General features: G+C 39.0%; 52 protein-coding genes, 1 tRNA gene and 1 riboswitch (2 of these 54 running past the window's edge). Of the genes, 38 read left to right on the top strand and 15 right to left on the bottom strand.

The window, feature by feature from the left end; translation table 11 throughout:
* From Q5O24_09160 to Q5O24_09105, 12 genes are all read left to right on the top strand, one after another.
* On the top strand, positions 1-1,038 hold the 3' end of the coding sequence (locus Q5O24_09160; GenBank protein WKY46552.1) for a polyribonucleotide nucleotidyltransferase. The gene continues 1,044 nt to the left of window position 1, outside the view; the window shows 1,038 of its 2,082 coding nt (coding positions 1,045-2,082); its start codon lies beyond the left edge, outside the window; its stop codon occupies positions 1,036-1,038.
* Between the two features lie 8 nt (positions 1,039-1,046).
* Positions 1,047-1,499 (top strand): dUTP diphosphatase, encoded by a 453-nt coding sequence (dut, locus tag Q5O24_09155; protein ID WKY46551.1) that lies wholly within the window; start codon positions 1,047-1,049, stop codon positions 1,497-1,499.
* Positions 1,500-1,609: 110 nt separating this feature from the next.
* Positions 1,610-4,030: a DNA translocase FtsK 4TM domain-containing protein gene (locus tag Q5O24_09150; protein WKY46550.1), complete on the top strand. Its 2,421-nt coding sequence runs from the start codon at positions 1,610-1,612 to the stop codon at positions 4,028-4,030.
* 2 nt (positions 4,031-4,032) lie between these two features.
* Positions 4,033-5,361, top strand: coding sequence for a 30S ribosomal protein S12 methylthiotransferase RimO (gene rimO, locus Q5O24_09145; protein WKY46549.1), 1,329 nt, complete (start codon positions 4,033-4,035; stop codon positions 5,359-5,361).
* A 1-nt stretch (position 5,362) separates the two neighbouring features.
* The gene (gene pgsA, locus Q5O24_09140) at positions 5,363-5,902 is read left to right on the top strand and encodes a CDP-diacylglycerol--glycerol-3-phosphate 3-phosphatidyltransferase (protein ID WKY46548.1); all 540 of its coding nucleotides are present in this window, start codon (positions 5,363-5,365) and stop codon (positions 5,900-5,902) included.
* Positions 5,903-5,940: 38 nt separating this feature from the next.
* Positions 5,941-7,170 carry a competence/damage-inducible protein A gene (locus Q5O24_09135; GenBank protein ID WKY46547.1) on the top strand — a complete coding sequence of 410 codons (1,230 nt, stop codon included), beginning with the start codon at positions 5,941-5,943 and terminating at the stop codon, positions 7,168-7,170.
* Between the two features lie 65 nt (positions 7,171-7,235).
* Positions 7,236-8,309 carry a recombinase RecA gene (gene recA / locus Q5O24_09130; protein WKY49237.1) on the top strand — a complete coding sequence of 358 codons (1,074 nt, stop codon included), beginning with the start codon at positions 7,236-7,238 and terminating at the stop codon, positions 8,307-8,309.
* Between the two features lie 249 nt (positions 8,310-8,558).
* Complete coding sequence (gene rny, locus Q5O24_09125) at positions 8,559-10,121, top strand: ribonuclease Y (protein ID WKY46546.1); 1,563 nt, start codon at positions 8,559-8,561, stop codon at positions 10,119-10,121.
* Between the two features lie 72 nt (positions 10,122-10,193).
* Positions 10,194-10,979, top strand: a complete 786-nt coding sequence (locus tag Q5O24_09120) for a TIGR00282 family metallophosphoesterase (GenBank protein WKY46545.1) — start codon at positions 10,194-10,196, stop codon at positions 10,977-10,979.
* 15 nt (positions 10,980-10,994) lie between these two features.
* Positions 10,995-12,158 carry an aminotransferase class I/II-fold pyridoxal phosphate-dependent enzyme gene (locus Q5O24_09115; GenBank protein ID WKY46544.1) on the top strand — a complete coding sequence of 388 codons (1,164 nt, stop codon included), beginning with the start codon at positions 10,995-10,997 and terminating at the stop codon, positions 12,156-12,158.
* Between the two features lie 120 nt (positions 12,159-12,278).
* Complete coding sequence (gene purB, locus Q5O24_09110; GenBank protein WKY46543.1) at positions 12,279-13,712, top strand: adenylosuccinate lyase; 1,434 nt, start codon at positions 12,279-12,281, stop codon at positions 13,710-13,712.
* Between the two features lie 85 nt (positions 13,713-13,797).
* A tRNA-Trp gene (locus Q5O24_09105) sits at positions 13,798-13,873 on the top strand.
* A 93-nt stretch (positions 13,874-13,966) separates the two neighbouring features.
* Here Q5O24_09105 and Q5O24_09100 read toward each other — a convergent pair.
* From Q5O24_09100 to Q5O24_09040, 13 genes are all read right to left on the bottom strand, one after another.
* Positions 13,967-14,176: a hypothetical protein gene (locus Q5O24_09100; protein ID WKY46542.1), complete on the bottom strand. Its 210-nt coding sequence runs from the start codon at positions 14,174-14,176 to the stop codon at positions 13,967-13,969.
* A 1-nt stretch (position 14,177) separates the two neighbouring features.
* A complete protein-coding gene (locus tag Q5O24_09095) occupies positions 14,178-14,387 on the bottom strand; it encodes a hypothetical protein (GenBank protein WKY46541.1) in 210 nt (69 codons plus the stop codon).
* 33 nt (positions 14,388-14,420) lie between these two features.
* Positions 14,421-14,693, bottom strand: coding sequence for a hypothetical protein (locus Q5O24_09090; protein WKY46540.1), 273 nt, complete (start codon positions 14,691-14,693; stop codon positions 14,421-14,423).
* Between the two features lie 5 nt (positions 14,694-14,698).
* Positions 14,699-15,529: a hypothetical protein gene (locus Q5O24_09085; GenBank protein ID WKY46539.1), complete on the bottom strand. Its 831-nt coding sequence runs from the start codon at positions 15,527-15,529 to the stop codon at positions 14,699-14,701.
* Between the two features lie 24 nt (positions 15,530-15,553).
* Complete coding sequence (locus tag Q5O24_09080; protein ID WKY46538.1) at positions 15,554-15,973, bottom strand: DUF4355 domain-containing protein; 420 nt, start codon at positions 15,971-15,973, stop codon at positions 15,554-15,556.
* Between the two features lie 376 nt (positions 15,974-16,349).
* A complete protein-coding gene (locus Q5O24_09075; protein ID WKY46537.1) occupies positions 16,350-16,529 on the bottom strand; it encodes a hypothetical protein in 180 nt (59 codons plus the stop codon).
* Positions 16,530-16,690: 161 nt separating this feature from the next.
* A complete protein-coding gene (locus Q5O24_09070; protein WKY46536.1) occupies positions 16,691-17,050 on the bottom strand; it encodes a hypothetical protein in 360 nt (119 codons plus the stop codon).
* Complete coding sequence (locus Q5O24_09065) at positions 17,050-17,676, bottom strand: hypothetical protein (protein ID WKY46535.1); 627 nt, start codon at positions 17,674-17,676, stop codon at positions 17,050-17,052. Before Q5O24_09065 ends, Q5O24_09070 begins: the two co-directional genes overlap by 1 nt.
* The gene (locus Q5O24_09060; protein WKY46534.1) at positions 17,670-17,903 is read right to left on the bottom strand and encodes a hypothetical protein; all 234 of its coding nucleotides are present in this window, start codon (positions 17,901-17,903) and stop codon (positions 17,670-17,672) included. The genes Q5O24_09065 and Q5O24_09060 overlap by 7 nt, the downstream gene beginning before the upstream one ends.
* A gap of 219 nt (positions 17,904-18,122) precedes the next feature.
* Positions 18,123-20,078 (bottom strand): AAA family ATPase, encoded by a 1,956-nt coding sequence (locus Q5O24_09055; protein ID WKY46533.1) that lies wholly within the window; start codon positions 20,076-20,078, stop codon positions 18,123-18,125.
* Positions 20,062-20,253: a helix-turn-helix domain-containing protein gene (locus Q5O24_09050; GenBank protein WKY46532.1), complete on the bottom strand. Its 192-nt coding sequence runs from the start codon at positions 20,251-20,253 to the stop codon at positions 20,062-20,064. The genes Q5O24_09055 and Q5O24_09050 overlap by 17 nt, the downstream gene beginning before the upstream one ends.
* A gap of 46 nt (positions 20,254-20,299) precedes the next feature.
* Positions 20,300-20,455: a hypothetical protein gene (locus Q5O24_09045; GenBank protein WKY46531.1), complete on the bottom strand. Its 156-nt coding sequence runs from the start codon at positions 20,453-20,455 to the stop codon at positions 20,300-20,302.
* A gap of 2 nt (positions 20,456-20,457) precedes the next feature.
* Positions 20,458-20,658 carry a helix-turn-helix transcriptional regulator gene (locus Q5O24_09040; protein WKY46530.1) on the bottom strand — a complete coding sequence of 67 codons (201 nt, stop codon included), beginning with the start codon at positions 20,656-20,658 and terminating at the stop codon, positions 20,458-20,460.
* Positions 20,659-20,805: 147 nt separating this feature from the next.
* On the opposite strand from Q5O24_09040, the gene Q5O24_09035 reads away from it, so the two are divergent.
* The 3 genes from Q5O24_09035 to Q5O24_09025 all read left to right on the top strand — a co-directional run bounded on the left by Q5O24_09035 (position 20,806) and on the right by Q5O24_09025 (position 24,290).
* The gene (locus Q5O24_09035) at positions 20,806-21,546 is read left to right on the top strand and encodes a helix-turn-helix transcriptional regulator (protein WKY46529.1); all 741 of its coding nucleotides are present in this window, start codon (positions 20,806-20,808) and stop codon (positions 21,544-21,546) included.
* 186 nt (positions 21,547-21,732) lie between these two features.
* Positions 21,733-22,881, top strand: a complete 1,149-nt coding sequence (locus Q5O24_09030; GenBank protein ID WKY46528.1) for a site-specific integrase — start codon at positions 21,733-21,735, stop codon at positions 22,879-22,881.
* A gap of 539 nt (positions 22,882-23,420) precedes the next feature.
* A riboswitch (cyclic di-GMP riboswitch) is annotated at positions 23,421-23,503 on the top strand.
* A gap of 88 nt (positions 23,504-23,591) precedes the next feature.
* Complete coding sequence (locus Q5O24_09025; protein WKY46527.1) at positions 23,592-24,290, top strand: hypothetical protein; 699 nt, start codon at positions 23,592-23,594, stop codon at positions 24,288-24,290.
* Between the two features lie 122 nt (positions 24,291-24,412).
* Here Q5O24_09025 and Q5O24_09020 read toward each other — a convergent pair whose 3' ends face one another.
* Positions 24,413-25,981, bottom strand: a complete 1,569-nt coding sequence (locus tag Q5O24_09020; protein ID WKY46526.1) for a Na+/H+ antiporter NhaC family protein — start codon at positions 25,979-25,981, stop codon at positions 24,413-24,415.
* 256 nt (positions 25,982-26,237) lie between these two features.
* On the opposite strand from Q5O24_09020, the gene Q5O24_09015 reads away from it, so the two are divergent.
* The 23 genes from Q5O24_09015 (at position 26,238) to Q5O24_08905 (ending at position 57,539) form a co-directional block, all read left to right on the top strand.
* Complete coding sequence (locus tag Q5O24_09015; GenBank protein WKY46525.1) at positions 26,238-27,413, top strand: IS110 family transposase; 1,176 nt, start codon at positions 26,238-26,240, stop codon at positions 27,411-27,413.
* A 798-nt stretch (positions 27,414-28,211) separates the two neighbouring features.
* Positions 28,212-29,573 (top strand): citrate/2-methylcitrate synthase, encoded by a 1,362-nt coding sequence (locus Q5O24_09010; GenBank protein WKY46524.1) that lies wholly within the window; start codon positions 28,212-28,214, stop codon positions 29,571-29,573.
* Positions 29,574-29,718: 145 nt separating this feature from the next.
* A complete protein-coding gene (locus Q5O24_09005; protein WKY46523.1) occupies positions 29,719-30,684 on the top strand; it encodes a phosphate acyltransferase in 966 nt (321 codons plus the stop codon).
* The gene (iorA, locus tag Q5O24_09000; protein WKY46522.1) at positions 30,659-32,440 is read left to right on the top strand and encodes an indolepyruvate ferredoxin oxidoreductase subunit alpha; all 1,782 of its coding nucleotides are present in this window, start codon (positions 30,659-30,661) and stop codon (positions 32,438-32,440) included. The genes Q5O24_09005 and iorA overlap by 26 nt, the downstream gene beginning before the upstream one ends.
* Positions 32,440-33,015: an indolepyruvate oxidoreductase subunit beta gene (locus Q5O24_08995; GenBank protein WKY46521.1), complete on the top strand. Its 576-nt coding sequence runs from the start codon at positions 32,440-32,442 to the stop codon at positions 33,013-33,015. Before iorA ends, Q5O24_08995 begins: the two co-directional genes overlap by 1 nt.
* Positions 33,015-33,287 (top strand): cysteine-rich small domain-containing protein, encoded by a 273-nt coding sequence (locus Q5O24_08990; protein ID WKY46520.1) that lies wholly within the window; start codon positions 33,015-33,017, stop codon positions 33,285-33,287. Before Q5O24_08995 ends, Q5O24_08990 begins: the two co-directional genes overlap by 1 nt.
* A 15-nt stretch (positions 33,288-33,302) precedes the next feature.
* Positions 33,303-33,941 carry a glycerol-3-phosphate 1-O-acyltransferase PlsY gene (plsY, locus tag Q5O24_08985; GenBank protein ID WKY46519.1) on the top strand — a complete coding sequence of 213 codons (639 nt, stop codon included), beginning with the start codon at positions 33,303-33,305 and terminating at the stop codon, positions 33,939-33,941.
* A 155-nt stretch (positions 33,942-34,096) separates the two neighbouring features.
* A complete protein-coding gene (locus Q5O24_08980) occupies positions 34,097-37,054 on the top strand; it encodes a vitamin B12-dependent ribonucleotide reductase (protein ID WKY46518.1) in 2,958 nt (985 codons plus the stop codon).
* 73 nt (positions 37,055-37,127) lie between these two features.
* On the top strand, positions 37,128-37,964 hold the full coding sequence (gene proB / locus Q5O24_08975) for a glutamate 5-kinase (GenBank protein ID WKY46517.1): 837 nt from the start codon (positions 37,128-37,130) through the stop codon (positions 37,962-37,964).
* A 1-nt stretch (position 37,965) separates the two neighbouring features.
* Entirely contained in the window at positions 37,966-38,121 is a 156-nt protein-coding gene (locus Q5O24_08970; protein WKY46516.1) for a stress-responsive transcriptional regulator PspC, read from the top strand.
* Between the two features lie 8 nt (positions 38,122-38,129).
* Positions 38,130-39,269 carry a glycosyltransferase gene (locus Q5O24_08965; GenBank protein ID WKY46515.1) on the top strand — a complete coding sequence of 380 codons (1,140 nt, stop codon included), beginning with the start codon at positions 38,130-38,132 and terminating at the stop codon, positions 39,267-39,269.
* Between the two features lie 2 nt (positions 39,270-39,271).
* Positions 39,272-41,920: a valine--tRNA ligase gene (locus tag Q5O24_08960; protein WKY46514.1), complete on the top strand. Its 2,649-nt coding sequence runs from the start codon at positions 39,272-39,274 to the stop codon at positions 41,918-41,920.
* A 697-nt stretch (positions 41,921-42,617) separates the two neighbouring features.
* Positions 42,618-45,248 carry a calcium-translocating P-type ATPase, PMCA-type gene (locus Q5O24_08955; GenBank protein WKY49236.1) on the top strand — a complete coding sequence of 877 codons (2,631 nt, stop codon included), beginning with the start codon at positions 42,618-42,620 and terminating at the stop codon, positions 45,246-45,248.
* A gap of 147 nt (positions 45,249-45,395) precedes the next feature.
* Positions 45,396-46,496: an FIST N-terminal domain-containing protein gene (locus Q5O24_08950; GenBank protein WKY46513.1), complete on the top strand. Its 1,101-nt coding sequence runs from the start codon at positions 45,396-45,398 to the stop codon at positions 46,494-46,496.
* 12 nt (positions 46,497-46,508) lie between these two features.
* Positions 46,509-47,444, top strand: a complete 936-nt coding sequence (locus tag Q5O24_08945) for a methyl-accepting chemotaxis protein (protein ID WKY46512.1) — start codon at positions 46,509-46,511, stop codon at positions 47,442-47,444.
* Between the two features lie 270 nt (positions 47,445-47,714).
* Positions 47,715-48,284, top strand: a complete 570-nt coding sequence (locus tag Q5O24_08940) for a hypothetical protein (protein WKY46511.1) — start codon at positions 47,715-47,717, stop codon at positions 48,282-48,284.
* 2 nt (positions 48,285-48,286) lie between these two features.
* Complete coding sequence (locus Q5O24_08935) at positions 48,287-49,930, top strand: GH3 auxin-responsive promoter family protein (protein ID WKY46510.1); 1,644 nt, start codon at positions 48,287-48,289, stop codon at positions 49,928-49,930.
* On the top strand, positions 49,930-52,467 hold the full coding sequence (locus Q5O24_08930) for a diguanylate cyclase (GenBank protein WKY46509.1): 2,538 nt from the start codon (positions 49,930-49,932) through the stop codon (positions 52,465-52,467). Before Q5O24_08935 ends, Q5O24_08930 begins: the two co-directional genes overlap by 1 nt.
* Before the next feature lie 69 nt (positions 52,468-52,536).
* Positions 52,537-53,049 carry a GNAT family N-acetyltransferase gene (locus tag Q5O24_08925; GenBank protein ID WKY46508.1) on the top strand — a complete coding sequence of 171 codons (513 nt, stop codon included), beginning with the start codon at positions 52,537-52,539 and terminating at the stop codon, positions 53,047-53,049.
* 201 nt (positions 53,050-53,250) lie between these two features.
* Entirely contained in the window at positions 53,251-54,621 is a 1,371-nt protein-coding gene (locus tag Q5O24_08920; protein ID WKY46507.1) for a phosphatidylserine decarboxylase, read from the top strand.
* A gap of 134 nt (positions 54,622-54,755) precedes the next feature.
* Positions 54,756-55,880: an aldo/keto reductase gene (locus Q5O24_08915; GenBank protein ID WKY46506.1), complete on the top strand. Its 1,125-nt coding sequence runs from the start codon at positions 54,756-54,758 to the stop codon at positions 55,878-55,880.
* A gap of 23 nt (positions 55,881-55,903) precedes the next feature.
* The gene (locus tag Q5O24_08910; GenBank protein ID WKY46505.1) at positions 55,904-56,281 is read left to right on the top strand and encodes a MerR family transcriptional regulator; all 378 of its coding nucleotides are present in this window, start codon (positions 55,904-55,906) and stop codon (positions 56,279-56,281) included.
* Positions 56,282-56,417: 136 nt separating this feature from the next.
* Positions 56,418-57,539, top strand: coding sequence for an aldo/keto reductase (locus tag Q5O24_08905; protein WKY46504.1), 1,122 nt, complete (start codon positions 56,418-56,420; stop codon positions 57,537-57,539).
* A 94-nt stretch (positions 57,540-57,633) separates the two neighbouring features.
* Here the strand turns inward: Q5O24_08905 and Q5O24_08900 are convergent, their stop codons facing one another.
* On the bottom strand, positions 57,634-57,671 hold the end of the coding sequence (locus tag Q5O24_08900; GenBank protein ID WKY46503.1) for a hypothetical protein. Its footprint extends 661 nt past the window's final position; the window shows 38 of its 699 coding nt (coding positions 662-699); the start codon falls outside the window, past its right edge; the stop codon is at positions 57,634-57,636.

Genomic DNA, 57,671 nt, shown 5'->3' with positions numbered 1-57,671 from the left:
GTGGTAACTTTAGGTGTGCTGGGTGATGTTCAGATTCTTGATGGCTTATCTAATGAAGAGTCTAAACGTTATATGCACCACTATAATTTCCCTGCTTACAGTGTGGGAGAAGCCAGACCGTCAAGAGGTCCTGGACGCCGCGAAATTGGTCATGGTGCCTTAGCAGAACGTGCACTTTTACCAATGCTTCCTTCAGAGGAAGATTTCCCATATGCAATTCGTGTTGTTTCGGAGGTATTAAGCTCTAATGGTTCTACTTCGCAGGCATCTGTTTGTGGAAGTTCTTTATCATTGCTTGCAGCAGGTGTTCCTTTAAAAGCACCGGTAGCTGGGATTGCAATGGGATTGATAAAAGAAGATGAGCATGTTGCAATTCTTTCTGATATTCAGGGGATGGAAGACTTCCTTGGCGACATGGACTTTAAAGTGGCTGGAACAGAAAAAGGAATTACTGCTATTCAAATGGATATTAAAATTCATGGGATAAACAAAGCTATTTTAACTGAAGCCTTAGAACAGGCAAGGGTTGGACGATTGCACATTCTTGGGATTATGAATGAAGAGATTTCTGAGCCGCGTCAGGAAATATCACCTTATGCTCCAAGAATTATCAAAATGCAGATAAAACCAGAAAAAATTAGAGATGTAATTGGATCAGGCGGAAAAGTAATCAATAAAATTATTGATGAAACCGGTGTAAAAATTGATATCGAAGACGATGGACAGGTATTCATTGCTTCAACTGATACAGAATCAGCAAATCGGGCTAAAGAAATTATTGAAAACATCGTCAGAGAACTGGAAATTGGCGAAGTCCTAACCGGAAAAGTTGTTAGAATTATGAATTTTGGTGCCTTTGTCTCTTTACCGGGTGACAAGGATGGATTAATTCATATCTCTAAGCTGGCTCATGAACGGGTTGAAAAAGTTGAAGATGTTGTAAATATTGGTGATGAAGTTACAGTTAAAATTGTCGAAATTGACAATCAGGGACGAATTAATTTGTCAAGAAAAGCGGTATTACCCAAAAATAAGTAGGTGCAATCATGAAAACCTGTGTTATAAAAGTTTACAATGAGTCTAAGTATCCCTTGCCGGAATACAAAACTAGTGGTTCGGCAGGGATGGACGTTAGAGCGAATATAACAGAACCCCTGTTTATGCTTCCTAAGAAAGTCTATACGATTCCCACAGGCCTTTATATTGAACTGCCTTACGGAATTGAAGCACAGATACGGGCAAGAAGTGGACTGGCAGTTAATCATGGTATTTCTCTGGTTAACGGCATTGGAACGATTGATTCTGATTACCGGGGAGAGATTAAGATACCGATGATCAACCTTTTAGATAAACCATATCATCTGCAGGCTGGTGAACGGGTTGCACAGATTGTTTATGCGACATATCTAAAAGGCGAATTTTTCGTCGTTGATAATAAAGAAGAAATGACAGAGACACTTCGTGGTTCAGGTGGATTTGGGCATACAGGTCAATCATAAGTAGAGGTGCAAATCAATCCACACCTCAAAAAAGGGTGCAGGTAACTGCACTTTTTATAATTAATGACTCTGCTGATGGGTAAATACTTAAGCAGTAAGAGGAGAAACTAATGGCAACTGAAAAAAAATCAACAGCAAAAAATACTGGAAGAAAAAAGCAGGCTTCTAAAAAAAATACTAAAAGTAAAGTGTCAGAGAAAAATTTAAAGGGCAAGGAACTGCTATTAGGGATTTGTCTTATAGTAGCTGGTCTACTGGGCGCCTACTCCTTTATTAGTTTTAACGCTGGTGTGCTGGGAGATGGAATAAGTTTTGTATTATCATACCTGTTTGGAGTGGCAACCTTAATTGTCTGTGCCTATTTAGTTTTGTTAGGTATAGTCCTGACACTTCATAAGCTTGAATTTTGGAAGTCAACTTTTCTTTTATCAATTATTTTGCTTGTCAATTTTATGATTCTTTTTACCATCAATACACCCAATTTGACTGATTATACGGTTGTTCAGCTTTTTAGTCTTGCCCAATACGGGCAATATGGGGGAATAATCGGGATTCTTATAGCCAGGCTTTTGATTTTGCTATTGGCAAAACAGGGGACGATTCTTTTAGTAAGCGTCGTATCAATTCTGGTGTTATTGGTGATCTTCAAGGAAGTGCTGAAAAAGTATCTGCAGAAATTTCAAGAGTGGCGTAAAAATGGCCCAACCTTTGGTGAAATGGCTGAAGGTAAAATCGCAGAGAAAAGAGAACAACAAAGAATTAAAAATGAAGCAAAAGCTACAAAAAACAGAACTTCTGAAACGACTTTCATTCCACCCGTCAATGATTATGGAGATGTAACCCATCTGTTTGATCCAATTAATGAAGAAATGATTGAATCCGCGTCGCAATTTGAATCGAAGTCACTTGAGTATGAACAAGCAGAGGAAAAGTCACATAAAAAGTTGTTCGAACCAGTGAAAAAAGATTCAAAAAAGGCGAAGTCAAAAGACCCTTTTGGTTTTGAAGATGAAGAAAAAAGCAAAAGCGGCAGCCAAATATCAACGGCCTTTGAACCGATTGAGTTAAAGGGGCGGGAAGCTTCAAATCCGACAGAATTATTCAAAGCGGTAGAAGGCAAAGATTCATATCATTTTCCCGAATTGGATTTACTGAATCCACCAACATCAAAAAAAAAGACAAAAAAAAATGATGTTTTAAAAAAAGCGAAGACGATTGAAAATACACTTGATAACTTTGGAGTGAAAGCTAAAATTATCGAAGTGAATGTAGGCCCGAGTATCACTCGGTTTGAACTGGCTTTGGATGCAGGAGTAAAAGTTAATAAATTTGTTAATTTATCAAATGACCTTGCACTGGCTCTGGCAACCTCAGATATTCGAATAGAGGCACCAATACCTGGTAAAGCCGCGGTGGGAATTGAAGTGCCCAATGATGTTTCAGAAGTGGTTGGTATTCGCGAAATTATCGAATCTCCAGCCTTTCAGAATGCCAAAAGTCCATTGACTTTTGCACTCGGTAAAACACTTTCAGGTGAAGGTGTGATAGGTGATATTGGAAAAATGCCCCATGTTTTAATCGCTGGAGCAACAGGGTCGGGTAAAAGCGTCTGCATTAACAGTATTATTATAAGTCTTTTGTATAAATCATCCCCGGAAGAATTGCGGTTTATAATGGTTGATCCCAAAATGGTTGAACTCAATCAGTATAACGCAATTCCACATCTTTTGATTCCTGTGGTGACAGATCCCAAGAAGGCAGCTCATGCTCTGAATTGGGGACTTAAAGAAATGACAGACCGTTATTCTTTATTTAAAGAAGCAGGTGTACGGGATATTGAAGGTTATAATGCCCGGATTGAAGGCGGAGAAAAACTGCCGCGAATTGTCATTGTCATTGATGAGTTGGCAGATTTGATGATTACCTCACCCAAAGAGTGTGAAAATGCCATCTGTCGAATAGCTCAGCTGGCAAGAGCCTGTGGTATTCATCTGATTATTGCCACTCAACGTCCATCAGTGGATGTAATCACGGGGCTTATTAAAGCTAATATTCCTTCAAGAATCGCTTTTGCGGTGGCTTCCAATACTGATTCCAGAACGATTCTGGATACTGGCGGGGCAGAAAAACTTTTAGGAAAAGGAGATATGCTCTACTTTCCCGTGGGTCAATCGAAGCCGACTCGTGTGCAGTGTACTTATGTATCGGATGGTGAAATAAATCGGATTATAGAAGCCGTCAAGCAGTTGGATACCCAATATGATGAATCGATCGAAGAAGCGCTGGAGGTGGAGCAAGTAGAAGAGAAAAAGGCTCAAAAATCTGGGGATGTGTTAACTGAAGACGCAATGAACATTGCTTTTGAATATAATCAGATATCGACTTCGATGATACAAAGAAAACTCCAGGTCGGCTATGCCCGAGCTGGTCGAATCATCGATGAATTGGAAGAACGTGGACTGATATCCGGTCCGAACGGTAGTAAACCCCGTCAGATTTTGGTTGACGAGGCAGATTATCGAAGGGGGTAGTTTTGAAAGACGTACCAGCAATTAAAATACATATCACGACTTTAGGGTGTGATAAAAATACCATTGATTCAGAATTGATGGCCGGGCTTCTAAAACAAGGACAACGAGAACTTGTGGAGAGTCCGCAAGCGGCACAGGTTATTATTGTCAATACCTGTTGTTTTATTCAGGAAGCTAAAGAAGAATCCATTGATTATATACTGGAATATGTTAAACTTAAAGAAGAAGGAAACTGTGAAACGCTGATTGTAGCTGGTTGTATGGCTCAGCGTTATCATCAGGAACTGGCAGATGAAATTCCAGAAATCGACGGTTTTTTAGGGGTTGGACATTTTGATAAAATTCTCGAAATTATTGAAGAAAAAGCAACAAAAAAATCTTATTTTGAGGATATAGAACATAATTATGCAGTGAATATAGAACGCGTCTTGCCTGAAGGAGCAACTACAGCCTATATAAGAATCAGTGAGGGCTGTGATCATGGTTGTACTTATTGTGCTATTCCGGCGATCCGCGGTAAATATCGGAGTCGGGCATTAAAAGAAATTTTTGAGGAGTTAAGCTATCTTGAAAAAAACGGAATAAAGGAGATCATCCTTATTGGCCAGGATATAGCGCCATACGGCAAGGATCTAGCTGATGAAATGTCGTTACCACTACTACTTAATGCAATTTCGGATTCCTTTCATTTTAAGTGGATTCGAATGCTTTACCTGTACCCGGAAGGTGTGACTGATGAATTGCTTCAGGTGATTAAAAATAACCCTAGTATATGTCAGTATTTTGATATTCCCCTTCAGCATACTCAGACTGAGGTGCTAAAAAGAATGGGACGTAAAATGACTACAGATATGATAGCGATGGTTGTTAAAAAAATTAAATCGATACTCCCTGATGCAGTTCTGAGGACCACCCTAATCACCGGTTTTCCCGGTGAGACAAACGTACAGCATGAGGAATTGCTAAAGAATATTAAAAATTTTGAATTTGACCATCTAGGGGTTTTTAAATATTCCTGTGAGGAAGGGACACCAGCCGCCTTATTCTCGGATCAGATAGATGATGCAGTCAAGGAAGAACGATATCACGAAATAATGAGGACCCAGCAGCTTATTTCAAAAAAGACAAAAGAACGTTTCGTTGGTAAAATCCTTGATGTATTGATTGAAGAGCAGGAAGAAGAAATTTTTTATGGACGTTTCTACGGATTTGCACCGGAAATTGACGGGCAGGTGATTATTGAAAAACCTAAAGCAAAACTTGTTCGGGGGCATATAATACCCGTTAAGATAATTAACAGTCTGGAGTATGATTTAATAGGGGAGGTTTAAAATGAATTTACCTAATAAGATTACAGTTGTGAGAATTGTGATGATTCCATTTTTTATCGCAGCCTTACTGATTCAATTTCCTTACCATCAGCCCATAGCCGCTGCATTATTTGTGATTGCAGCTTTAACCGACAGTCTAGACGGTTATCTGGCTAGAAGTCGAAATCTGGTTACAGATTTTGGTAAGTTTATGGATCCGCTAGCCGATAAACTTTTGGTTTGCTCGGCCTTGATCTGTTTTGTTCAGTTGGGTTCGGTTCCAGCATGGATGGTTATTATTATAATTGCCAGAGAATTTGCGATAACAGGCCTAAGAACCCTTGCGGCATCAGATGGAATAGTTATTGCTGCCAGTAAATGGGGAAAAGCTAAAACAATTTCTCAGATGATTGCGATTGTAATTATTTTAATCAATAATTGGCCATTTTCAATGTGGAATATTCCGATGGGATCTATTATGATGGTGATCGCGACGATTCTAACTTTGATTTCTGGAATTGATTATCTGGTTATTAATAGAAAAGTATTTAAAACCATGTAATAATTCTGTCTAAAATATTTGATGTGGAAGGGAAAAGTATGAGATGTGAATTAATTTCAGTAGGAACTGAACTACTTGTTGGAGACACGCTAAATACCAATGTTCAGTTTCTTTCCCGGGAACTCTCGTTACTGGGGATTAGGGTGTATTATCATACCACTGTGGGAGACAACCCCGAGAGGTTAAAAGAAGCTGTCAAGATAGCCTTTGATCGCAGTGACCTGATTATTACAACTGGCGGACTTGGCCCAACTCAGGACGATTTGACCAAGGAAATTATTGCTGAATTGTTTGGGCGACAACTGATTGAAGACAAACAGGTGAAACAGGATATTCTGTCTTATTTTGCAAACCGCGAATATCCGATGACATCAAACAATTTTAAACAGGCACTGATACCTGAGGGGGCAACAGCACTGCATAATGATTGGGGTACTGCACCGGGAATTTACATTAATCAGGACGACCGGCAAGTTTTTATGCTTCCTGGACCACCAAGAGAAATGGTTCATTTATTTCAGTCAGCAGTATTGCCGATTTTGGATAAGAATGAGAAACAACTGGTGATTTCCCGTTATTATAACTTATCTGATATTGGAGAGTCGGCGGCTGAAGACCGACTTTTAGATTTGATTGATAAGCAAAAGAATCCTACAATTGCGACATACGCAAAGATGGGGGAAGTACAGGTCAGGATTACTGCCAATGGTAGTAATGAAACAGAAATTAATGCCCTATTGGATCAATATGAAGCTTTAATGTTCGAACGTTTTGGCAATCATATTTATTCTCTGACCAAGGAATCTTTAAACGAAGCAGTGTGCCGAATGCTTTTGGAAAAAAAGATTACAGTAGCAACTGCAGAATCTTGTTCCGGTGGTCTGATCGCTTCACAGTTAACGCGCTATCCGGGAATTTCTGAAGTCTTTGGAATGGGTCTGGTAACATATTCAAATGAAGCAAAGATAAAACTACTTGATGTTTCACCGGATACACTTGAGAAATATGGAGCTGTAAGCGAAGAAACTGCCCGTGAAATGTGTATGGGATTAAGGTATACTTCTGGGGCAGACTGTTGTATTGCGGTTACTGGCGTGGCTGGTCCTGGCGGAGGGACTGAAGAAAAACCTGCTGGATTGGTTTATATTGGTGTATTCTATAAAAATAATTTAGAGGTTACACGTTGGCATTTTAAAGGCGAGCGACAAGTTGTTCAGGACAAGACTGCTATTAAAGCATTCAATCTGATTAGAAAAGCTATAGATTAGAAATCATTACTAGAGAGGAGAAAAGGATGGCTGATAAAGCAAAAAAATATTCCGAAGAAACGGGAATGACCGATAAAAACAAAGCGCTGGAGGCAGCGCTGAAAAATATCGAAAAGAGTTTTGGAAAAGGTGCGGTGATGCGTCTGGGTGATGAAGGTGCAAAACTTGAAATTGATGTAATTTCTACATCATCTATTGGGCTTGATATGGCACTGGGAATTGGTGGTGTTCCAAGAGGCCGAGTAGTTGAAATTTATGGGCCGGAATCATCGGGGAAGACAACATTAACCTTGCATATTGTCGCAGAAGCTCAAAAAACTGGTGGCAATGCGGCATTTGTGGATGCTGAACATGCCCTTGATCCAGTTTACGCCAAGGCTCTAGGTGTGGATATTGATAATCTGCTGGTGGCTCAGCCAGATACGGGTGAACAGGCTCTGGAGATTGTTGAAGCATTAGTTCGTAGTAACGCGCTAGATGTTGTCGTTATTGATTCCGTAGCTGCTCTGGTTCCGAAGGCGGAAATTGACGGTGAAATGGGTGATTCCCATATGGGGCTCCAGGCCAGACTGATGTCACAGGCCTTGCGTAAATTGACGGGGATTATTAAAAAATCAAATACAACAGTAATCTTTATCAATCAGTTACGAGAAAAAATTGGTGTTACTTTTGGAAATCCTGAAACAACTACAGGTGGTCGTGCCCTTAAATTTTATTCATCTGTACGAATTGATGTGCGACGAATTGAATCGCTTAAAAAAGGTCAGGATCTGATCGGGAATCGTACCAGAGCAAAGATTGTCAAAAATAAAATTGCGCCACCTTTTAAAACAGCTGAATTTGATATTATGTATGGTAAGGGGATTTCAAAAGAAGGGGATTTGTTAGATGTTGGTGTCGAACTAGACATTGTCAACAAGTCAGGATCGTGGTTCTCATATAAAGAACATCGATTAGGTCAAGGACGAGACAATTCAAAAGAATTTTTGGCAGCTAACCCAGATATTGCCGATGAAATTGAAAAAGAAATACGTCAACATTACGCGGCATTGAATCAACCAGAACTGCAGGAAACTGTTTTAGAAGATGATGAAAATGAACCAAATGAAGATGACTATTTTGAAACCGAAGAGTTTTAATAAAAGAAGTAAAACTGAAAATTTATATTTAACCCTGCATTTTGCAGGGTTTTGTTTTTCTTAAGCCTTTTATGCTAATATCAGGTGTAGATTAAAATGATTCTAAACATATTTTTATCAATCATGATTGTTGAAAATAAATAAACATCAGTGGCAATGGAGATTGCGATTAGCTGTTATTTGTTTCTTGACACTATTTTCAAAAAAGGATAAAATATAAGTCATGATGAGTATAATGAATTATTAAAAATGAATCGATATAAGGAGGTGAATACTATCGACATTGTAGTAATAGGCTTAATTGTCGGGATTATTGCAGCTTTCTTCATTGGTTACCTGGTTAGAAAAAATATTGCCGAAGGTAAGGTGAGGAATGCAGAGGAAACTGCAACAAAAATTGTTAATGATGCCGTCAAAGAAGGTGAAACATTAAAGAAGGAAATTCTTTTTGATGCAAAAGAAGAAACATTGCGTTTAAAAGAGTCTCAGGAAAATGATAATCGGGAACGCCGATCTGAATTACAGAAGTTTGAAAACCGGTTGATCCAAAAAGAAGAAAATCTGGAAAAGAAATCACAAAGTCTTGAAAAAAATGAAGAGACTTTGTCCAGGAGAAACAAAGACCTGGATAAAAAGCAGGAAAAACTGGATATTTTATACGAAGATCAAGTCAAAGAACTTGAACGTATTTCAGGACTGACCTTTGATGAAGCACGGGTTATTCTATTGGAAGATATTAAAAAAGAGACACGCCATGAAGCGGCTCTGATGGTTAGACAAATTGAAGCTGAAACCAAAGCGGTTGCTGATAAAAAGGCTAAAGAACTGATTGCCCAGTCCATTCAACGTTGTGCAGCAGATCATGTGGCTGAGCAGACTATCACAGTGGTTAATTTACCAAATGATGAAATGAAGGGGCGAATTATTGGCCGTGAAGGCCGAAACATTCGAACACTTGAAACTTTAACAGGTATCGATCTAATCATTGATGATACGCCGGAAGCAGTTATTTTATCTGGATTTGATCCTATTCGTCGTGAAATCGCCAGGTTGTCTCTGGAAAAATTGATTATTGACGGACGAATTCATCCAGCAAGAATTGAAGAAATGGTCAAAAAATCTCAAAAAGAGGTTGACGCTCACATTAAAGAAGTAGGTGAGCAGGCTTGTTTTGATACAGGAATTCATGGACTTCATCCCGAAATCATAAAACTTCTGGGACGTTTAAAATACCGTACCTCTTATGGTCAGAATGTTTTAAAACATTCGATTGAAGTATCTCATTTGGCTGGTATCATGGCAGCAGAATTGGATGCGAATATTAAAGTGGCAAAAAGGGCAGGTTTGCTTCATGATATCGGAAAAGCGATAGATCACGAAGTGGAAGGTCCTCATGTTGAGATTGGTGTTAATTTACTGAAGAAATATAAAGAAAATAAAAATGTTATCCACGCTGTTGAAGCTCATCATGGTGATGTTGAAGCCCGTACCATTGAAGCGGTACTGGTGCAGTCAGCAGATGCCATTTCAGCAGCTCGACCGGGAGCTCGAAGAGAGACTCTGGTATCTTATATTCAGCGACTTCAAGAGCTTGAAACGATTGCTACATCCTTTGAAGGAGTAGAAAAATCGTATGCTATCCAGGCAGGTAGAGAAGTTAGAATCATGGTCAAACCAGATCAGGTTAACGATGATGAAATGATCCTCTTATCACGGGATATTGCCAAGAAAATTGAAGCTGAGATGGAATACCCAGGTAACATTAAAGTGAATCTGATTCGGGAAACCCGAGCCAGTGATTTTGCAAAATAAAAGGAGAGGTTCCTTCTTTCGAAAAAACGAAAGAGGGGCCCCCTTTTTTTACGGTTTGAAATAAGGTAAAAAATGAATATATTAATATTGGGAGACGTTTATGGTCGACCGGGACGGAGTCTCTTAAAAAACCGGTTGAATGATTTAATTAATGAATACAATATTGATTTCACTGTCGTAAATGGCGAAAATGCTTCTGGAGGAAATGGTTTAACTACCAAGAATGCAAGAGAATTACTTGCCCTTTCGATTGATGCAATGACGATGGGAAATCATGTCTGGCAGCATAAAGATCTGCTTTTGTCGATTGATCAGTTTGAGCCGATCGTCAGGCCTTTGAATTATCCTGAACCCTGTCCTGGAAAAGGGATAGGTTTTTATCAGTGTAATGGTAAAAAAATTGCTGTCATTAATTTGTCGGGACAAATATATATGCCTAGCTTAAATTGTCCCTTCAATACAATAAAACCACTGATGGAGTCAATAAAAGATCAGGCTGATATAATAATTGTAGATTTTCATGCCGAAGCGACCTCAGAAAAAATTGCCATGGGATATTTTCTCGATGGCTGGGCCACCGTTGTCTATGGCACGCATACCCATGTTCAAACGGCTGACGGGCGATTGTTGGAAAATCAGACTGCCTATATTACTGATGTAGGGATGACGGGACCAATTGATGGCGTAATTGGAGTTGAAAAAGAGATTATTCTTGAAACGATGCTGAATAAACGACCTAAGCGATTTGAAACAGCTAATGGAGCAGTTCAGGTCAACGGAATAGTGGTATCAATTGATCATGAAACAAATCTTGCAAAATCGATTCAGCGTGTTTATAAGGTTTTTGAAACGGTATAAAGTAAGGAGAGATGGATGATTTCCAGACGTGTTAGAAACTGCGGAGAGTCAATTAAAAAAAATTTGCTTGATAAGGCACAGACAATTAGAAATAATGGAAATAAAGTATTCAGTTTCGAGTCGGACGGATTTGAACTGCCGCAAAAATCCGGTGGCCTGAATGACATTTTAGCTAATGAATTATCAGATAACAGTGAAGGCGTCTTTCAGACGGATGATCTGCGTCTACTGCTTACTGAAAAGCTTCGAGTTGATCAAGGATTAGACTATGGTTCTGAACAGATACTGATTGGTCAAAATGGTGATATGAATTTTTTGATGCTGATGCAGGTAATCCTTAATCCTGGAGAGGAAGTGTTGATTTCAAAGCCGCATCGCGAGCATTATCCTGATCTCGTTAAACTTGCAGGTGGTCTACCGCGTTTAATTGAAACTGGTGTAGACAACGAAAATAAACTTTCAATCCGTGATTTAGAGAACGCAGTATCGACTAAAACGAAAGCTGTCGTAATCAATGCATCAATGGGGATCTGTGGTGGGAATTATTCCATTAGTGAACTACTTGAATTGGCTGATTTTTTTGTTAGAAGCAAGCTCATTGTTGTATGGGACGAAATGGATAACGAGTTCAACTATAATTCCCGACAGATTTTAAATATTGCTTCAATCAATCAGAAAATTAAAAATCTATCTGTTTTAATGCTTGGACATACAATTCAGATGCATTCTGATTCACATAGTTATCTTGCTGCCAATAAAACGATTATCAATGAAATTAGAAAAATAGGTTCCTATTTCAATCCTTCTGTGTTCATTGATAACTATGAAATACATATCAACAAAAAATCTACAACCAACGATATCAAAGAGTTATTAAAAGCAAGAAGAAACTTTATTATTGATCAACTCAGTCCATGTTCAAATATAGATTTGGTTGTTCCGGCAGGCGGATATTATATTTATATTGACATTTCTGAAGTACTTAAGCATAAAAAAAACGGTAATCATTCAGATTATAGTATCGGTTTTTGTGATGCTCTATTAAACCGCGAAAATACATTGGTTATGCCTGGTGAAATAAATGGTTTGAAAATGATTATCAGGCTGTCCTATCTTGCTTCAGAAGAAGATATTTTGACAGGATGTGAGCGACTCATAAGTTTTATCAGCAAATATTAAAATTATGTGGATAGACCTTAGCCAGAATTCTACTTGCAAGTTAAACCATTGTTATATATACTGAGGTTTTTTTGACTTCAGTCTGGTGATTATAGTATTTTACAATTGAAGGGAGTTTTAATGAAAACATATTACGAAAGTCCGCTGATTGAACGGTATTCTTCAAAAGAAGTATTAAACATTTTTTCGGCTGATAATAAATTCCAGACCTGGAGAAAACTCTGGGTTGCCTTAGCTGAGGCTGAAAAAGAATTGGGTTTAAACATTACACAAGAACAGATTAACGAACTGAAATCAAAAATTGAAGATATTGATTATGAGTTGGCAGCTAAGAAAGAAAAGGAACTCAGGCATGATGTAATGGCTCATGTACATACCTATGGCAGTCAATGTCCTAGTGCTAAAGGAATCATTCATTTAGGCGCAACCAGTGCTTATGTTGGGGATAATACAGATGTTATTGTCTATACTCAAGGGCTTAAGCATATTCGAAAGCTTTTAATTAATCTGATTAGCCATTTATCTAAGTTTGCCCTTAACTATAAGGATTTACCGACTTTGGGATTCACGCACTTTCAGCCAGCTCAGCTGACAACAGTTGGAAAAAGAACTTGTTTATGGATTCAGGATTTATTGATGGATTTGTCAGACCTTGATCATCTTATCGAAAATGTTAAATTACGTGGTGTAAAAGGTACGACTGGGACACAGGCCAGTTTTATGGAACTTTTTGAAGGTGATCATGAAAAAGTTAAGCAGGTGGATAAACTTGTCGCTGAAAAGATGGGCTTTAAAAAGACTTTTGGAGTGACCGGACAGACTTATCCGCGAAAATTTGATGCTCAAGTGCTGGCTGTACTTAGTGGGATTGCTCAGAGTTTATCGAAATTTGCTACTGATATAAGACTTTTACAGAATCTGAAAGAAGTCGAAGAACCATTTGAAAAGACCCAAATTGGTTCATCGGCGATGGCTTACAAAAGAAACCCCATGCGAACCGAAAGAATTTGTTCACTGGCACGCTATATTATCGTAGATGCTTTGAACCCGGCAATCACAGCATCAACTCAGTGGTTTGAAAGGACACTGGATGATTCGGCAAATAAACGGATCAGTATTCCAGAAGGATTTTTAGCTGCTGATGCGATTTTAATGATTGCCATGAACGTATCTGAAAATCTGGTCGTTTATGATAAAGTAATACGTCAGCGAATTGATTCTGAACTTCCTTTTATGGCTACCGAGAATATTATAATGGAAGGCGTTAAAAGAGGCGGCGATCGTCAGGAACTCCATGAAAAAATCCGAGTTCTATCTATGGAGGCTGGTCATACTGTAAAAGTTGAAGGGAAACCCAATGACCTGATGGATAGAATAGTTAATGATCCAGCCTTTAATTTAAAAGTTGATGATATTCAAAGCCTTTTAGATCCAGCCCTTTATATTGGCCGTGCACCGGAGCAAGTGGTTGATTTTATTGAGGAAGAAGCAAAGCCTGTTTTGGATGAGAATCAGGAATTATTAAATGTCAATCAAGTGGATTTGAAGGTATAACAGTTTTATCGGCGGGAATTCCCGCCGATAAAAAATTACTTGACAATTATGCTAAATTCAAATATAATATAGAAGTTGTTAACGCAGGGGTATAGCTCAGTTGGTAGAGCAGTGGTCTCCAAAACCACGTGCCGAGGGTTCAAATCCTTCTGCCCCTGCCAGATATTAAAAATTTAAACGGCTTGTTATAGCCGTTTTTTTAATGTTCTGAAACTGATATTAATATTTTGACCCCTTAATTGACCCCTTAGGGGTTATCTACTCAACTGATCTACAATCTTTTCCAGCTCATCAATCTTCTTTTGCTGGTCGTCAATCCGGATTGAGCTTAATACAGAATTACAAGCCAGGATAATAGTATTTGCTGATTTTGGGTCTATCTGGTGATTGATTACCATATTGGCCACCCGGTTCAGCGTTCGCCTAATCTCTTGTGGATTCTTTAAATTAAGTCGCTTTGCCATATTACATTAAACCTCGATTTCTATAATCTATTGATTCAGGAGAATAAGCAGCATTTAAAAAAATTACAAACTCATCATCACTCATTGAATCAATCGTCTGACCGAAAGAGCTGATCGGGATATATTTCTTTTCTCCATTTTCAATATAATCAAACTGGTCTGATAGTTTCATTCTTAAAGCTGACTGTAGCAGTTTATCCATTCTATTCATTTTTGCGTTCCTTTCTAAAAAATCCCCACAAGCCTAATAAGGCTGTGAGGATTCATCACCATAAATCAAATCATCGACTTCGTTTAAGTCCTCGGTTTCCATTCCTTCGCCGGTCTGGTACCTTAGACGCTCTGAGCTGATCGCTATTTGTTCATCTGCTTTGAGTGATCCCAGGACAGCATTGCAGACAAATGTCAGCGCATTGGCTTTCTTGGGTTCAATCTCATCATTCAGCAGCATATTTGCAATTCTGGTTAAAGACCTTCTGACTTCCTGAGTTGTTTTTAGGTTTAACCGTTTAGCCATTTAGCTTAAGCGGTCGCCTGATAGTAGATGGCCATTGCTTTATTCTCTAAAACAAAAGCATCATAGACGATACGCCCCTCAACCAGTGATCCGTTAATACCCGGTGGGTTATCATGGATTTTAAAGCTCTGAAGCTTGGTAGGTGCTACCGTTGCGGACTTGTGGGCAAGCATAAACCCGAAAGCAGCAGGAAGTCTAACCGCTGGGATTTTAATAACGTCTGCCCCGTCCAGCATCCCGATCACGCCCTTAAGTCGTAGATCATTACCGATGTCTGTTTCCATGATGATATCCGTTGACTGTTTCATAAGCACATAGGTATCAGGGGTAACAACCAGGCATCTTTCAGTTTCTGGCACTTCTGCATCATCCAGCACTTTGGAAGCTGTCAGGATCTGATCATAAATGTTTTCCGCTGTCAGAGCCAGAGCCGTTGGAATTGTTCCGGCATTGGTACACATAACGTCATAAACATATGTGTCAATCTCTGGGATAACAACCTCTCGCTGCTGTCTGGCCAGCGCTGTTGAGGCCTGAAGCTGCAGGGCTGTTTCGTCATTATCCAGTGCATCAACCACAAAGGTAAAGGATCGGTCTTTTTCCAGCATAAAGGTTTCGGTCGTTGCGTTAAGGTCTGCTGCCGTACCGTATTTTGATACACCGGGGAAATCTAACCGGCTATAATCGTTCATTGCAGCCGTTGAGATCTTGTAGATTTTAACGGTCTTTGCGCCCTCCCAGGAAAAGTCCTGATTGGTTAAAAGTGATTTCTTGCTTTCAGTTGTGAAAATCTCATCCGTATAAGGAAGATATTTAGTTGCTAATTCAATTGCCATTTATTTGTAGTTCCTCTCATATTTTTATTTTAGTCCCATGGCCTCTCTGACTTTATCAGGCACACCGCTGAATTCACCGTCATGACTGCCTGCTGTACTCATTGTGAACATGGGTGGGTTAATATGCCCTGAAGCCTTTTCAATTACTGCTAAGGCATCTGTAAGGCCTTTTTCATCTTCAAACTTTATAACACTTAATAGGTCATGAGATAGCCCTTTTTCTGACAGGATTTCTTTAGCCTTGAGGTTAAGCTCTTTCTGCTTAAATTCCTGCTCCATGGCTTCATACTGCCTTTGGGTTTTCTCTTTTTCCTTGCCTAATCGTTCTTTAATAATCTCATTCACCTGTTCCTGAGAAAAGGTTTTGCCCTCGTTGGTTTCGATGGCTCCCGGATCATTCCCGGTTAAAGTCTGTTTAATTGCATTATCTAATTCTTTTGCCATTTTGCTGATCCTCCTTTTAACGTCCGGGGTGGACTATTTTTTAGACAAAATAAAAACACGGGAACAATATTAAACCAAACCAATGGTAATATCGTTTCCCGTGCTACGTTTAAAGCTTCCAGAGGGAAAGGATTAACAAGCCTCTGGGGTACTCTGAGTAAATTATTTTGTCATATTCATTATACCACTTAATAGGGGGGTATGTCAACGCAAACGCACTAAACATGCGGGTTTGGGCGTTTTTTAGGGGTCAAATACAGGTGCTTAAATGGGGGTGAACTGTCACTTTCTTTAACCCTGTATTCTGGTAAGATCGGTTTAAGAAGTCTCAAAACCTGATCTTTTTCGTTGTCATTCTGGTAAGAAATCCTTATTTTCATAGAATTTCAAGGTAAAGAACCTTGTCTTTTGGGATGAAAATAGCTTTTTCACCCTGCTTTAAGTAAAAGAAATATTCCTGCCAGTAAAGCGGTTCACCATCATATTGGGTCATCATTTTCAAGTCCTCGCCTGAAAACTCAACACCATTCGTTAAAACAATTTTATCAATTCTCAATACTGTTCTTCCTTTCAATTTAGATTTGTCCAAGTCATATTTATCTAAGCGCATCCCGGTATATATGTTATTTTTTAGAAAAGGCGGCTCAGAACCTGCGCCAACAGGTTTGGTAGATCGTCACCGCCTATGGTTGGCTCCTGTATTTTCAGGAGTCTTTTTTATTTACAGAATTCTTCCAGCGGTGCGACCATTCCCGGAAATTGTTCTGGGTGCTCTCTCATATTTTTGTACAATTCAGCGTAAAGTTCTGGTCGTTCCCGATGGTCTTTTTCAGTGATTTCCCGCCACTTTTCATCTGACATCACGGTTATGTTTAAGACTGGGATTAATTTCTTTCCTGGTTGATCTGGCTTGACTTCCACAATACTAAGAAATCTGTGGGTATCTTCCATTTCACCTTTTTTCAGTGCCTCACAAGCTTTTATCATGGCAGCGTCTTTAGTCTCTGCTTCTGTGGTCACGCAAAACACAATACCCCGCGGATCAAGCGGCTTAAATCTGATTTGATAGGTTTTCATCAGTGCACCCCTTTCAATAATCTGATATGCTTCGGAAATTCTTTTACAAACGGTGTGGTTCTGATCATATACGGTTTACCGTTTTGGTCAGTGAATTGCTGGTAAACGGGTAAATCAACATCAGTTTCCCTGATCCATCGCTCTATCAGTGATTCACCAAATTCAAACTTATTAAAAGCGCTGATAATGCACATAACCGTTATTTGATATTCCATGATATCTGTGTTGCAGTAATCCCATAAGAATTTTCTGACTTCATCGGCTGTTTTGAACCGTTCATGCAGTCCATGAGCGTTTACCGCTTCCATGGAAGAATAATAGTCCTTCACCTGATCCCGATTGCCCTTATAATTTTTGTCAATCGGAAAAATGGTCATCAGGTCGGCGGGGGTAATCACGGTCATTACCTCATTTAACCCTCTGGTGATCTCAAACAGGTTTTCCAGCTGTTCCCGGTTATGGTTCTCGATATTGACCACCGTAAAGAATTTCACGGTATTGAAAATCATTTTTCTGATATTATCCAGTGAATGATCCTCGTTTCTGGTGGTGCGGTCGATCCCATTCAAGTAAATCATTTCATAATCCAGTTTCGGTCTTTGGTTGGTTTCAAGTAGTTTTAGCATTGGTTCATCCCTTCCAGCATTGCTGATATTCTTTTTAATTCCGCAACCTTCATCAGCTCTGCAGCCATGTGGTCAGCCTCTCCAATCCCTGTAATTCTAGATCCGAAAAAACCTGAGTCCAATAAGTAGGTTCTTAATTCTTCAAGATTACCGATTGTTTCAGCAATCAGATCACGGTTGAATTGCACTTTTGCATCTTTTTTCGCCTGTTCAAAATAATTATTCATATTTGTTATTCTCCTTTAATTTGTTTTCAACTGGTGGGCTTCCTATATACACTGGCTAAGTGGGGGAGTTGAGAAAATATGGCTTGCCTATGCGGTTCACTCATGTTCCCCACATGGTGAAGTTGACCCCTGTTTTATCTTCTTAAAATCTCAACTCCGTCACATTGGTGAAGTTGAGTAAATATAGTAATATCAATGGTTTAAGCTCAACTTCACCACTTATTTTGTGGGCATAAGAGCAAGTCCGGCCAGTGATAAGAAATGCTTTGTACCTTTCTTATCTCCAAGACTTTCCGTCCGGTATTTTATTAATCCCAATTTCTTTAAATCGGCTTTTGCTCTTTCCATTGTTTTTTTACTGATACTCATAGCGCCCGCCATGCTGTCCAGCTCCTTGACTTCTTTTTCGCCATCTTCCAGATAATCCAGAATAAAATCCTTTGCGCTGTCCCTGTCTGGTGCTGCCCTTGTTTGGGTTTCAGCCGTAATGAAATCACGGTCTTTTTTCTCTGTATAGGATTGAAACGTCACGACTTCATCATCAATGGTATAAAGCACTGTGTTTGAGGTCATGGAATAGTTTGATTTTTCATGGCTCAAATATCTGACTGGTTTTTCCTGGGTTTCACCGGCCATAATTACTGATCGACTAATGTCCCAGATATCGGCACTGTCAGCAATTCTTTTTCGTCCCCACACGCTGCCCTGCTTATTAGAATGGACGATAATTAAGAATGTCGTGCCGTACTTTTCACCATACCCCACCAGAGGGGCTAAGCATGAACGCATAGCGTTTCTCTCGGCCATTCTAAGCTCAGGTGGTATAAATGCCTGGATCGGATCAAAGATAACCAGAGCCGGTCTATACTTTTCTATTACGGCCTGTAAAAATGGGCTGTTGAACTTGATATCTTTAAAATTATCGTCTGCAATGTCGATTGAAAAAATGTTGTCAAGATTTGCGCCGTTCTTCCTAAGTCTACGTTTTAAGGTATGTTCAAAGGAATCTTCAGCAGAAAAGAAAGCCACAGTCTGAGGTTCTCCAGTGAATAGCGGTAGCAATGGATCACCGGCTAAAAGAAAAGGTTTCTTTCCAGAACTGACAGCAGCAGCCAGCGCACACCAGACAGTTGTTTTACCGCTGCCACCATCACCCGCCATTGTGGTAATCTGATACTTTGGCATATAGCCCTTAATCAGCCAATCCGGTTCTTTTTCTTCAGCATCGGCCATACTCACCATATTAATAACTTTTGGCTTTGGTAAAGTCTGCTGACCTTTTACCGTGACTACCTCTGTTCCAAATTCAGTGACGGCCACATTATAACCGGCTGGATCGTAAACATTTGAGCATTCAGCAATAGCCTTTTGAATAGTTCTATTGCCATAAGTCCCCCAGGTGCTTTCTTTCCTGTCCCATTTATCCCTCATAAGTGCTGACTCTCTGAAAATGGCATCCATTAAGGCTGCATCTTTTCCAGTCCAGAAAGCCAGCAGATTACAAAAACCCATATCATTGGAACTTTCATCGTTGCTGATATTTTGGCCATGATAGTAGTTATAAAACTTTTCAGATTGGTTAGAACGTTGTATAATGGAATGGATTTCTTGCGGGGTTCTGTTTGTTAACGGTATTGAAGTTTGGACGCTCTCAACCGCTGCAGGACTCTGCTGGAATAATTCATCATACAAGGCCATTATTCCCTCTTCCCGGTGCTGGATTGGCTTCAGCTCACCAAACACATTACCAGTCATGGTAAAATATCTTTTGTTTTTATAAAGCTCTATGCCTTTTTCAGGGCTTTTTCTGTTTTGGGGGATATCTCCATATACAAAGATATGAAGCCCGGTCCCTGAAGGGCTGATTTCCGTATAGCTGTCTAATCTTTTGATAATGTCGAGTGCTTCAGTTGTTGGTATTCCCAGATCATTAAGAACGTGATCCAGATCCACGCCCACAATGCCATTATCATTGAATTCAAATCCTAGACCGTCGTACTTACAGTCTTGTTGCATTAAAGCAGATCCGCACTGATTTAATGTTCCCCAGGTCGATGGATCACCAGCCTTGGCACCATAACCATTGTGGGGATTAATCGGCATCTTGCCTTTTCTTAAAACCCATTGCGGTAAAGCAGTCAGGTCCTTTGGTATGTTTTCAAATTGCTCTGTCATTTTCACCTCGTGCCTCTCTGCTGAGCCATTCCTCAAATTCCTTTATCGGCACTCTGATAGCTCTGCCAACTCTAATAGCGGGGAAGTCTGCCCGATTACAAAGATCATAGGTCTTTGGTAGTGCAAGCCCCATTAATTCCGCTATCTCTTTTGCTGTGTAGGTTAGTTTTTCCACATCCTCACATCCCTTCTAAATTATGATAACTGTTTGAACATCCGCATTACTCTGCGTCCTGAATACTGCCAAAAATCAACGGTAATCCTTCTCTTAAGCTTTCTAAGAAATTAAGAAGCTCGTGCCGGTCGTCCCCGTGGTAGGCTCCAATAACTAGCCCCTCCAGAACGTCCAGCAATTCATATCCGGTTAGGTCTTCCATGCTCAAGCCTCCTTTTCAATTAAATCCTCGACTGGCATATCCAGAGCCTTGGCGATCTTGCCAATGGTTGACGGTCTAGCACCGTCCCTTTTGGCGGTTCTTTGAATTGTTGAATAAGCAATCCCTGCTTTTTTTGCCAGTGCCAGTGGATCAATACATTTTGTGGCCATTGCAATTTCTAATTTGCGGTTATCAATTCTCATTTGTTTCACCTCCTAAAACGAAAGCAATTTGCTTTAGTTCGATTATAAATCAATCACAATGCTTTTGTCAATAAAATATTTCAATCATTTTGCTTTATTTTGAATGAACGTTGTGCTATGATAAACTGTAATTAGGAGGTGGACTATTTGATAGGAGAAAATATTAAAAATTTTCGGAAGAAAAAACCCTTAACACAAGAAGAATTAGGTGATATTTTGAGCGTCTCTGCTGCAATGGTTAGTCAGTGGGAGAGAGGAGAAAGAAATCCTAAAGGTGAAACACTTGAAAAAATAGCAAAAGCATTAGACGTGTCAGTGACAGATTTAACCCAAGATGAATTAGATAAATATTATTTCAGCATTCTACAAAGAGCCGGAACTACTACAATCGATGGTCTTGCTCATATGCTTAATATCGATTATGAGCGTTGCCTATTTTTACTTAATGGGAATATGAAACCTACGCAAGCTGAAGATGACAAATTAAAATTGTTATCGGGTTATACTTTTAAAGATTTTATTAGAGCCGAAATTGATTTTAATAAAGATTTGAAAGATACTTTTTCGCAAAATAACGTGGCAAATGAACAAATCGAGATGTTTGAAGAATATTTAAAGTCATTGACACAGGTTGAAATCATTGAGTTGTTAAAGAGTTTAAATTTTACAACAAACAGTTTTAAGGTGATAGATTCTGAAATCAAAAGAACGGAATGTGAAAAGCGATTAACACAGATAATAAAAAATTATGGGGTGTTAATTAGACTGTCTGATGAGGGGGAAGCAAGTAATGACGAATTTTATAAAATCTATGAAGGGCTATTAACTTTAATCGAAGATCATAGGCGCAACCTTTCAAAAGTCCCAGAGTATCAGAAAGATGAATAACGAACCCACAACCTACTGGGTCGAAGGTTTGACTCGGATAATTTACCGACTCATAAAAAAAGCCCCTGATCCGGACAGGGATCAAGGACTTCAAAAAGGAGAATAAGAATTGTGGAAATTTCTATCCTATACATGAGTTTATTATACCACAATTCATATAGTTTTACAATGAAATGAGGTGTTAAAATGGCAAGAAAAAAGGAAACCCGAAACGCCCAGGGATCTGGTCAAATCCGTGTACGGCCTGATGGAAGGTGGGAGGCTCGGTATACTCTGGGACGTGATCCCGGTACAGGAAAGCAGATCCGTAAATCCGTCTATGGGGCTACACAACAGGAAGTTAGAAAGAAGCTGACCGCTGTCTTGGCTTCGATTGATACCGGGGAATATAAGGAGCCATCAAAATTAACGGTTTCTGACTGGTTTAATATCTGGATCACTGATTATGTTCTAAATTTAAAGCCCCTGACCATAAAGACCTACAAGGTTCAAATTAATACCCACATCATCCCATCTCTGGGCAATGTTAAGCTGTCAGCACTGGCACCGCACCACCTGCAGAAATTCTATAACAAGCTGAATGACGATTATGCAGCCAAAACCGTTAAGAACATTCATGGTGTGCTGCACAAAGGACTTAAACAGGCTGCTGATCTGGGCTATATTCGGTCTAATCCAGCTGACACCTGTAAACTACCTAAGGTTATCAAGACTCAAACCAAACCGATTGATAAAACCATTGTACCGGCTTTTCTGGAAGCGATCAAAGGGGATTCATACGAGAATATATTCCTTGTGGATCTATTCACCGGTTTACGGCAATCTGAAATAATCGGTCTGACATGGGACTGTGTAGACTTTGAAGCCGGAACCATCTATGTTTACAGGCAGTACCAGCGGTTAGACGGTGCCTATAAATGGTCTACCCTTAAAAATAACAAGACAAGGCTAATTAAGCCAGCTGATTTAGTTATGACCACACTTAAAGCAGAGCGGGTAAAGCAGTCTGAAAATCGGTTAAGGGCAGGTTCAGCATGGCAAAACCCGGAAAAATTCATCTTTACCAATCCGCTGGGGGCTAATATCGTTCATCGGACGCTGGTTAAGCACTATAAGAATATTGTAGCTGCAATGGATCACCCTGACCTGCGTTTTCATGATCTGCGTCATGCGTTCGCTGTCCTATCCCTTCAGGCTGGGGACGATATCAAGACAGTACAGGAGAACTTAGGCCACCATTCAGCAGCCTTTACCATGGACACCTACGCCCATGTTACTGACTCCATGAGAAAGGCCAGCTCTGACAGAATGAACGCTTTCATTGAAACACTCTGACCCCTTAATTGACCCCTTAGCGTACCCCTTAGAGAAATGAAAGTGGGTTATCTAGGATTATTAAGGATAATGAGAAAAGGCTTTATAATAGGATTTATGACTAGTGTCAGCATGATTGATTATTGCGGATTTCAGGAAAGATAATAATTCAAATCCTTCTGCCCCTGCCAAATAAAAATGAACTAAGGATCCATTAGAACCGCATTAAATATGCGTTTGTAGTGGATTTTTTTATGTGTAAAGAAGTAAAATGAATATGCTTTTATAATAACTGATGCACAAGATGCTAATGTGGTGACGTAAGTTAAGCAATGTTTGCCATTACCAAAGTATTGTATATATATTTCAATGATAATTATACATAAAGCTGTCATATAATTTTTACCATCACATCAATGATTGAAAATATATATTTAGGTAGTTAAAATTGAATTTAAAGCGGTGAACTATAAGTCGATTGCTATTTTTTACTTTTATTTCCTTGTATTTATTTAAAAAAAATGATAATATACGGATATTAGCTATCTACGATTAATTTAATGATATTTAGGCAAACTTATCGAAAGGTAAGGACGCAAAACTATAGGGGTTTAACCAAGAGGGAAGCCAGCCAGCTGCATTTCGGCAGGTATGGTGACATATCTGCTTTTTTACTGATTATCTGTTTCTCGTATAGGTGCAGTTTTTCAAGTGAATGAAGAAAGGATTAAATGAAAAAATTATTTTTAGTATTTCTATTTACAGCAGTGTTTTTAACCGGTTATATTGCAATTAGTGCAAAGGAATCTGATACAACCGTTATTGAACGTGATGCTATTATTGTCACTGACTGGACTTTGAGTAATACAGATCTGTTGGATTCCTTAGATGTAATTGGTTTAGAGACAGTAAATATTGATGCTTTTTTAATTGAAGATGTGAGCGGTTTTACTTCAACAGTGGATGTTGTCCGACAAGATGGTTTTAAGTACCTATATCTTATTAATAGTAGTCAAACTATCGAGTACATTTATAATGCCCTAGATGATTTAACATACTCGTTTGATATTAATAGCAGAGATGGAATGATACAAGCTGGTGATCGTGCTAAATTAGGATATGATGCAATTGGGTTATCTTTGGCGGATTATTTATCAAAATATAAATCTGATATCATCACAGCATCTATTGTTGAATATATTGATGATGAGAAAGTTCTATATATAGAGGCTGATAGAGGAGTACGGTCAGATCATATGTGGTATTCTCTTAAATATGGTGAACTTTTAAAGCTTGAGAATTATCGTGAAAATGATTTAGTCGTTACTTTGATTACAAATACTATAGATAAAAAAAGGGTAGGGAGTAGTTTGTTTGACATACCCGCTGACGTAAGTTTCATAGACGCGACAAAAACAGAAAATGAATAACAATGTTTTTATTTACATTAATTAAGAAGATAAGTCTTAACAGTGAAAAGTTTGGAATTCAGCCACTAAAATACCCCACAACATTTAATGTTGTGGGGTATTTTAGTTTTGAGTTGCTGTTGTTAAAGCAGCTCGGAATTATCTGAAGTGTTTTCAACTTCTATGTTTTTACGGTGAATTCGGCGAAGAATCATCAGGGTAACGATTAATAAAATAACTGAGCTTCCCAGGGTGAGAGGCAGATTTCCGTAACTGAATCCGGCGATAAGGTAGCCAACAAAGCTGCAGGCTGCCACGATCATGGCATAAACCATTTGCGTGGATACATGTTCTAGGTGGTCACAACCAGCCCCAGTTGAGGACAAAATAGTGGTGTCAGAGATCGGCGAGCAGTGGTCACCGAAAACAGATCCGGCAAGTGTAGCTGATAGGGTCACAACCATTAGTTCGGGTGCCGAATACTGGGAAATGAAAACAACAATGGGGATAAAAATACCAAACGTTCCCCATGCAGTTCCGATCGAAAAAGACAAAAGAGCAGAAACCAGAAAAATGATAGCTGGAATCAGTCCAACTGGTATATGGCTGGTTTTTACCAGCTCGCCAATAAAGAGGCCGGTTCCCAGATAATTCTGACATAAGGAACCGATTGTCCAGGCCAGCGTTAAAATGATATAGGCGGGAACCATAGTTTTAATGCCTTCGCTTAAACCGCCCATAAATTCTTTAAAACCAATCAATTTTCGGGGAACAAAGAGCAGGAAGGTTACAATTAAGGCCCAGAAACTGCCGAGGACCAGAGCTGCGGAGGCGTCGCAATTACCAAAGGCTTCTGAAAAACTGAGTCCTTCTCCGGCCCAGAAACCGCCATTGTAGAGCATGGCCAGAATCGAAAACAGAATCAGTGAACCGATAGGGATAATCAGATCCCAGATGGTGGCGTTGTCCTGCATTTTGACTGCATCATCAGAAAGGGCATCAAGAGATCCCAGTTCACCAGTCTTGTTTGCTCTAGCTTCCAGTTTGGCCATTAATCCGAAATCAAGATTAAAGACGGACAGAAAAATAACCATTAAAATACATAAAAGTGCATATAAATTGTATGGGATTGTGGCAATAAAAGCGCTGAATTCATTTGTAAAACTGCCTGTTTCATAAAGAGTAGCGCCGACAGCAGCTGCCCAGCTGGAAATTGGAGCAATGATACATATTGGCGCAGCCGTTGAATCAATAATATATGCAAGTTTTGCCCTTGATATCCGGTGCTTATCGGTTACCGGTTTCATTACTGTCCCTACCGTTAAACAGTTGAAATAATCATCTACAAAGATAATAGCGCCCAGTAAGCTGGTCGCCAGCAGTGCACTTCGTTTTGATTTCAATTTCGTACAGGCCCAGTTTCCATAGGCTTTTGAGCCGCCAGCCAGGGTGACCAGATAGACTAGCGCACCAAGTAAAGCCAGAAAAAGCAGAATATTAAATTTCCCCGGAGCACCCACTGTTTCTGCCATTATGCCGAAAGCAGTCGTACTCATTTCAATGAGCCCACCACCTGTTGAGATTGAGTAAATTAAAGATCCAGATAAAATACCGATTAACAGGGAAGAGATAACCTCCTTGGTAAGCAGTGCTAAAATAATTGCAACGAGTGGGGGTACAATTGAAAGCAACCCTACTTCAATAGTTTCCATAAAAATCTCCTCGTATTATATAGTAGTAGTGTTTATAGTCCCTCTCCAAGGACTGTATGCTATACTTTTTGGAGATACTGTGGATTGGTTCTCATCTCCTACCACTAGATGGTTTTCGAAAGGCTCCAACCACAGGCTCTTTGTATATTTGTTAATCAGTTAGATACCGCATGACGGTTTATTTAGAACGAGGTTACAATCGCAGGGAGTACCCGTGGGTTCCAAACAGTATTAAATTTATTCAAGGAGAACTGTTATGATTTATGCAGGAATTGATGTTGCTAAAGATAAGCATGATTGCTTTATTACTAACTCAGATGGAGAGATACTCTTTAAAGCCTTTACCATTATGAACAACCGTGATGGTTTTGATGATTTTTTTCAGAAGATTTCCTCTGTTGCAGAAGATTTAACTAAAGTAAAAGTAGGGCTGGAAGCCACAGGACATTACAGTTACAATCTTCTCGGTTATCTCGTTGATAAAGGTCTCGCCACCTATGTTATCAATCCGTTACATACCAATCTGTACAGAAAAAGTCTAAGCCTTAGACAGACGAAAACGGATAAGGTAGATGCCCGAACAATTGCTTCTATGATTATGTCTGATGTGAACTTAAAGTCCTACTCAGACACATCTTACCACAATGAAGAATTGAAGTCATTAACCCGCTATCGTTTTGATAAAGTAAAGCAACGTTCGAAACTTAAACAATCTATTTCCAGACTTGTTACAATTCTTTTCCCTGAATTGGAAAAACTTGTTCCTACTCTTCATTTAACTTCTGTTTATGCATTGCTTTCTGAATTCCCGGGTGCTAGTGCTGTTGCGTCTGCTCACCTTACGCGGCTTTCCAAACTCATTGAAACAGCCTCTAAAGGTCGATATTCCAAAGATACCGCTGTTCGTTTCAGAGAAGCCGCTAGAACTTCTATTGGCTCAAATATGCCGGCTAAATCACTGGAACTAAAACACACCATTAAGCTTATTCAGGAACTTGATTGTGAAATTGATGAAATAGAATCTGAAATCAAAATCATAATTGATGAAATAAATTCTCCCATTCTTAGCATTCCTGGAATCAGTTATCGTATGGGGGCTATGATTATTGCTGAAATCGGTGATTTTAAACGCTTTGATACTCCTGACAAAATACTTGCTTATGCTGGTCTGTCGCCATCAACTTACCAATCAGGACAACTTGATGGTGCCTATTCCCATATGGAGAAACGAGGCTCCAGATATCTTCGCTATGCATTATTTAATGCAACTAAATTTGTTTGTAACTGGGATCCAATATTTGCAGCTTATCTTGCAAAGAAACGTTCTGAAGGAAAACACTACAATGTCGCAATATCTCACGCGGCCAAAAAGCTTGTAAGAGTCATTTACCAGTTGGAAAGATCTGGGCAAACATACATTAAATCAGCTTAGATTTTTTTAATAAATATCTCTTTTTTGAGCACCTGCAAAGATGCTCTTTTTGTCATGCAGTTTTCAATGTTCAGTTAACTCATTTTCAGTTCTTAACTTATCTGAACTGCATTTCTGCAATTCATTCAAATAATGTCAATTTAGACTTGACTTTTAATAGTTAGTCTTTCGTTTTCAAAACGAGGATTAGTTTATCACAGTGAGTAGTTTTTTACAATAGTTCATTTAGCAAAAAAGAGGCGTAGATTGAAAACGTATTAAATAAAAATTACAGCATTCTTAGCCTCTTCAGCTTTTGTTATTTGATAAAGAATAAAAGAGAATATGAGTAAAAAATGATACGAAAACTTCACCTCCAAAAATACAATAAAGGAATCATGGCAGATTCTTTCAAAATTTTAGATTATATTTATTAAAATGAAAGAAAAGGCTGATTTCTTTCATTTTATCCTGATTCGAAAAACTGCAGAATGATGGTTTATAAAATCATCATTTTGAAATACTACAAAAGGAGATGATGTTGCGAGTAGGCTCTATTTACTGAAATTTAGCTAAGCAAAATTGTTGGACTTTAAAATTTGAACCTCAAAAAAGTTTGCTTTTGGAGCATTAAAATTAAACAAATTTTATCCTCACTTGAAATTTATTTAATACCCTGCAAATTATTAAATGATAGTAATAAAGAAATACTTTCAAAATAGGCCTTGTTTTATTAGATTTAACTTTTATTATGACTGGAAATACGTTATAATATTTAATAAGGATAAAAAATAACGAAAAAAATAAAGGAGATGGAACATGAATCGAATCTTTTCTGAGCTGACGCCTGAAATTCTTGCATATAGTGAGTTATGTCGTTCGAATAATTTTATTGAACCGGAACTCTACAAAAAATATAAAGTGAACCGTGGGCTTCGTGATCTTCAGGGAAACGGTGTTCTTACCGGTTTAACTGAAATTTCTGAGATTAAAGCTTTTAATTTTATAGATGGTGAGAAAATTGGAATTGATGGAGAGCTTTTTTACCGTGGTATCAATGTCCAGGATTTAGTGGATGGGTTTGTTAATGAGAATCGCTTCGGTTTTGAAGAAGTGACCTATCTTCTATTATTTGGTGAACTACCTGATAATAAAAAGCTGAATGATTTCTCAAGGGTATTGGGAAACTATAGAACATTGCCAACGAGTTTTGTTAGAGATATCATCATGAAAGCTCCAAGCTCTGATATGATGAATACTTTAGCCAGAAGCGTTCTGACATTGTTCGCCTATGATGACCGAGCCAGTGATATCAGTATTCCCAATGTTTTAAGACAATGTCTGGAGCTGATCGCCCTCTTTCCGCTATTGGCTGTATATGGCTATCAATCGTATAAACACTATCACGATGGCCAGAGTTTGTTTATTCATCAACCGCAGCCACATTTATCAACAGCTGAAAATATTCTCCACATTTTAAGACCTGACAGCCAGTATACAGATCTTGAAGCAAGAATTCTTGACATTGCACTGGTTCTTCATGCAGAACATGGTGGCGGGAATAATTCCACCTTTACAACCCATGTTGTATCATCATCAGGAACGGACACCTACTCGGTGATCGCTGCATCACTTGGTTCTCTTAAGGGACCCAAGCATGGTGGTGCAAATATTAAAGTTGTCGAAATGTTTGAAGATATCAAGAAAAATATCAGCGACTGGAGTGATGAGGCTCAGGTCAAAGATTATCTAGTTAAACTTTTAAGTAAACAGGCCTTTGACAAAGCGGGGCTTATTTATGGGATTGGACACGCGATTTACTCGGTTTCTGATCCGCGGGCCAACGTTTTCAAAGGATTTGTTAAAAAGCTATCGGAAGAAAAGGGGAAAACGGAAGAGTTTGAACTATATTCCATGGTTGAACGCCTGGCTCCGGAAGCCATCGCTGAAACTCGAAAAATATATAAAGGTGTGAGTGCTAATGTCGACTTCTATAGTGGATTCGTATATAATATGCTGGGGCTGCCACCGCAATTATTTACCCCAATTTTTGCTATAGCGCGTATCTCCGGATGGAGTGCCCATCGACTGGAAGAACTGATTAACGCTGGGAAAATTATCCGTCCTGCATATAAGAATGTTTGTGAACGCAATCCCTATGTTCCTATTGACGAACGTTAGATAGAATTGATTCGTATAACCATAGCATTCACCGTTTATTTGTGTTAAAATTAGACGGTAAATGCTGTGGTTTTTTGTGTTTTTAAATGTAATTTATTAAGTTGTACTTAGTTACTCAGGATTGATTCGAGAAAAGAGGTAAAATATGAACTTTTCCGACCTAAGTAAGTTAATGGAAAATAGCGATAGACCAGTGTTGGCAATTGCCGCGCCGGAAGAAGCTGGCCTTTTAAAAGCCGTACTAATGGCACTGGAAACATCCTTATCAGGGGTGTTTTTAGTCGGTGATCTTAATAAAATTAAACAATTAAAAGAAGAGAATTCGCTAGACTTATCAAAAACGAATCAGATTTTTGCCAGTACTCTGGAAGAGGCCTGTGAGACAGCAGTCTTGCTGGTTAATCAGGGAAAGGCAGATCTGGTTATGAAGGGTCTTGTTGATACATCGATTTTTTTAAAAGCGATTATTCACAAAGAAAAGGGTCTAATGACAGGTCGTCTGCTTAGTAGTGTCATGGTTGTGGAACTGCCTTCATATCATAAGCCTTTGATTACAACAGATGGCGGAATGGTTATTGCCCCGGATCTTTCAAAGAAAAAAGAAATTTTAGATAATGCAATTGACCTGGCAAGAGCACTTGATATCAATCCTATTAAAGTTGCCGTACTCGCGGCTAAAGAAAAAGTGAATCCTAAAATGCCGGCAACTCTTGATGCCGCGGAACTAAAAAAAATGTCAAACGATGGTGTTTTTGGGACCGATGTACTAGCTGATGGGCCGATAGCTATGGATTTGGTTGTTTCAAAAGAAGCAGCTGAGATCAAAGGTTATCAGTCGCAAGTTGCTGGGGATGCAGATATCCTTTTATTCCCGGAGATAGAAACCGGTAATGCGGTCGTTAAAACGATGACCTGTCTGGCTCAGGCCAGACTGGCGGGTGTTGTAATGGGGGCTTGTGTGCCGGTTATTTTAACATCCCGTTCAGAATCACAAGATAATAAGCTAAATTCAATCAACCTGGGAGCCTATCTGGTTCAGCGTACAGGAAATTGTCATGATAAACGAGAGGAGCAAAAAAGAAAGTATGAAGAAACTGTTAACAGGAAATGAAGCAGTTGCAAGAGGTGCATGGGAGGCCGGTGTTAAATTTGCATCAGCTTACCCGGGAACACCAAGTACCGAAATCCTTGAGAATGTTGCAACTTACGAGGAGATTGTATCAGAGTGGGCACCTAATGAAAAAGTAGCCCTGGAGTCAGTAGCAGGAGCAGTGATTGCTGGAGTAAGAAGCCTGTGTGCAATGAAACACGTTGGTGTTAATGTGGCTGCTGATCCATTATTCACCTTAGCGTATTTGGGAGTAAATGGGGGAGCAGTTTTAATATCTGCAGACGAGCCGGGAATGCATTCTTCACAAAATGAACAGGATAACCGACATTACGCCCGTCATGCAAAAGTGGCGATGTTTGAACCTTCAGACAGTCAGGAAGTTAAAGACATGATAAAGGAAGCTTATGTTGTCAGTGAAACCTATGATCTTCCGGTCTTGTTCAGATTAACGACGCGTGTATGTCATTCCAAATCCATTGTTTCATGCGACGACCGTCTTGAAATCCCTGATAAAGTTTATGAAAAAAATGTTCCCAAGTATTGTCCACTGCCAGCTTTTTCAAGACAAATGCTGGTAAAACTAAACGAAAACTTTGAAAAACTAAACGAGTATTCAAACACAACGGCTTATAACTATATTGAAGATAATCAGTCGAAAATTGGTGTGATTGGCTCAGGTGTTGCTTTCCAATATGCCAAGGAAGTTTTTGGTGATACCGTTTCATATTTAAAAATCGGTTTCTCATATCCGTTACCAATGGAGAAGATTAAACAGTTTGCTGAAGGCAAAGAGACACTCTATATTTTCGAAGAAAATGATCCGATAATGGAAACTGAAATTAAGGCAGCAGGCATCCAGGTAATCGGGAAAGACAAGTTGCCTTCTATGGGAGAACTGACACCTGATCGTGTCAGACAAGCCTTGTCTGGGGAAACCAAAAAATCTTTGACTCCAAACCCTGAAATGATTTTACCAAGACCACCTGCACTGTGCGCTGGTTGTCCTCATCGTGGGGTATTTTATGAGTTGGGGAAAAGAAAAGATCTGATGATTTTTTCCGATATTGGCTGCTATTCATTAGGCTTAATGGCACCATACAATGCGACAGACGCAATGATCTGTATGGGCGCCTCAATCAGTGGTGGACATGGGGTGGCCAAAGCTTTTGCTATTAAAGGTGAGCAGGATAAAAAAGTCGTTTCAATTCTTGGCGATTCCACATTTTTTCATTCAGGAATCACCAGTCTTTTAAATGTTGCCTATAATAACAGTAATACTCTGACGATTATTTTGGATAACCGAATTACTGGAATGACCGGCCATCAGGAAAATCCTGGCTCAGGTTATGATTTAAAAGGTGAACCAGCAACTATGATTGATATTGCGACGATGGTGAATGCCTGTGGGATTAAAAATGTAAAAACGGTTGATCCAAATGACCTTGATGCGGTTAAAGGTGCAATCGAATGGGGAATAAATCTTTCCGAGCCAGCTGTATTAATTACCCGTTGGCCATGTGTTTTGAAAAAAATGTCTCAGGAAGACAAGGAAGAGTTTCCGGAAGCCTTTAAAAAGGTTGCAAAAGTAGATATTGAAGCCTGCATTGGTTGTAAAAAATGTCTTAAATCCGGTTGCCCGGCACTTGCTTTTGACAGGGAAAATAAAAAATCAGGAATTCTTGCTGAAATGTGTGTAGGTTGCGGAGTTTGTGCGCAAATCTGCCCAAAACAGGCGATCAAAGTGGAGGCGAGATAATGGAGACAAAAAATATAGTGCTCGTTGGTGTAGGTGGACAGGGAACGATTCTGGCTGCAAAACTTTTAACTACCGGCTTGATGGAAGCTGGATATGATGTTAAGATGAGTGAAATCCATGGTATGAGCCAAAGGGGTGGGTCTGTTTCGTCGCTGGTTCGATATGGCAGTGATGTCGCTTCTCCGGTTATTGAGTTGGGAAGTGCGGATATTGTTGTTGCCTTTGAAAAAATGGAAGCGCTTCGAGCAATCGATTATTTAAAACCAGATGGAAAGCTGATATTAAATGATACAGAAATTTTTCCGTTGTCAGTTATTATTGGAACAGCCGCTTATCCGACTGGTATCCTTGCTGAACTTGAAAAAAATGTCGAATCGTTAAGAGTGATGAAGGCCGGTGAAATGGCTGAGAAGCTTGGCAATATTAAGGTGATGAATGTCATTTTGCTGGGGTCTCTGGTTAAAGCAATGGGTCTTTCAGAAATCAATTGGGAAGATATTATAAAAGACAGTGTAAAACCGCAATTTGTGGAACTCAACATAAAAGCTTTAAAGGCTGGGATGGAAGCAGTTTAATGGTTGAACAAAGCGAAAATTTCAAGTTTTTTCAACATAAGGATTGCGAATTTTTTCCCTGCCATGAAATACAGTCAAAAGAGACTTTTAACTGTCTCTTTTGTTATTGTCCTTTATATGCTCTTGAAGATCAGTGTGGTGGAAATTTTTCTTATACGAAAAGTGGGATTAAGAATTGTATCAATTGCTCATTTCCACATCATAAAGAAAATTATGATGCTGTGCTGGAAAAACTTCGTGAGTTGATGGAAAATTTAAGAATTAAAGTGTGATAAGGGGTAAAGGTCATGTTGTTTATATTTGGTATATTATATGTGATTGGTGCTTACCTGATCGGTAATCTCAATTTTGCCTATATATTGGTAAAAGTATTTAAAAACGAAGACGTCAGGGATTATGGAAGCGGTAATGCCGGAACTACGAACGTACTGCGGGTGATGGGGAAGAATTATGCTCTGCCAGTATTTTTGCTGGACGCCTTAAAAGGAAGTCTGATCATCATAATCGGAAATGCAATTGGTCTCTATGACTGGTTTATCGTATTAGGGGGGATTGCCGTCGTTGCTGGTCATAATTGGCCTCTCTTCCTGCAGTTTCGAGGGGGAAAAGGAACTGCAACCTCAATCGGCGTTTTTCTGATTTACGACTGGCAGGTTGCCCTGATTGCAATTGCAATCGGTCTGATTGTTTTGGTATTATGGCGAATGGTTTCGCTGACCTCAATTGTTGGGTTATCGGTTTTACCGATCATAACCATCCTGATGGGACGGCCGATTCATGAGATTTTATTTGCTTTTGTTCTGTGTTTTTTCAGTGTTTTTCAGCATCGAAAAAATATTGGGCGCATAATTCAGGGAAAAGAAAGTAAATTGGGTCAAAAGGCACCAATAAAGAAAAAAAGAAGCTCAAGACAAAGAAAAAAATAGATTGTAAAGAAAGACTCATTAATTTGAGTCTTTCTTTACGAGATGAAATTATAGCCTTAAAATAGCAAATTTAAATCTTGAAATGCACTATATATATGTGTATAATAGACAAGCAACAACAAGATCATGTATTTGATCGGAGAGGATAATAATCATTGAAAGAACTAAATCAAATTTTAAAACGGGTATTTACCAGCGAGCTGGCAGATTCGAATAAAACAGTCTATGACCTGTTTCAGTGGCAGACAGTAGATGTTGTCTTAAAAAATTATCAGACAGGGGAATTGATCTATGACATGAAGGATCTGGAATTTCCTGTTCATTATTCGCAGAATGCCTGCAATATTATTGCGACAAAATATTTTAGACGTAAGGGCGTTCCGAATGCTTATGGCTATGAGCATAGTATGCGCGAAGTAGCTGATCGCCTGGTTGGTTTTTGGGCAGATGCTTTAAAAGAAGAGGGGTTAATCGAGACAGATGAGCAGTGGCAAATCTATTATGATGAGCTGGTTTATGCTTTTCTGATGCAGATGTGGGCGCCAAATTCTCCACAGTGGTTTAATACCGGACTTCAAAGAAGCTACGGGATTAAAGGTTCAAAAGATGATTTATATTATTATAACGAAGAAACACAGACAGTAGAAGAAAGTGATGATCGCTACACCAGAACCCAGGCAAGTGCCTGTTTTATTTTGTCTATTCAAGACAGACTTTTAGGAGAACACTCTATCTCTGAGCACTATGTTAGCGAAACAAAACTTTTCAAGGGTGGATCTGGTGTTGGGACGAATTTTTCAAGTCTTCGTGGTGTCAACGAAGGGCTGACCAGTGGCGGACAGTCATCAGGGATGATGAGTTTTCTTCTCGGTCTTGACCGTAATGCTGGAGCGATAAAATCCGGTGGAACGACCAGAAGAGCCGCTAAAATGGTAATTGTTGATATTGATCATCCAGAAATTGATACATTTATTAATTGGAAGGTCAAAGAAGAACGTAAAGTTCGAGATCTGGGAAAAATGGGTTATGACTTATCGATGGATGGTGAAGCCTATCAAACTGTCAGCGGTCAAAACAGTAATAACTCAGTTCGTTTAAATGAAGACTTTATGCAATCTGTTCTTAACTTATCACAGGATCCGGATCAGATGTTTACGCTTAAAGGTCGGGTTGATGAAAGTGTTGATCGGGAATTGTCGGTTAAAACTCTATGGGACAGCATCAACAGCGCATCATGGGAATGTGCTGATCCTGGTCTTCAGTTTGATGACCGTTTTAACGCCTGGCATACATGTCCAGGTGGTGAAAATGGCAACATAAACGAAAAAATAAATCGGATCAATGCGACCAACCCTTGTTCTGAATATGCTTTTCTAGATGATACCGCATGTAATCTGGCATCAATAAATATCTTCAGATTTTACGATGAAACTACCAAAAGCTTTGATGAAGGTTCATTTATTCATTTAACCGCCCTGATTCAGTGCGCACTAGAAGCTTCAATTTTCTGGGGACAGTTTCCGACACCATCTGTGGCACGAAAGAGCTACCTGTTTAGAACAACGGGTTTGGGTATTGCCAATGCGGCATCTCTTGTATTGGCTTTGGGATATCCCTATGATTCAACTGAAAGCCGTAATTTAATTGCTTCCTTGACAGGTTTGATGACTGGAGTTTCCTATACTGTGTCGGCATTGATGGCAGAAAAAGTGGGTGCTTTCCCGATGTTTTCCATTAACGAACCATATATGATGCGGGTAATCAGAAACCATAGTCGTGTAGCAGGTGCAAGGACTGATGTTTATGAGGAGTTAAATTACGATCCCATGGTTATCAATCACAATCAGCTGACAGAAATGGGATTTGAAAAAATTAGTAAAGAACTGATTAAATCATGGAAATCAGCTGAAGAAATGGGAGATAAATACGGTTATCGAAATGCCCAGGTTTCAGTTATTGCACCTACTGGAACGATTTCTTTTGCCATGGACTGCGGGGCAACTTCAGTAGAACCATTTTATAATCATGTTGTGTTCAAAAAGCTCATTGGCGGCGGTTCGATGGAAATTGTTAATCCTGTCATTGAAACAGCCCTGGCAAATCTGGGATATCAGGAAAATGAAATAAGCGATATTCTTTCTTATATGCTTCAAAAGGATGAAGAAGGCTACTTTGTTCATGATGGAATAGCTGGAGCACCGCATCTTAAAAAAGAACACAGAAATGTATTTGATACAGCCAATACAATTTCTCCGATGGGCCATGTTTTAATGGTTTCGGCCATTACGCCGATGATCAGCGGGTCAGTTTCGAAAACAGTTAACCTGCCACATGAAGCTACAGTGGAAGAGGTAGCCAACATTCACTTATTAGCCTATGCAACGGGAACCAAAGCGATAGCGGTTTATCGTGATGGTTGTAAGGCTTCACAGCCTTTGAGTTCAGGAATGGCAGAAGATCACGAACGACAGTTGGAAGAATATACGTATCAGGAACTGCTGGAAATTGCAAAAGAAGACTGTAGTAAACAGCCGACCCGAATCAGACCTGATGGAATGCGTTTAAGTCGAACTCATGCGGCTAAGATTGGCGATATTGAACTGTATATAACAATTGGTTTTTATGAAGATGGTGGAATTGCCGAGATTTTCGTATCGACTGACAAAGAGGGGACTGTAGTCAAGGGTTTACTGGCTTCCTTGTCGAAATCAATTTCTAATATGCTGCAATACCATATTCCGCCTGATCAGATTTCAAAAATGCTGCGCGGACAGAAATATGAGCCGTCAGGATTTGTTTCCCGTCATCCATACATTAAATTTGCTTCATCAATTTCTGATCTGATCAGTAAGGTTATTGATATTGAACACGGTGACTTTTCTAATTGTCAGGTAAAACCAAAAAGCTTTACTGTTATGAATGAAATTAACGGGATTGACAGTGTAAGCAGTGATATAAAAGAAAAAGAACAAAATACTACCCATTATCAGCAGGATATTCAGGGTGAGATGCTGTATGGCGAGGTTTGCAGCCATTGTGGAAGTGATCGTTTAATGCGCAACGGTACTTGCAAGGTATGTCTGGATTGCGGTACGACAACGGGTTGCAGCTGATCAAAAAAGATTTTGAGGATTTGATGTTTCTTTGATATAATAAAAGACTAGGATAATCAATCAGGAGAAATAAATGCGAAGTAAAGTTAAAGAAGCAAAACGAATTGTTGTTAAAATGGGAACAACCTCAGTCACCCATGAAAATGGCACCCTTGATTTGAGAAAGATGGAACGTCTGGCCAGAGTTTTAACCGATCTCGAAAACAGCGGTAAAAGAATGGTACTTGTTTCATCGGGCGCGATTGGTGCCGGGATGAACCGGATGGGACTAAAGGAGCGACCAAAAATCCTGAGAGACAAACAGGCGGCGGCTTCGGTTGGTCAGGGGCTTCTGATGCGGGTGTATCAGAAGCTGTTTGATGAGTTTAATCAGACAGTAGGTCAAATCCTTTTGACTAAGGATGTTTTCAAACATTCGATTAAAAGAAGCAACGTAACAAATACATTTAATGCCCTGATTGAAAATGGTATTATCCCTATTGTTAATGAGAATGACTGTGTGGCAACTGATGAAATTCAGGAAGAATGTTTTGGTGATAATGATATACTTTCAGCGATGACGGCTGATATTGTTGGTGCTGATTTACTGATTATTCTTTCAGATGTCGATGGACTATACGATGATAATCCTGTCAAAAATCAGGATGCAAAACTGATTCGCACGGTTTATCAGGTTGATCAGGATCTGATGAAATTGGCGGGTGCAAGTTCTTCCGGTCTTGGTACTGGTGGAATGATAACTAAACTGGGAGCAGCCCAGTATGCTACAGATTGTGGCATAGATGTTATTATCGCTTCTGGAGCGCACTGTGATGTGCTATATGAGATTCTTGAAGGTCAGGAAATTGGAACGATTTTTTTGAGTGACACTAATCCAGCCAGAAATTCAGAAGAACAAGTGGAGGTTTGAGATGTTAAAAAGAATACTAATGGGATCCTCGGTTGTGGCAGCAGCCATGTTGATGGTCTTTGGCGGTTTTTATTTTGTGGAAAAGAGACAGGAAAAAGAAGTCGGTGGAAAACTGGTACGTGTTAATTATCGGTTCTCCAGAGAATTTGATAACTAGGCTGACTTATGGCGAAGATTTATATATTTTCAGCTTCGACTGGGGCCGGCCATAACCTGGCAGCCCATTCTTTGAAAGAATCCCTGGATAATGCAGGATTGGAGACAGAAATATTTGATGCCTTTAAAGAGACCAGTGTGACTCTGGATCGGTTGATTTCAAAAGGATACCAGCAAATGGTAGCAACAGCTCCGAAATTATATGAACAGATGTATAATCAGTTTAATCATATGAACCGGTTTCAGCAGGGAATGTTCCATGTTCTGACCCGAATTATGAACCCTGACATTGTACCAATGGTTCAAAAAGGCAATCCTGATCTTATAATTTCTACCCATCCTTTTGTTACAAATGTGTTAGGGACCATTAAAGAGCATGGTGCTTTTGATATACCGGTTCTGTCAGTGGTTACTGATTATAAGATTCATACCCTATATATACAGAGAATGATTGATGCCTATGTGGTAGGCAGTGAGTATACCAAAAACACAATGATTGAAAAAGGGGTCAGTCCGGATATTATCTATGCTTATGGAATCCCGGTGCGCCAGGCTTTTTTAACTAATAATCATCTGGAACCAAAGAAGTCAGAATCTGCTCTGGCTGGTACGGTTCTTTTAATGGCTGGAAGTTTGGGCAGCAGACAGATGGAAAAAGCATTTCTAGCCCTGCTTAAAGTCAAGGAAAATATTAAAATTATAGCGGTTTGTGGTAATAACAGACGGATTGAAAAAGAAATGCAGATTTTAAATAAAGCCAGAAATTCGGATGGAAAAGCTGTCGAAATATTTGGCTTTGTAGAAAATGTATCAGAACTGATGGATGAGTCAGATGCAATTATTTCAAAACCCGGTGGACTGACAACAACCGAAGCAATTGTAAAAAATATTCCAATGATCATTCCTTATTATTATCCCGGTCAGGAAGAGGAAAATGCTGATTATCTGGTCGACGGTGGAATGGCAATAAAAGTAGATAAAATAAAGGATTTGACTGATACGGTCAATTTCCTGTTTGAGAACAAATATATCATCAAAAATATGTCAGAAAATATGTCTGAAGAGGCTTTAAATCGCTCAATGGAAAAAACCGTGGAATTATGTGAAAGCCTCATCAGCAACAAAAACAGGAAATCAGCAGGTGAGTAAAAATGAAAAAAGAAATGTCAAAAACGTACAGCCCGAAAGAGGTTGAAAAAAAAACATATCAGAAATGGCAGGAGAAGGGATACTTTAAACCGGAAGTACATCCAGAGGGAAAACCTTTCACTATCGTAATGCCGCCTCCCAATATTACCGGACAGCTTCATATGGGCCATGCTTTTGACGGAACATTACAGGACGTTTTAACCCGTTATAAGCGAATGGACGGTTATGCAGCACTATGGCTTCCTGGTACCGATCATGCCAGTATCGCTACAGAGGTAAAGGTTGTAGACAAGCTTCGTGAGGATGAAGGCAAAACAAAAATGGATATTGGTCGTGAGGCTTTTCTTGAACGCGCCTGGGATTGGGCTCTGACTTATAAAAGTAGAATAACCAATCAGCTAAAAGAGCTGGGAGCGTCTTGCGACTGGAGCCGCGAACGGTTTACCATGGATGAAGGATGCTCAAAAGCAGTTAATGAAGCTTTTGTAAACCTCTATGAAAAAGGGCTGATTTATAAAGGCCGCAGAATTATCAACTGGTGTCCGGATTGTAAAACCGCACTCTCGGAAGCAGAAGTAGAGTATGAAACCAGACAGGGAAATCTCTGGCATATTCGGTATCCATTAGCAGAAGGCGAAGGCTATCTGGTGGTTGCAACCACTCGACCGGAAACAATGCTTGGTGACTCTGGGGTTGCAGTTAATCCCGAAGATGAACGTTATGCTCATTTAGTTGGTAAAACAATAATTTTACCGCTTCTTGATAAGGAGATTCCTATTGTAGCCGATGCTTATGTAGATATGGAATTTGGTACTGGTGTGGTTAAAATGACTCCTGCCCATGATCCCAACGATTATGAAGTTGGTCTTCGTCACAATCTGGAGCAGATTCGGGTTATGAACGACGATGGAACCATGAACGAACTGGCTGGAAAATATGCTGGTATGGATCGTTATGAGTGCCGTAAAGCGGTTGTAAAAGATCTGGAAGAATTAGGACTGCTGGAACGTATTGAGGACCATGAGCATAATGTTGGCGAGTGTTACAGATGTTCGACAACTGTTGAAACAATGACCTCGGAACAGTGGTTTGTTAAAATGGAAGATCTGGCATTACCGGCGCTTGAAGCTGTTCGAAATCGTGATACAGAATTTGTACCGGATCGGTTTAGTAAAATATATTACAATTGGCTGGAGAATATTCGCGATTGGTGTATTTCAAGACAATTATGGTGGGGACACCGGATTCCAGCTTATTACTGTACAAAATGTGGCGAAATGGTTGTCGCTAAAGAAGCACCGACTAAATGCCCGCATTGTGGCAATGACACTTTCAATCAGGATGAAGATGTTTTAGATACCTGGTTTTCATCAGGTTTGTGGCCGTTTTCGACATTAGGATGGCCTGAGAATACTGAAGACCTGAAAAAACATTATCCGACATCAGTTCTAGTGACCGGCTACGACATTATTTTCTTCTGGGTTGCCCGAATGATCTTTATGGGACTCTTTGAGATGAAAGAAACGCCTTTCAAGGATGTTTATATCCATGGATTGGTACGGGATTCTCAGGGACGTAAGATGAGTAAGTCTTTGGGTAACGGAATTGATCCACTTGAACTGATTGCTGATTATAGCGCTGATGCCTTACGTTTTACAATTATTACCGGAAATTCAGCCGGTAATGATATCAGATGGCAGGATGACAAAATGGAGTCCAGCCGTAACTTCTTAAATAAAATCTGGAATGCAGCCCGCTTTGTGCTGATGAATCTGGATGAGAATATCATGGATCAAAAATCGGTGGCAGAAGATAATCTTGAAAATACCGATCGATGGATTATCAGCAGACTTAATAATCTTATTTCTGAAGTTAACCATAATATGGAAAAATATGAGCTGGGGATTGCGGCCTCAAAAATCTACGATTTTGCGTGGAACGAATACTGTGATTGGTATATTGAACTGGTAAAACCAAGATTATACAGTGAGGATTCACCATCTAAGACAGCGGCTCAGGTTACGCTGCATGAAGTACTTGATGGGATCTTACGTTTGTTACATCCTTTCACACCATTTATTACGGAAGAAATAAACAGCTATTTACCAGGTACTCAAGGCGATATTATTATTGCTCAATGGCCACATGAAAAAGCTGAAAAAAGCTATCCTGAGGACGAAAAGGAAGTTATCTTCTTAATGGATGTAATCAGAAGTATCAGAAATATCCGGGCAGAGATGGATGTACCTAATTCCAAAAAATCACAGCTTTTGTTTATTTCAGATCGAGATGAAACGACAAAACTGATGGAAAATTCTTTGGATTATTTAATGAAACTGGCTTCAGTTTCTGATATTAAAGCCATCGAAAAATCAGATGTTAAAGAAAATTATGTGTCAGCTGTTGTTAATGATCTGGAGATCTTTATTGATCTTGATGAACTGGTTGATAAAGAAAAAGAAATAGCCCGACTGGAAGCAGAAGCGTCTAAACTTCAAAAAGAGATTGACCGTGTCAACCAGAAACTCTCAAATAAAGGCTTTACAGATAAAGCTCCGGAAAAAGTAGTAGAAGCTGAACGTGAAAAGAAACGACAGTATGAAGAAACAATGGAAAAAGTTCAGGAACGACTTAATTATTTTAAAGTTTAATCAAAAATGACTTTTTTAAATCTATAAAATATGTTAATATAATTCACATAAAGAATAAACCTAAAGGGGAGTAGCTCACCGAAAGGATTTGTTTAGTCGTCAATACGGGTAATAACCAATTACCCCGGCTAAATAACAAGTAATCTTGGAGTCAGACCTTTATTTCCACAGTAACCATCTCTGTGGGGGTAAAGGTTTTTTTGCGCGAAAAATGAAGCCGGGCGCAGGTGTGTGTTTTAATTCAGGATGAAAGCTCGCTTTCAAGACGGAATTAAAACACACACCTGCGGCGGGCGAAGCCCGCGACGAGTTGGTGCGTCAGCACCAACTCGTGCCCGGCTTAAGACAAACGGCGAAGCCCGCGACGAGTTGGTGCGTCAGCACCAACTCGTGCCCGGCTTAAGACAAACGGCGAAGCCCGCGACGAGTTGGTGCGTCAGCACCAACTCGTGCCCGGCTTAAGACAAACGGCGAAGCCCGTGATGAGTCGGTGTGTCAGCACCGACGAGTACCCGGCTTAAAGCATACGGCGAAGCCCGCGATGAGTCGGCGCATTAGCACTGACGAATGCCTGGCAACATTTTTCACAAACGCGTCTATGACTTATTGTAATAGTTTATTCAATTCATTTGGTGGTAAACCGGCGTAAGCCGGATGAAAGAGGAGGGTGCATTTGAACAAAGAGGAAAGTTTTCTAATTGCCAGTGAGGAATTAGAAAAAGTTTATGAGGTGGATCAGACAAAAGGTCTGGATTCTGATGACGTTAAAAAACGGCAGCAAGAGTTTGGTGTCAACAAACTGAATGAAGGAAAACGTCGAACATTTATTGAGATGTTTTTGTCCCAGTTTAAAGATTTCCTGATCATTGTTTTGCTGGTTGCAGCAATTGTTTCTGGATTTGTAGGTGAATTAAGCGATGCAATCCTGATTATAATAATTGTGATTGTTAATGCTCTGATTGGTGCTATCCAGGAGAAAAAAGCCGAAAGCTCTATGGAAGCATTAAAGCAGATGACGATTCCGGAAGCTAAAGTTTTTCGTAATGGCGAACAAAAGGTCGTTAAATCGGAAGACCTGGTTCCAGGTGATATTGTTTTTCTTGATGCCGGTGATATAGTTCCTGCAGATGGTCGCTTAATTGATGCAGCCTCATTAAAAATTACTGAGTCATCACTGACTGGAGAATCAGTTCCTGTCGAAAAGGAACTGATCGATATTTCGGATCCTGATACACCCTTGGGAGATCGGGTAAACTCAGTTTATTCCAGTAGCCTGGTTAATTATGGGCGTGGTCGTTTTATTGTTACGGCAACTGGAATGAAAACTGAAATAGGAAAAATTGCCGGGATGATTCAGGGAACGAAATCACTGCAGACACCGCTTCAGAAAAAACTGGAAGAGCTGGGAAAAACGCTGGCAATCGGAGCACTTATTGCCTGTGCATTGGTCTTCGGCATTGGTATGGTTAGAGGTGGAGATCCACTCCTGTTATTTATGACTGCAATCAGCCTGGCGGTTGCTGCAATCCCAGAAGGATTACCAGCGATTGTAACAGTCGTTTTGGCGATAGGAGTGCAGCGACTGGTTTCCAAACATGCTATTATCAGAAAACTGCCAGCAGTGGAAACTTTGGGTTGTGCTTCAGTTATATGTTCTGATAAAACAGGAACACTAACCCAGAACAAGATGACCATTGAAAAAATATTTGCTGATGACCAGATTACTGATGTCAATAATCTGACTAAGGATTCCTTGAGTCCGGCACAGAAGCTGGTTGTTGAAATTGGTTTATTGTGTAATGACTCAAATATTGTAGAAAGTAAGACTGGCACTCAGGAAATTGGAGATCCCACGGAAGTCGCGATGATCGCTCTGGCTAATCGTTATAATTACCAGAAATCCAGCCAGGAAGAAAAACATCAAAGAGTAGGTGAACTACCCTTTGATTCCGACCGAAAATTAATGACCACTGTTCACCAGATCGGTGACGCCTATTACAGTTTTACCAAGGGCGCGCCGGATATTATTTTAAATCGAAGTTCCCATATCTTTTCTGGTGAAACAATAATTGAATGTAATGAAGCGGTTAATGAAAAACTTCAGGCTGAGAATAATCATTTATCTGATCAGGCTTATCGGGTTATTGCCTATGGCTATAAGAAATTTGATGAAATGCCCGAAGTAAACACCGAAAATCTTGAAGACAATCTGATATTTTGCGGCCTGACCGGGATGATTGACCCGCCTCGTGAGGAAGTTAAGGATTCGATTAAAAAGTGTAAAAAAGCCGGCATCAGAACAGTAATGATAACCGGTGATCATAAGAATACAGCGGTTGCTATAGCAAAAGAATTGGGGATTTTTGAGAAAAAGAGCCTGGCCTTTACCGGTATTGAATTATCGAAGATGAGCGATGAAGAACTTGATCAGAAAATCGAAAATATTGCTGTTTATGCCCGTGTAGCCCCTGAACACAAGGTTCGAATAGTAGATGCCTGGCAGCGAAAAGGTGAAGTAGTGGCGATGACAGGAGATGGTGTTAATGATGCGCCTGCTCTTAAAAAAGCCAATATTGGATGTGCAATGGGAATCACTGGGACGGATGTCTCAAAAGAAGCAGCTGAAATGATTTTGACAGATGATAACTTTTCAACCATTGTTACCGCAGTCGAGGAAGGTAGAGGGATCTATGCCAATATCCGAAAGGCAATTCATTTTCTATTGTCCTGCAACATTGCAGAAATTCTGATTCTGTTTACTGCTTCATTGGTGGGCTGGATGCAGCCGCTTTTACCGGTTCATATTTTATGGATTAACTTGATTACCGATAGCCTTCCGGCCTTAGCCCTGGGGGTAGAGAAAAAAGAATCTAAAATTATGAATGAAAAACCAAGAAGGTTAACAGAAAGTATTTTTTCTCATGGACTGGGTGGACGCATCATTTATCAGGGTGTGATACTGGCAGTTATTTCGCTGTTTGTCTTTGAGATGGATCTTTTATCATATGGAATTGATGTTGCCAGAACTATGTGCTTTGCAGTACTTGGGCTTTCGCAGTTGGCACATGTGATCAATGTTCGTTCAGAAAAAAAATCAATTTTTGGACCGGATTTGTTTTCAAATCCATATTTATGGGGGGCAATTGGGATATCACTGGTGCTGCAGTTAGCAGTAATCCTGATACCGGCAGCTCAGCCGATTTTTGATGTTGTCAGTTTAAATGCAACACAATGGCTGATCGTTGTTATTGCATCACTTATGCCGATTGTAATAGTAGAGCTGACAAAACTGTTCGGTGGCATGATTCGCAGGAAATTTTTCCAATAATGATTTATACAGCAGGTGAGCAATCACCTGCTTTTGTATTTATTTAAACCAAAAACTTTACAATATTACGGTTTTTTTCACTTGATCTTTATAGTATACTAATAAAAATACTTAAATGGAACAGAATCAAGGCGAAAGGAACATTATATGAATTATCGAATAGGTTTTAGCAACAATTCTCAACCGGAGCTTGCACTCAGTGAAGCTTGCAGAGAACTACGTCATCCTAAGCTTGTACTCTATTTCTCGGGGGTTGAGGATTTCCCTGAGTATACCAAACGCATTAGTGAGCAGTTTCCGGAAGCGATTACCATGGGCGCAACCACTTTTGCCGCATTTTGCAAAGACGGTGCTTATAAGGAAACATTGATGATAATTGGTTTTGAAGATGGTATTCGCTGTAAGGCCGGTATACTTGAGAATGCTGATAAATATCCGCTAAAAAATTTTAGCCGAGTTGAAGCGGCATCCAGAGACTTTAACCGGCCAGAAAATACCTTTTGTCTGGAATTTTCCAGTGCTTTGATTCGCTGTGAAGAACTGGTGTTATCAACTCTGAACGCAGTTTTGGTAAAAAAGAAAATTCCGGTATTCGGCGGATCATCTGGTGATCATGGTAATGCTGAAGAAACAATGATAGCCTTAAACGGGATAACTTATCAGGATGCTTCTGTATTTGTAATGATAGAAAATCAGGGTGGAAAAATAAGATTTTATCGGGAAAATATCTATAAGCCGACAAAGCATTCCTTTAAATCCACCTCGGTTGATGTAAGAAGTCGAGTCGTGAGAGAATATAATCAGAAGCCGGCTGCAAATGTGATGGCCGATGCCTTGGGAGTCAGTGTTAGAGAAATGCCAGGGCTACTGGATAAATATCCTTTAGGAAGAATTATTGGAAATGAGATGTTTATAGTTGCCAATAATCAGGTAGTCGATGGAAGAGCGATGGAATATCACGCAAGAATCTATAATAATTCACAGATTGTGCTTTTAGAACCAGACGATTATCGGGCAGTAATTAGAAAAACCCTTGAACAGGTTAAAAATGATTGCCCAAAACCCTCATTGACCTTGATGGTCAACTGTCTGGCTCGTTCAATGTTATTTGAGTCAGAAGGGTTTCTCAATGAATTTGCTAAAATAGTAGGGAATACCGTTGGCAATTATGTAGGATTCTCGGGATATGGGGAGCAGCTGAGAGAGCAGCATTTTAATCAGACCATGATTTTGGCAGTATTTGAGTAGGAGATGAAATTAATGAACAAGGAATTCTTACAAAGAGATAACAACAGTGAAGGCGATCTGAGGGCTGAGAATTTAAATAAAACCTGTTCAAGTCTGCAGTTCGGCGTTCAACATATTGAAGAAAAAATCGATCAGTTGATGCAGGAGGAGATCGAGGTATCCGATTACCTTGAAGATGTTGCCGATACATATTCTCAAATTTCAAATATCGGAGATATGACTGGAAAAATCAATGACGATTTTAAAAATTTTGGGTCTTATGCCAATCAGATAAATGAGATTATTGATCATTCGATGGAAGTGATTGATCACACTGAATCTAATGTTGATGAACTGGCTGAAAATATTCATACAACAAATGATCAGCTCGATAATATAACAAATGTTTTCAATCGGCTGGAAGCTGATTTTTCAAATATCAGAAATCTATCCAATGGTATTAACAGCATTGCGATGCAATCAAAACTACTGGCGTTTAACGCTTCAATTGAATCTGAACGGGCCGGAAGTGCTGGAATGGCTTTTGCGGTTGTCGCCGAAGAAATGGGAAGGCTGTCTAAGTCCACCAAAGATCTGGTGGAGGGGATAGACGACAATTTAATGGCAATGCTTAAAAGTATTGAAGATGTTAAAAAGGAGATCATCAATTCAAAATCAATCAGTAGGGCTAGCCTAAAGAAAGTAGAAGATGTAAAACAAAACACAAGTGAAGTGGAAGGGTGTACTGCTGACATCAAAAATTTCAGTCATCAGATCATTGACGGGATTGAAAGTACCAGCAATCGGATTAATGGCGCTGCTGAAGGATTTGGGGCGATTTCTCAGGTAGTAGATTCTTTTGGTGAAAAAATAGACACACTTAATATAAAAATGAGTAAAAAATCCAGTATTATTTGCAGTGTTATAGACTTTTTGCAGCAGATGGAGAATATGCTTGATGAAGTGTAAAATAGTCATTTTCAAAGATAAAAAATAGTTAAAAAAAGTTCCCACTCAAACGCTTGTTTCAGAGGCTTTGGTGTGAACTTTTCTAGTTATGTTTACCAAATTAATAATCTTCCCGCACTAAAAAAGCCTCCTAAACAGCTATTTTGTCAGCTATAAAAGGTTTGCAAAATATTTAAAATGATAGTATCATTATATTTGTACCAACTTTTGTAAAATGCATTTTAATGATAGAAATTACGAACTTTATTCATATTTTCCTGGAGGAATATAATGATAATGATTAGTCTTGGTGTAACTGCATTTTTATTCTTTGTATTATATGATATTAATAGTATTATCTTAAAACGAAAACTATTTAAACAATTTTTTTTCATCGGTATTATAATGCTTGTTTTTTCGACGAGTTGGGCGATTTGTTCTGAGTTAATAAAAAATGGATTTATTGCCTCTAGAATGATTGCTTTTGGAATTATTTCAATTGTTATGTTAGGGTTATTGATTTACACACTTTTCTTTGCTTTACCTTTTAAAGAAACGTATGTTGATGGACCTAATAAAATTTGTCAAACTGGAATTTACGCGCTTTGCAGACATCCTGGAGTATTGTTTTTTGCTGGATTTTACTTCTTTATTTGGCTGGCATTTGATTCTCTGCAACTTTTTTGGATGGGTTTGATATTTAATATATGTAATTTGATTTATGTGATTTTTCAAGATTCATGGACGTTTACAAATTTATTTGAGGATTATAAGGACTATCAAAGGAACACTCCTTTTCTTATTCCAAACAAAAATAGTTTCAGGGTCTGTTGTAAATCCTGGCATTCGGAGATGGAGTAAATATGAAATTTGAGGAGAAGTTAAAAAAACAGCGTAGAGATGAGATCTGGAATGAGTATTGTGGATTTCTAGATTTAGATCTAAATGGTTATATGGAGATCCAAAATAGATTGATGGAAGAACAGATTAGTCTCTGGGGCCGATCTGAGCTGGGAAAACAGATTCTTAAAGGAAAAAATCCAACTTCAATCGAAAATTTCAGACATTTATTACCGCTGACAACATATAGTGACTATGCCGGTATACTGTTGCAAAAAAAAGACGAAATGCTACCAGAACAACCATTATTATGGATCCAGACAACTTGGGAGGGGGGCAAACAACCTCTTAAAATAGCACCGTATACAAAAGGGATGATGGATACATATCGAAATAATACTATGGCATGTCTAATGCTTTCGACAAGTTTTGAAAAAGGTCACTTCGACGTTACTGCTAATGATACTATTCTTTACGGACTCGCACCTCTACCTTATGCAACGGGGTTACTTCCTCTGGTTTTTAATGAAGAAATTGGAATCGAATTCTTACCACCTGTCAAAGAAGCGGAAAAAATGACATTCAGTGAACGAAATAAAAAAGGTTTTAAACTTGGACTTAAAAAAAATATTGATTATTTTTTTGGATTAGGGAGCGTTACTTATTTTGTAAGTTTAAGTTTATCGAAGATGAATCGTGTACAAGCTGGGAAAACAGAAAATCGAGACATCTTTAAAAATTATTCATTTTCCATGATAGGTAGATATTTAATAGCTAAAATCCGTTGCAAGAATGAAAATAGAGAAATTAAACCAAAGGATCTTTTTAAATTAAAAGGTTTTATGGTTGCCGGTACTGATAATGAATGTTATAAAGATGATCTGGAAGATTTATGGGGTGTTCGCCCAATGGAAATATTTGCTGGAACAGAACCAACTTGTATTGGTACAGAAACCTGGACTAGAGATGGTATGTACTTTTTCCCAGATGCCTGTTTTTATGAATTTATTTCTGAAAGGGAAATGAATCTTAGTTACAACAACCCTAAATATCAACCTAAGACTGTCTTAATGAATGAAGTTGAAGAAGGAGAAAAGTACGAATTAGTTGTATCTGTGTTTAAAGGCGGTGCTTTTATGCGATATCGTGTCGGTGATGTATACCGCTGTGTCGGGTTAAAAAATGCAAATGACCAGACAAATATTCCCCGTTTCAAATATATAGATAGAGTTCCAGAAATAATTGACATTGCCGGATTTACTAGGATTACTGAGCATTCAATTGGGACCGCCATTGATTTATCTGGGATTGACATTAAGGATTGGGTTGCCGCAAAAGAATATAATCAAAATTCACGGCCATTTCTGCATCTATATGTTGAAATGAAAGCGCAGTCTTTAGTTAATCATGCAATCAGTCGGGAAATCTTAAAAGAACATTTAACAGTATATTTCAAATACGTAGATCAAGACTATAAGGATTTAAAAAAAATTTTGGGAATAGACCCATTGGAAATTACAATTTTAAAATGCGGGACCTTTGAACGATATAAGAAAAGAAATAGTTCTGAAATTAGACGGATCAATCCTTTTACACATCAAATCAGAGAGCTTCTGGATACCGAAAATTATGGCCAGGTTATTCAGGTGAATTTCGGGAGGGCATGATGGATAATTACGTATTTATACCAATCATTGCTTTATGTTGTTACAGCTTTTTGTTTATGGCTTTTATGGCTGCGAAAAAGAGCAAATTGATCAATTCTTTCTTATTGTTTTTAATGGCAATGATCTTATGGACCGGTGGTTCTCTTTGTATGAGACTGGAATTGTGGCCTTCTTTTGAGCTTTGGTATCATTTATCTGTATTAGGATTATGTCTGATGCCATTTTCATTTTTTCGCTTTATCACCGAATTCATTGGAGTAAAAGACTATTTCTTTTCGCGATTTTATTTAATTAGTATAGGAATAATTAATCTTATCAATATTATAACAGACTTTTTTTTACCACCACCAACAGTTGTTATTACAGAAATAGGTAGGACTGCATTTATTTATGATGTTTCATGGACTGTGGTTTTTCTCTTTCTAATTTGTGGGTTGATCACATTTCATGCCTTATTTTTAATCTTTCGGTTCAGTAAAAAAAAGCCAATTGCGGGTAAACAGTTCAGACCAATAATTTTAGGGGTTTTAACGATTGTTATTGGACATATGGCATTATTTATTCCTATTTTTAAGGGATTTCCGACAGATATATTGTCAGGAGTGTTATTTTCTTTTTTTCTCTTTTATGCTTTGTATAAACAGAATTTGTTTAATTTGACTTTACTGGTTTCAAGAGGAACCTGTTATGGGCTGTCAGCAGCTCTGTCGCTCTTACTTTTTTCAAACTTAGTGGGACTGTTTCAAACATTTATCGATAATAATTTTTCTGCTTATCGAGACCATAGTGTTCTAATCATTGCAGTTTTATTTGCTGCCAGTACATCAGGTATATATTACGCAATGAAACGATTTCTTGACAAAGTCTTTACAAAAGATGAACTTTTTTATGCTGAAAGTTTGAAAAAATTTAGTTCGAAAATATCAAAGACATTAGAAATTAAAGAGATTCTCACAGAAGTTCAGGATGTTTTGCTGGATGCGATCAAAGTTAAAAAAGTATATATTTGCATTCTTAATGAAAATAATGTCCAATTTGAGATTGTTCACAGTACAAGTCCTCTAGACAGAAGAGATTGGAGTATTCGTAATGATAATCCGCTTGTTAAACGGCTTCAAAAGGATGAAGGATATTTACTGATAAAGGAGTTTAAACACTCAATAGATTATAAATCGTTGTGGGAGACAGAGAAAAAAGAACTTGATGATCTTGGGATAGAATGTTTAGTTGCTTTAACAGATGGACCTGAACTAGTAGGAATGATTTTGCTGGCTGATCGTGTAGGTCGAAAATCATACTCTTATAATGAGATTAATTTTTTAGCGTCCATCAATTCAATTGCTTCTATTGCGGTAAGCAATTCAAGGCTTTATGAAAAAGCATGTCGTGAAGCTCAAACTGACGAATTAACAGGTCTTTTAAACCGCAAATATTTTTATGAAACACTAAAGGAAGTATTTGAAAATAAAAAAGACCAGTCTCTTGCTTTGGTAATGTTCAATATAGATGATTTTAAGTTATACAACCAGTTATATGGAAACAAGGAAGGGGATGTTGCACTTCAGAGAATTGCTGATATAATTAGAGCATCAGTTGGTGAAAACGGTTATGCAGCACGTTATAATGGAAAAGAATTTGCTGCAATATTGCCACAATATGATTTACTGGGAGCAAAAAATCTGGCTGAAAATATCCAGTTGCAGATTTTAGAAATGAATGAAAAGGAAATAAGAATACGTTTAAAAACATTAACAGTTAGTGTTGGTATCAGCGGTATTCCTTTCGCAGCCAGTAGTGTCAAAGAATTAATTGATAATGTAGAAAGAGCAATTTATCATATTAAACGGCACGGAAAGAATGCAATCATGATTTATTCAGAACGCGATTCTATTGCTTTTCGAGGTAAAGCAACCAGTAGAACTGATATAAGAGAAAATGTTTATTCTGAGTATGAAGCAACAATCTATGCACTTACAGCTGCCATCGATACAAAAGATCATTACACCTTTAATCATTCAAATAATGTAGCCTATTATGCTGTCGAATTGGCATATGCATTTGGAATGAGTGAAGAAAGTGCAGAAATAATTAAAGAAGCGGCGTTGCTCCATGATATTGGGAAAATTGGCATTCCGGAACAAATTCTAAATAAGCCCGGTGCGTTAACGGAAGAAGAATATGAAATAATGAAAGGCCATGTAGAAAGTTCCATCGAAATTATCAGGCATTTACCTTCACTTGATTACGTTATTCCAGCCGTTATGGGACATCATGAGCGGTATGATGGCTTAGGTTATCCTCGAAAGATAGCAAAACAGGATATTCCTCTAATGGCTAGGATATTATGTATTGTCGATTCATTTGATGCGATGATCTCAGAGCGGTCCTATAAAAAAGCATACTCAGTTAGTAGTGCATTGAAAATTATCCAGGAAGAGTCAGGAAGGCAATTTGATCCAGAACTAGCATATCTATTTGTTAAATCAATTAAAGATCAAACAATTATTGTTAAGAATGCAGTCGAAAATGTTTCTTGATATATCTCTTTCATGTGATTGGAGATCTGAAAAGAACTGAACATGCTTTTGTAAAAAGGAGAGGAATAATTGAAAACACATTTGCGGAAATGGAAAATGGATGATGCCTACGGCCTGATGCAGGTGATCAATAACAAAAGGATTCATGACAATTTGCGAGATGGTTTGCCTTTTCCCTATACCCTTGAGGATGCCAGAAACTATATAGAGATGGTCGAGGATACGGAGCTTGGCAAGTCATATGTTTATGCGATAGTTGATGAAAATGATGGGATTGTAGGAAATATTGGCATTTTTAGACAGGAAAATATTCATTTTCGTTCCGGTGAAATGGGTTACTTTATCGGTGAACCCTTTTGGGGAAAGGGTGTCTGTACTAAGGCTGTTGAGCAAATCTGCGATAAGATATTTTTAGAATCTGATATTGTTCGAATTTTTGCAGAGCCATTTTCCAGAAATGCTGCTTCCCGCAGGGTTCTTGAAAAGGCTGGTTTTAACCTGGAAGGAATTATGAGAAAGTATGCCTATAAAAATGGGCAGTTTGAAGATATGTGTCTTTACGCTTTAATTAGGGATTGCTGACTAATATAAGGTGTTTGAAGGAATATGTGACTAAAGAGCCAAAAAGGATAAGGCCTGACTGGATGGATTTAAGAGCTTAATAAGCTCTTTTTTGTTATATTTTTGTAATCACAGGGTAAGAAATTAGGGAAAGTTATACGCAGTTTATTATTAGTCCGATTATAAATCTACTCAAACTGCTATTTTTTAAGGGGTGAAAATATGAAAAAGAAAGTCCTTGCTTTTATGACAATCTGTTTATGGCTGGCTAGTTTTTCGCTTGTTTTGGCTGAAACAGCAACGCATGAACAAATTACTGAAGAATTGATTCTGATGGTAGAACATAACCCGGAACTTGAAGAATTGCTGGTTGAATCTATTAACCTGGCAAAAGTGGCTAATCCAGACAAAGATTCAAACCCGGTTCAGTCACTGGACGAATTTTATGATTATATTGACTGGGCATCAAAAGCCATGCCTTGGACCATACTACCAGGAGTTGGGGACTCATATCCGGGGCTTTATGATCAGATTGATCAAAGTCTGGATTATTTTTATTTTCTGACAGACCAGCCTCTGGATGCTTTGGAAGGGATGGGGTTCTACAACAACTCTCTTCAGTATTATGAACCCTATCGATCCTGGATGATCAAGTTCACTAAAGAGTGGGGTGAATATCTAAGTACCTCTGATTCATGGAATGAAAGCTATTATCAGACAGCTTATGATAATCCGGATTTTGGGCTGCAAAATGGCTGGTATGAAGATCCATCTAACTGGCACAGTTTTAACGATTTTTTCAGCCGTTATCTGAAATCACCAGATGAACGTCCGATTGATTCGTCGGATGACGATTCAATTGTTGTTTCCCCAGCAGATTCTGTTCCCCAGGGAGTATGGAATATTGACGAAGATTCCCGAGTGGTTGGTGATGGCGTAAAAATTAAATCGATGACTTTTGATTCCATCGAATCACTTTTAGGAGAAGGAAGTGATTATGCAGATGCATTTGCCGGCGGGATATTAACCCATACCTTTTTAAATGTTCAGGATTACCACCGCTTTCATTTCCCGGTCAGTGGCACAATTCTGGAAGTTCGAACGATCTATCAGGATGATGCTGTTGGCGGCATAACCTATTGGGATGAAGAAGCTAGTCGATATATGCTCAATGCTGAGGAGTATGGATGGCAGGCTGTAGAGACCCGGGGTTGTGTTATTATGGAAACTAATGAATATGGTCTGGTCGCTTTGTTGCCGGTCGGTATGTCACAGGTGTCATCGGTACTTTTTGAAGATAACATTCAATCAGGAACAGTTGTCGAAAAGGGTGATATGCTGGGATATTTTTTGTTTGGCGGATCAGATTACGTCATGATTTTCCAAAAGGATGCCGGTTTTGAAATGACAGCAGTCAAAGAATCTGACAGCGATACTTATGCCCATCTTCTTATGGGTGAGGCTTATGGTAAACTGACAGGAGTTCCAACGGTTTATCAGGAATCTGAACCAATCTGGGAAATCATTGTTCCGGTTTTAGCCTTTACTGCACTTATTATGGGCGTTGCTGTCAGAAACCGTAAAAAGGCTTAAATAAAGATTAAAACACTTGACTTAGAGCCGGCTCCAAGTGTTAAAGTATTATATGAGAGAATAAAATTTAGCGCCCAATTGAAACAAGTGTCTTTATTAGAGATTATTTAACTAAATAGAAAAAAGGAGCAAAAATGGATCAAAAAAAACTCGGCTTTGGATTTATGCGTCTGCCGCTTTTAAATGCAGAGGATTCTAAAAGTATCGATATGAATCAACTTGAAAAAATGGTTGATACTTTTCTGCAAAGAGGTTTCACATATTTTGATACAGCCTATATGTACCATAACTTTACCAGTGAAATTGCCTTAAGAGAAGCGCTGGTCAAACGACACCCTCGCGACTCATTTACGGTTGCTACGAAGCTACCAACCATGTTTCTTAAAACAAAAGAAGACTTACCAAGAATTTTTAACGAACAGTTGGAAAAATGTGGTGTTGAATACTTTGATTATTATATGCTGCATAATCTAAATGTCTCTCACTATAAAATTGCAAAGGACACCGATGCTTTTAAATTTATCAGTGATAAAAAAGCTGCTGGTCAGATTAGAGAAATTGGTTTTTCCTATCATGATTGTGCTCAGCTCCTTGATGAAATTCTGACTGCACACCCGGAAGTAGATTTTGTTCAGCTGCAGATCAACTATCTGGATTGGGACAACAAAAGCATTCAATCCCGAAAATGTTATGAAGTGGCGGTAAAACACGGTAAAAAAGTAATTGTTATGGAGCCGGTTAAAGGTGGAACCCTAGCTAATATTCCTGAAAACGCAGTTGCCCTTTTAAAAGCATCAAATCCGGAGATGTCTATTCCTTCCTGGGCCATTCGTTATGCCGCCAGCCTTGAACAGGTAATGGTAGTTTTGAGCGGAATGTCAGATTATGATCAGCTTCTTGATAATACGGAATACATGCGTGATTTTAAACCTTTAAATGATAAAGAAAAAGAGCTGGTTTCTAAAACAGTCGAGATTATTAATGAAGCAATTGCGGTGCCTTGTACGGCCTGTCAATATTGTGTTGATGGATGCCCAGAAGATATAGCGATACCTGACTATTTTGCCCTTTATAACGCCGAAAAACAGTCTATCCCCCAGGTGTTTTCAACGCAAAAGGTTTATTACAATAATCTGATTAAGGAGCATGGAAAGGCTTCTGACTGCATTGAATGCGGAAAGTGTGAAGATTCCTGTCCTCAGCATATTGAGATTATTAAAGAACTGAAAGAAGTGGCTAAAACTTTTGAAGTGTCTTAGAAGATTATAAAGCAGGTGATACGATGACAATTTCTGAAGTCAGTAAAAGATATAATATTAGCCAGGATACTTTAAGATATTATGAGCGAGTCGGTCTGATCCCGCCGGTTCCCAGGGCGAAAAATGGCAATCGTGACTATGATGAACAATCCTGTTCCTGGATTGAACTGGTTATTTGCATGCGTTCTGCAGGGATTCCGATTGAAGCTTTGATTGAATATTCTGCTTTAACCCAGCAGGGCGATGAAACCATTATTGCCAGAAAAGAGCTTTTAACCGAAGAACGTAAAAAAATAGAGGATAAAATGGCTGACATGCAAAAAACACTGGATCGACTTAACTATAAGATTCGCGTTTATGAAGAAGCAGAAGAAACTGGGATTCTTAAATGGGATAATTGAAAGATTGAAAAAGTATGGAATAATCGATTTTTATCTAAGTATAATCAATTGGGAAACAAACTAACGCTAATATGAACCAGAAAAAATATTAATCATTCTGACACAGAAATAGATAGTGTCAGGGAAAGAAGGAAAAATGTCATATCTGGGAGAAGAAATTAAAAAACTGGGCTTTGGATTGATGCGGTTACCTAAAAAAGATAAAGTGATTGACATTGAACAGGTTAAAGCAATGGTCGATCGTTTTATGGAGGCAGGGTATACTTACTTTGATACGGCCTGGGCTTATCAGGGAAGTGAAGACGCCATCAGACAAGCTTTGGTAGAGCGATATCCAAGAGAATCGTTTCAGTTAGCAACAAAAAATGCGGCATGGATTAAATGCAAGTCCAGGGAGGATGCAATTGACCAGTTTGAGACATCTCTTAAACAGTCTGGAGCCGGTTATTTTGACTATTACCTGCTTCACAATCTGGGAGAAGGCCGGACCCAACCTTTTGACGATTTTAATATGTGGGAATTTGTTCAGGAAAAGAAAAAAGAAGGTCTGATTAAACACGTCGGTTTTTCTTTTCACTCAACAGTTGATGAATTGGAGCCGATCTTAAAAGCTCATCCGGAAATGGAGTTTGTTCAACTTCAGATTAATTATGCGGATTGGGAGAGTCCCGCTATTCAGTCGCGAGCGTGTTATGAGATGGCCCGGAAATACAATAAACCGGTCATTATTATGGAACCGGTTAAAGGCGGTATGCTGGCTACTCCACCGGACCAGGTGACAGAGATTTTCAGGGCCGCTGATCCCAATGCTTCGCCTTCGTCCTGGGCGCTTCGTTTTGCAGCGGATCTGGAAGGGATTATTACAGTCCTTTCTGGGATGAGCAACCTGGAGCAAATGGATGAAAATCTTAAGACCTTTAATGGCTTTAGCGGTTTATCGGAAGAAGAAAAACAGACTTTAAGTAAAGCACAGGAAGTGATGAGTAAGATTCCTTTAATTCCCTGTACCTCCTGCGACTATTGTGCAAAAGTCTGTCCTAAGGATATCGGTATTTCTGGCTCATTCACAGCTATGAATTCTCTAACTTTATATGGAAGCAAGGACCGGGCTATCCATCAGGCCGGTTGGCTTGTTGGCGGACATGGAAGAAAGCCGGCAGCTGAGTGTGTTGCCTGTGGCGAATGTGAAAAAGTCTGTCCGCAGCATATAGCGATTATAGACGAATTAAAAAAAGTCAGCGAAACGCTGACAAAATAACTGCAGTTTGATAATCTTTAATTAATTTATGTCTAATGAGGGATTAAACAGTATCAGTTAAAAAAACTGCTCACCAAATTTAACAAATTGTTATTTACTCGGGAGGGAACCCATTTTCATGGGTGGACCCTT

Source organism: Eubacteriaceae bacterium ES3 (genome assembly GCA_030586155.1).
Taxonomy (GTDB): domain Bacteria; phylum Bacillota; class Clostridia; order Eubacteriales; family Eubacteriaceae; genus Acetobacterium.
The sequence above is the reverse complement of the archived record's forward strand: the minus strand, read 5'-3'. Positions and strand labels throughout refer to the sequence as shown.

Excerpts from the sequence above, each read along its gene's own strand:
- Q5O24_09150 (WKY46550.1), top strand. The coding sequence starts at position 1,610 with ATGGCAACTGAAAAAAAATCAACAGCAAAAAATACTGGAAGAAAAAAG.
- Q5O24_09120 (WKY46545.1), top strand. The coding sequence starts at position 10,194 with ATGAATATATTAATATTGGGAGACGTTTATGGTCGACCGGGACGGAGT.
- pgsA (WKY46548.1), top strand. The coding sequence starts at position 5,363 with ATGAATTTACCTAATAAGATTACAGTTGTGAGAATTGTGATGATTCCA.
- purB (WKY46543.1), top strand. The coding sequence starts at position 12,279 with ATGAAAACATATTACGAAAGTCCGCTGATTGAACGGTATTCTTCAAAA.
- Q5O24_08960 (WKY46514.1), top strand. The coding sequence starts at position 39,272 with ATGAAAAAAGAAATGTCAAAAACGTACAGCCCGAAAGAGGTTGAAAAA.
- Q5O24_09085 (WKY46539.1), bottom strand. The coding sequence starts at position 15,529 with ATGGCAATTGAATTAGCAACTAAATATCTTCCTTATACGGATGAGATT.
- Q5O24_08930 (WKY46509.1), top strand. The coding sequence starts at position 49,930 with ATGGATAATTACGTATTTATACCAATCATTGCTTTATGTTGTTACAGC.
- Q5O24_08970 (WKY46516.1), top strand. The coding sequence starts at position 37,966 with ATGTTAAAAAGAATACTAATGGGATCCTCGGTTGTGGCAGCAGCCATG.
- Q5O24_08990 (WKY46520.1), top strand. The coding sequence starts at position 33,015 with ATGGTTGAACAAAGCGAAAATTTCAAGTTTTTTCAACATAAGGATTGC.
- Q5O24_09055 (WKY46533.1), bottom strand. The coding sequence starts at position 20,078 with ATGACAGAGCAATTTGAAAACATACCAAAGGACCTGACTGCTTTACCG.
- Q5O24_09005 (WKY46523.1), top strand. The coding sequence starts at position 29,719 with ATGAACTTTTCCGACCTAAGTAAGTTAATGGAAAATAGCGATAGACCA.
- dut (WKY46551.1), top strand. The coding sequence starts at position 1,047 with ATGAAAACCTGTGTTATAAAAGTTTACAATGAGTCTAAGTATCCCTTG.
- Q5O24_08945 (WKY46512.1), top strand. The coding sequence starts at position 46,509 with ATGAACAAGGAATTCTTACAAAGAGATAACAACAGTGAAGGCGATCTG.
- Q5O24_08995 (WKY46521.1), top strand. The coding sequence starts at position 32,440 with ATGGAGACAAAAAATATAGTGCTCGTTGGTGTAGGTGGACAGGGAACG.
- Q5O24_09025 (WKY46527.1), top strand. The coding sequence starts at position 23,592 with ATGAAAAAATTATTTTTAGTATTTCTATTTACAGCAGTGTTTTTAACC.
- Q5O24_09010 (WKY46524.1), top strand. The coding sequence starts at position 28,212 with ATGAATCGAATCTTTTCTGAGCTGACGCCTGAAATTCTTGCATATAGT.
- Q5O24_08935 (WKY46510.1), top strand. The coding sequence starts at position 48,287 with ATGAAATTTGAGGAGAAGTTAAAAAAACAGCGTAGAGATGAGATCTGG.
- Q5O24_08965 (WKY46515.1), top strand. The coding sequence starts at position 38,130 with ATGGCGAAGATTTATATATTTTCAGCTTCGACTGGGGCCGGCCATAAC.
- Q5O24_08915 (WKY46506.1), top strand. The coding sequence starts at position 54,756 with ATGGATCAAAAAAAACTCGGCTTTGGATTTATGCGTCTGCCGCTTTTA.
- Q5O24_08940 (WKY46511.1), top strand. The coding sequence starts at position 47,715 with ATGATAATGATTAGTCTTGGTGTAACTGCATTTTTATTCTTTGTATTA.
- Q5O24_09045 (WKY46531.1), bottom strand. The coding sequence starts at position 20,455 with ATGGAAGACCTAACCGGATATGAATTGCTGGACGTTCTGGAGGGGCTA.
- Q5O24_09060 (WKY46534.1), bottom strand. The coding sequence starts at position 17,903 with ATGAATAATTATTTTGAACAGGCGAAAAAAGATGCAAAAGTGCAATTC.
- Q5O24_08905 (WKY46504.1), top strand. The coding sequence starts at position 56,418 with ATGTCATATCTGGGAGAAGAAATTAAAAAACTGGGCTTTGGATTGATG.
- plsY (WKY46519.1), top strand. The coding sequence starts at position 33,303 with ATGTTGTTTATATTTGGTATATTATATGTGATTGGTGCTTACCTGATC.
- Q5O24_09020 (WKY46526.1), bottom strand. The coding sequence starts at position 25,981 with ATGGAAACTATTGAAGTAGGGTTGCTTTCAATTGTACCCCCACTCGTT.
- Q5O24_09135 (WKY46547.1), top strand. The coding sequence starts at position 5,941 with ATGAGATGTGAATTAATTTCAGTAGGAACTGAACTACTTGTTGGAGAC.
- Q5O24_09115 (WKY46544.1), top strand. The coding sequence starts at position 10,995 with ATGATTTCCAGACGTGTTAGAAACTGCGGAGAGTCAATTAAAAAAAAT.
- iorA (WKY46522.1), top strand. The coding sequence starts at position 30,659 with ATGAAGAAACTGTTAACAGGAAATGAAGCAGTTGCAAGAGGTGCATGG.
- Q5O24_09030 (WKY46528.1), top strand. The coding sequence starts at position 21,733 with ATGGCAAGAAAAAAGGAAACCCGAAACGCCCAGGGATCTGGTCAAATC.
- Q5O24_08910 (WKY46505.1), top strand. The coding sequence starts at position 55,904 with ATGACAATTTCTGAAGTCAGTAAAAGATATAATATTAGCCAGGATACT.
- Q5O24_09040 (WKY46530.1), bottom strand. The coding sequence starts at position 20,658 with ATGAGAATTGATAACCGCAAATTAGAAATTGCAATGGCCACAAAATGT.
- Q5O24_08920 (WKY46507.1), top strand. The coding sequence starts at position 53,251 with ATGAAAAAGAAAGTCCTTGCTTTTATGACAATCTGTTTATGGCTGGCT.
- Q5O24_09015 (WKY46525.1), top strand. The coding sequence starts at position 26,238 with ATGATTTATGCAGGAATTGATGTTGCTAAAGATAAGCATGATTGCTTT.
- Q5O24_09070 (WKY46536.1), bottom strand. The coding sequence starts at position 17,050 with ATGAAAACCTATCAAATCAGATTTAAGCCGCTTGATCCGCGGGGTATT.
- recA (WKY49237.1), top strand. The coding sequence starts at position 7,236 with ATGACCGATAAAAACAAAGCGCTGGAGGCAGCGCTGAAAAATATCGAA.
- Q5O24_09065 (WKY46535.1), bottom strand. The coding sequence starts at position 17,676 with ATGCTAAAACTACTTGAAACCAACCAAAGACCGAAACTGGATTATGAA.
- Q5O24_09100 (WKY46542.1), bottom strand. The coding sequence starts at position 14,176 with ATGGCAAAGCGACTTAATTTAAAGAATCCACAAGAGATTAGGCGAACG.
- Q5O24_09095 (WKY46541.1), bottom strand. The coding sequence starts at position 14,387 with ATGAATAGAATGGATAAACTGCTACAGTCAGCTTTAAGAATGAAACTA.
- proB (WKY46517.1), top strand. The coding sequence starts at position 37,128 with ATGCGAAGTAAAGTTAAAGAAGCAAAACGAATTGTTGTTAAAATGGGA.
- Q5O24_09080 (WKY46538.1), bottom strand. The coding sequence starts at position 15,973 with ATGGCAAAAGAATTAGATAATGCAATTAAACAGACTTTAACCGGGAAT.
- Q5O24_09090 (WKY46540.1), bottom strand. The coding sequence starts at position 14,693 with ATGGCTAAACGGTTAAACCTAAAAACAACTCAGGAAGTCAGAAGGTCT.
- rny (WKY46546.1), top strand. The coding sequence starts at position 8,559 with ATGAATCGATATAAGGAGGTGAATACTATCGACATTGTAGTAATAGGC.
- Q5O24_08950 (WKY46513.1), top strand. The coding sequence starts at position 45,396 with ATGAATTATCGAATAGGTTTTAGCAACAATTCTCAACCGGAGCTTGCA.